The sequence below is a fragment of the Streptomyces sp. NPDC014882 genome (genome assembly GCF_043081325.1).
GTDB lineage: Bacteria > Actinomycetota > Actinomycetes > Streptomycetales > Streptomycetaceae > Streptomyces.
In genome coordinates, this window is record NZ_JBIBWL010000008.1 from 274,231 (window position 1) to 331,901 (window position 57,671).

Below are 57,671 nucleotides of genomic sequence, written 5' to 3' on the forward strand. Positions count from 1 at the left end.
GCCGGCCCCCGGCCCCCGGGGGCGCCGGGGGGGCCCCGGGCCGGGCGCGGGGGGGGCTCCGGGGGCGGGGGGGGGCGCCCCGGCCGGGGCCCCCGGCGCGCTCGTGCGCGCCGGGGCACCGGGCCGGGCCCGTGCCGCGGGCTCCCGGCGCCTGCCGGCTCCCCGCCCGGAGCGGGACTCAGTGCAGTGTCCGCAGCGCGCCGGGCAGCACCGTGGCGGTGACCGGGAGCTCGGCGTCGACCTCGCCGTCGGCGCCGTAGGGGAGGCCGCGGTCGGCTTCGACGCGGACCTGGGTGCCGCGCAGGACGAGCACCTCGGGGCGGTGGACGTGGGCGCCGGTCCTGAGCTCGTTCATCAGGGCGAAGAACAGGTGCCGGGGAGCGTGCCGGATCAGCACGACGTCCAGCAGGCCGTCGTCGATCCTGGCCTCGGGGGCGATGACGCGGCCCGAGCCGTAGAAGCCGGAGTTGGCCGCGACGACGGTGTAGCCGTGGTGGGCGTGCTCGACGCCGTCGACCGTGACGCGGTACCGGACCGGGCGCCAGTCGGCCACCGCGCGCAGGCCTCCGGCGTAGTAGGCGGCGGCGCCCCTGAGCAGTGCGGCCCGGTTGGCGTGGCGGTTGGCGAGCGCGTCGACCCCGGCGTAGACGCTGCCGAGGACGACGGTGCGGTCGTGGACCGCGGAGCGCACCTCGATGGTGTCGACGGGGCGCGGTTCGGCCTCCAACAGGAGGCGGGCCAGGGCCTCCGCCCCGGTGGGCAGCTTCAGGGCCCGGGCGAAGTCGTTGCCGCGTCCCGCCGGTATCAGGCCCAGGACGGCGTCGGTGCCGCTGAGGGCTCCGCCGACGGCGCCGGTGATGCCGTCGCCGCCGACCGCCAGGACGATCCGCCCGCGTTCCCCGGCGGTCCGGGCGAGTTCCTGGGCGTGTCGCAGGCTCCGGCTGTAGGCGGTCTCCAGGTCGGCGCCCGCGTCCCGCAGCAGCCGGGCCACCCCGAGGAGGGCCGCCGCGCCCGTGGCGGCGCCTGCGGTGGGGTTGACGACGGCCGTGAACTGTCGCATCGGGTGGGCCTCCGGGCGGTCGGCGGGTGGACGCGTGGGCGGGCGGACGAGGAGCGGTGCGGCCGGCGGTGGGGCGGGGGTGCCGGGCCGGTTCAGTCTGCGGGAAGCAGGACGCCGGGGCTGAGCACTCCGGCCGGGTCGAGGCGCCGCTTGACGGCTCGCAGGGCGTCGACGGCCAGGTCGCCCGCCTCGCGCACGTACCAGTCGCGGTGGTCGGTGCCCACCCCGTGGTGGTGGGTGATGGTGCCGCCGGCGGCGAGGATCGCGTCGTTGGCCGCGTGCTTGGCGCGGGTCCAGTGGGCGAGGGGGTCGCCGCCCTGGGCGCTGACGACGGTGAAGTAGAGGGAGGCGCCGTTCTCGTAGACGTGCGAGACGTGGCACATGACCAGCGGCGGGGTGCCCGCCCCGGTGAGCGCCGCGGTCAAGGCGTCGCGGACACCGGCGTACAGCTCCGGCAGGCGGGACCAGAACGCGGCGGTCTCCAGCGTCTCGGCGAAGGCGCCCGCGTCGAGCAGCGCGTCCCTGAGGTAGGGGGCGGAGTAGCGGCCGTGCGCCCAGCGGCGGCCCGGCTCCTCCCCCAGCGGCTCTCCGCCGGCCTCGCGCAGCACCGCGGCCGCCGCGGCGCGGCCGCGGGCGGTGTCCTCGTCGGTGCCCTCGAAGCCCACGACGGCCAGACAGCCGGCGTTCCCGTCCGGGGCGCCGGAGCCGATGGCGTCGGGCTGGGCGAGGCCGACGAGGGTCTCCGTCTCGTCGGACAGGCGCAGCACCGTCGGCCGGGGCCCGTCCTGGGCGAGCCGGCGCAGGGCGTCGGTGCCCCGCCGGAAGTCCGGGAAGCGCCAGCCGTCGTAGCGGCGGGCTCGGGGGACGGGACGGACGCGGACGGTGACCGAGGTGATCACGCCGAACGCGCCCTCCGAGCCCAGCAGGAGCTGGCGCAGGTCGGGTCCGGCCGCCGAGCGCGGGGCGCGGCCGGTCTCGACCGTGCCCTCGGGGGTGGCGAGGGTGAGGCCGAGGACCATGTCGTCGAAGCGGCCGTGGCCGGCGGAGGCCTGTCCGCTGGAGCGGGTGGCGGCGAATCCGCCGATGGTGGCCCACTCGTAGGACTGGGGGAAGTGGCCGAGGGTGAAGCCGTGTGCGGCGAGCAGTTCCTCGGCGTGCGAGGCGCGCAGTCCGGCCTGGAGGGTGGCGGTCCGCGAGACGGGGTCGACGGCCAGGAGGCCGTTCATGCGGCGCAGGTCGAGGGAGACGAAGGCGCCGCGCCGGGCGGGGGCGAGCCCGCCGACGACCGAGGTGCCGCCGCCGAAGGGCACGGCCGCCAGCCCGTGGGCGGCACAGGCCCGCAGGACGGCGAGGACCTCGTCGTGTCCGGCGGGGAGCACCACGGCCGCCGGGAGGTCGTCGACCTCGCCGGCGCGGATGCGCAGCAGGTCGGGGGTGGACTTGCCGCGGGTGTGCCGGATGCGGGCCTCGGCGTCGGTGCGGACGTGCTCGGGGTGTCCGCCGACGGCGGCCAGCAGGGCGTCGTACGCCTCGGTTCCGAGGGGTGCGGCGGGGACCTGGATCCGGTCGAGCGGCACCGGGGCGGCGGTGCGCGGCTCGACGCCGAGCAGGTCGTGCAGCAGCCCGACCACCGTGTCGGGCAGCGCCGTCGCCGCGGCGGGATCGCCCCAGCCGCTCCAGAGCATGTCCATCGGTGTCGTCCTCCAGGTCGGCGGTACGGGAGGCCGGCTCGTCGCGCCCCCCGTGAGGCGTTACACTGTGACACATGACGCCTATTCGTCACAACCAGTCGGACGGGGACGCGGTGCTCGACGCGGTGCGCGACTGCGTCCTGGCCGTCGGGGTCCGCCGTACGACGCTCACCGACGTGGCCCGCCGGGCGGGGGTCTCCCGCATGACCCTCTACCGGCGCTGGCCCGACGTCCGCTCGCTGGTCGGCGATCTCATGACCCGGGAATGGGTCGGGGTCGCCACCGGCGCCATGCCCGAGCGGCGCCCGGACACCGACGCCCGCACCCTCCTCGTCGACGGCCTGGTGGCGGGGGTGACCGCCTTCCGCGCCCATCCGCTGTTCCACAAGATCGTCGACGTGGACCCCGAACTCCTCCTCCCCTACGTCCTCGACCGGCGCGGGGCGAGTCAGGAGGCCCTGCTGGAACTGCTCGCCGCCGGAGTGCGCGAGGGCCACGCCGACGGCTCGGTGCGGCCCGGCCATCCGGAGCGGCAGGCGCGCTCGCTCCTGCTCGTCGTCCAGTCGTTCACGCTGTCCCTGCGGACCATGACCGACGAGGACGACCCGGAACTCGACTCCGCGGCCTTCCTCGGGGAGTTGCGGACCCTTCTGGAGAGGACCCTCACGCCATGAGCCGCACCGGCAGCCCCGCCCCGCCCCGCGGTGCCTCCCCACCCCGCGGCGCCTCCTCGCTGTCGGCCGCCCGGCGCGCACGGGAACTCGCCGAGGCCGTGGGCGGGCCGGCGGTGGACGTCCTGGTCGTCGGCCTGGGCGCGACCGGCGCCGGAGCCGCCCTCGACGCGGCCGCCCGGGGCCTGACGGTCGCCGCCGTCGACGCCCACGACCTCGCCTTCGGCACCTCCCGCTGGAGTTCGAAGCTCATCCACGGCGGCCTGCGCTACCTCGCCTCCGCGCAGTTCGACGTCGCCCACGAGAGCGCGGTGGAGCGCGGGCTGCTGATGGAGCGCACCGCGCCGCACCTGGTGCACGCCGAACCCTTCGTCCTGCCGCTCACCCCGCTGGTCCCCCGCGGCCAGGCCGCCCTGGCCTGGGCGGGTTTCCGCGCCGGGGACGCCCTGCGGCTCGCCGCCCGCACCGCGCGGGCGACGCTGCCGGCGCCCCGCCGCCTCTCCGCGGCGGAGGCCCGCCACCTCGCCCCGGCCGTGCGTCCCGAAGGACTCCGCGGCGGTCTGCTGTCCTGGGACGGCAAGGTCACCGACGACGCCCGCCTGGTCACCGCCCTCGCCCGGACGGCCGCCGCCCACGGCGCCCGCGTCCTCACCCGGGTCCGGGCGCTGCGGCTCACCGGCCGCGGAGCCGTGGTCCGCGACGAACTGACCGGCGAGGAGGGCGAGATCCGGGCCCGCACGGTCGTCAACGCCTCCGGCGTCTGGGCCGGCCGGCTGGTCGAGGGCATCCGGATCCGGCCGTCCCGGGGCACCCACCTCGTCCTGCGCTCGGAGCGCCTCGGCGCCCTCCCGGCCGGACTGCACGTCCCGGTCCCGGGCGAGACCAACCGCTTCGTCCTGGTCCTCCCGCAGGGCGACGGCCGGGTCTACGTCGGGCTCACGGACGAACCCGTCGAGGGCGACCTGCCCGACGTCCCGGCCGCCCCCGAGTCGGACATCGGCTTCCTCCTCGACGTCCTCGGCTGCGTGCTCGACACCCCCGTGCACCGCGGCGACGTGGTCGGCGCCTTCGCCGGGCTGCGCCCGCTGCTGGACTCGGCGGACACCGGCCGCACCTCGGACATCTCCCGGCGGCACGCGGTCGTCGGCCGGGGCGACGGCGTCGTCACGGTGGTCGGCGGCAAGCTCACCACCTACCGCAGGATGGCCCAGGACGCCGTCGACGCCGCCGTCACCGCGGGCCGCCTCACCGCCGCCCCCTGCCGCACGGCCCGCCTCCCCCTCGTCGGCGCGGCGCCCCCGCGGACGCTGCGCGCCCTCGCCGCTCCCCGCCGCCTCGTCCGGCGCTACGGCACGGAGGCCCCGGCCGTCCAGGCCCTCGCCACCGCCCACCCGCACCTCGCCGGGCCCGTTCTCGAGGGCCACCCCGTCACGGGCGCGGAACTGGTGTGGGCCCTGCGTCACGAAGGCGCCCTCGACGAGGACGACCTCCTCGACCGCCGCACCCGCCTCGGCCTGGTGCCGGACGACCGCGACCGGGCCCTGCCCGCCGTACGCCGCCTGCTGGACGGTGCCCGGGACCGGCCGTCCCCGGGACCGTCGTGAACCACCTCGCCGGCCGGGGACGGCGGTGCCCGCCGGGCGCGGGCCTCAGCCGTCCGTGAGGCCCAGGCGGGCGAGGGCACGCCGGCCGTCCTCCCGGTGTGCGGGGCCGGCCAGCAGCAGGGTGCGTGCCGACTGGTAGGGGCAGCCCGCCGCCTCGAAGGCCGCCGCGGCGGCGAGCTGACGTGCGGGGTCGCCGTCCAGCAGCGCCCCGGCCCGGTCCAGCTGGGCGGTGGCGACCGGGTTGCCGGCGACCGTGGTCCGGGCGGCGGCGACCCGGTCCCGGGCGTCCGGGTGACCGGCGAGCACCGAGGCCTCCGCCCGCAGGGCGACGTACCAGTGCAGCCAGATCCAGGAGACCCACTTCCACACCCGGTCCGGCTCCGGCGCGACCCGCTCCAGGGCCCGCTCCGGGTCGCCGTGGTGGAGCAGGACCATCGCGTCGAAGACCGCGCCGTAGCCGTGGCGGTGCTCCGACTCGGTGCCCGCCCGGCCGACGATGTCGAGCCAGGCCGTCCGGGCGTCGTGGTCGCCCCGCAGGCCGTGGACCATGGCGACCGACGCGGCGGCCGGACCGAGCGAGAACGACCGTTGCCGGCCGCTCCGCCGCCACGCGTCGAGGAACCCCGCGCTGCCCGTGAGCACGTCGTCGGCGCGGCCCGCGAACGCGTCCGCGATCAGCAGCCAGGACGTGGCGTGGTGGCCCACCTCGGCGAACAGCGGGTGGGCGGCGAGCTGCCCGCCCCAGCGGCGGGCCCGCGGGAGGTCCCCCACGCCGAGGGCGGTTCCGGCGGCCATGGCGAGGGCGTCCATCCGCTCGTGGGTGGCGGCGGGGGTGTGCGGCACCGGCTCCAGGACGGCGATCCGGCGCCGGGCGGCGGCCGCGGCGCCGAAGGAGTCGCCGGCCCAGGTCAGGGCGCCGGACAGGGCGTCGAGCGCGGCGGACTCGGCCACCGGATCACCGGCCCGGCGCGCGAGTTCCACGGCCCGCTCGGCGCGCGCGACGGTCTCGTGCGCGGTGTTGTCGGTGTCCCCCTGGACCGCGCCGAAGGCGTCCGCGAGCACGGCCGCCTCGGCCAGCGCCAGGGCCGCTCCGGTCGCCGGGTCGCCGGGGCCGGAACCGTGGCCGTAGCTGGGGCCGGGGCCGGGGGCTTCGCCTTGGCCGTCGTCGCGGTCGCCGTGGCTGTCGCCGTCTCCGTCGCCGCGGCCTTCGTGGTCGCGGTGGCCGTGGCCGTGGTCTTCGCCGGCGCCGTCGCCACGGCTTTCACGGGCGCCGTCGCCACGGCCGTGGTCCTTGCCCCGGCCGCCGCCGTGGCCGTCTCCGTCCTCGTCGCCGTGGCCTTCGCCGGACAGTTCCCGCGCCGTCCCCAGCATGGCCCTCGCCTCGGCCGCGGTGGGGACCCGGGTGAACTCGCTCGAGAAGCGGTACGCGACGGTGGCGGCCGTCGCCAGGTCGCGGCTCGCGCCCACGAGGTCACCGGCCCGCCGGGCGGCCTCCGCGGCGCCGCGGTGCAGGCGGAGCATGTCGTCGCCGAGCCTGCGGCAGCCGGCCACCGCGGCGGCCTCCCGCAGCGCCCCGGCGCCGGCCGCGTCACCGGCGAGGGCGGCCGCCTGTTCGTAGCACTGCTGGGCCTCGCCGAGCAGGTGGTGGGCGAAGGTCAGCCCGCCCATGGCCAGGGCGAGGCGGTGGGCGTCCGCGCGCTGCTCCGGCCGGTCGGCGGACCGGGCGAGGGCGGCTCTGACGTCCTCGGCCAGCGCGTCGAACCGGGGACGCCGGCCGGCGTCCCCGTCCTCCGCCGCGAGGAGGGCGGTCGCGCCGGCCAGGCACCAGGCCAGGTGGCGGGCCCGGACGTCGGCCGATTCGCCGGCGTCGGCGAGCCGCTCCGTGCCGTACTGGCGGATGGTCTCCAGCGCCTGGTACCGGGTGCCGGTCGCGGCGGGGATCGCGGTGAGCAGGCTCTGGTCCGCGAGCCGGCCGAGTCCGTCGGCCACCGCCGCCCGGTCCAGCGGGGCGAAGGCCGCCACCTCGGCGGCCGCGTCGGCGGTGAACGCCGTCGCGAACACCGAGACCCGGCGCAGCAGGGCCCGCTCGCGCGGCTCCAGCAGGTCGTGGCTCCAGTCCAGCGCCGCCCGCACCGACCGGTGCCGGTCGTCGGCGCGGGGGCCGCCCGCGAGGATGCGCAGCTGGTCGGAGAGGCCGGCCGTGAGTCCGTCCGGCCCGAGCGTGGGCCAGCGCGCCGCGGCCAGTTCGATGGCCAGCGCCATGCCGCCGAGCCGTTCGCACAGGCCCGCGATCCGCTCGCGCGCGGCGGGGTCCGGGGGCGGGCCGACCGCCGCCGCCCGTTCCGTGAACAGGGTGACGGCCTCCGACTCGTCCCCGTCGGCCCAGGACAGCGGCGGGACCGGGAAGACCCGTTCGAACGGCACCGTCATCCGGGCCCGGCTCGTCGCCAGCACCCGCAGCCGGGGACAGGCCGTCAGCAGGCGTTCCAGGAACGGCGCCACCCCGTCGCGTATCTGCTCGCAGTTGTCGAGCACCAGCAGCGCCCGCCGGTCCGCCAGCGCCGCCAGGACCGCCTCGTCGACGCCCCGGCCGGGCTGCTCGCCCACCCCGACGGCCGCCGCGACCGCCGCCCCGACCCGGCCCGGATCGACGACCGGGGCCAGGTCGACGAACCACACCCCGTCGGCGAAGTCACCGGCCGTCTCCGCCGCCACCGCGAGCGCGAGCCGGGTCTTGCCCACGCCGCCCGGACCGACCGCGGTCACCTGCCGGCAGGACCTCACCGCCGCGGCCAGCTCGGCCCGCTCCCGGACCCGGCCGACGAACGCCGTCAGCGGCACGGGGAGGACGGGGGCCGGCCGCGGCCGTTCGGCGCGGGCGAGTTCGGCGGCACGGCGGGCGAGCGCCCGCCGGTCGGGCACCTCCAGCTTGCGCAGCAGCGCGGAGACGTGTGACTCGACCGTGCGGACGGAGATGAACAGGCGGGCGGAGATCTCCGCGTTGCTGAGGTGCTCCCCGAGCAGCGCGAGCACTTCGCCCTCCCGGGCCGAGATCACTGAGGTGGACACGGGCTCATTATCCGTGGTGATCTCCGTGGTGGGCACGGAGGCGGGGACCGCCCCGGCCGGGAGAGGGTGTGACCACGGCGATCGAGCCCGGCGGGACCGGCCGGGCGGATCGTGACCCGCGACCGCAGGAGTGACCATGACCGGCTCGTCCGCCCGCGCCCCGAGGACCGTTCCGCATCCCGCCGGCCAGGACGCCATGGATGCCGGTCCGGTCCGGGACGGCGACGCCATCGGCCCGGCCGGGGACGGCGGGAACGCCGGACCGGTCCAGGACGGCGGGAACGCCGGGCCCCGCTCCCGCGCCCTGCGTCGCCGTGACACCGAGTACCGGCTCGCCCACGACGTCGACGTCTGGGTGGCCACGGCCTCGGCGGACGGCGTGCCGTACCTGGTGCCGCTGTCCTTCGAATGGGACGGCCGGACGCTGCTGCTCGCCACCGCGGCCGGCGGTCCGACCGGCCGGAACCTGGCCGCCGCCGGGACCGTCCGCCTGGGGCTGGGGCCCACCCGGGACGTGTCGATGATCGACGGTGACGTCGAGGTGCTGGAGATCGACGCGCTGCCGCGGGAGCGGGGCGACCGGTTCGCCGCCCGCACCGGCTTCGACCCGCGCACGCCGGACCCGGCCGGCACGCCGTACCGCTGGTTTCGTGTCACCCCGCGCCGCGTCCAGGCCTGGCGCGAGGCGGACGAACTGACGGGACGTGAGCTGATGCGCGACGGCGGCTGGCTGGACCGGCCCGGCCCGGACGACACGAGAGCCACGTCCCCCCGACCGACCACATCCCGACCGACCACATCCCGACCGATCACGCCCCACCGAGAAAGGCACCTGCCATGACCGGCACGCCCGAGTCCGCACCGAAGCCCGCGTCGAAGTCCGCGCGGGAGACCGGCACGTCCGGGAAGAGCTTCGAGGGGTTCACCGCCGAGGAACGCGAGGCGATGAAGGACCACGCCCAGGAGCTGAAGGCGGCCGCGCGCCGCGGTCCGCGCTCGGCCAGGGCGGACGGGGAGAGCGACGTCCGCGCGAAGATCGCGGAGATGGAGGACGCCGACCGGGTCCTCGCCGAGCGGTTCCACGAGATCGTCCGGACCACCGCGCCGCACCTGACGCCGAAGCTGTGGTACGGCATGCCCGCCTACGCCCGCGACGGCAAGGTCGTCTGCTTCTTCCAGAGCGCGCAGAAGTTCAAGTCCCGGTACGCCACGATCGGTTTCAGCGACCAGGCGCACCTCGACGAGGGCGCCCTGTGGCCCACCTCCTACGCCCTGACGGCGCTGACCCCCGCCACGGAGGCGCGGATCGTCGCGCTCGTCGGAAGGGCGGCCGGCTGAGCGGGCCCGCGCCCCGCCGATTACCGGTACGGGGCCCGGCTTGGGCAGGATGGCCCCATGACCGAGATCCGCACCCCCCGCCTCCTCCTCCGTCGCTGGCGCGACGACGACCTGGTCCCCATGGCCGAGATCAACGCGGACCCGCGGGTGATGCGGTGGGTCGGCGACGGCTCGGTGCTCGACCTGGACGGCACCGCGGAGGCCCTCGAGCGGTGGGAGGAGGAGTGGGACGAGGAGGGCTTCGGCCTCTTCGCGGTCGAGTTGCTCGCCTCGGGCGAGCTGGCCGGCTTCACGGGCCTGTACGTGCCCGGGTACCTGCCGGACGTGGCCTCCGAGGTGGCGGTCGGCTGGCGGCTCGGCACACCGTTCTGGGGCCAGGGGTACGCGTCCGAGGCCGCTCAGGCCACGCTGGAGTTCGCGCTCCAGGACCGGGGCCTGGAGCGGGTCGTCGCCCTCTGCCGGGTGGGGGACGAGGCCTCGGAGAACGTCATCCGCAAGCTCGGGATGGTGCCGGAGCGGGTGACGACCCACCCCGTCCACGACGTCCCGCTGGCCGTGCACGCCATCGACCTCACCGAGTACGAGGGCTGAGGGCGCGGGCGGCCGGCCGGGGCCGGGCCGGTCACTGCGGGCGGGCCATGAGGACGGCGACGTCGTCCTGCGCGGGGTGCGGCAGCATCCGTGCGAGGACGTCGTCGCAGAGTTCCGCCAGTGAGCGCGCGGGCGTCCGCAGGGTGCGGGCGAGCCGGTCCAGGCCCTGGTCGAAGTCCCGGCCGCGGGCTTCGACGAGGCCGTCGGTGTACAGGACCAGCAGGCTGCCCGGCGGCAGCGGGACCTCCTCGGTGCGGAACTCGTGCCCGCCGGTGCCCAGCGGGGTGCCGGGCGGGCCGTCGAGGAGGACGACCGTCCCGTCGGGCGCCCTGACGGCCGGCGGCGGGTGGCCGGCCCGGGCGACGAGGCATCCGCCGGACACCGGATCGTGGACGGCGTAGACGCAGGTCGCCATCTCGTCCTCGCCCATGTCGGCCACGACGGCGTCCAGCGAGCGGAGCATGCGGGCCGGAGGGACGTCGTGCCGGGCGAGGGTGCGCACCGCCGTGCGGAGCTGGCCCATGACGGCCGCCGCGTGGATGCCGTGGCCCATGACGTCCCCGATGACCAGTCCGGTCCTGCCGTCGGGAAGGGCGATGACGTCGAACCAGTCGCCGCCGACGTCGTGTTCGCTGGCCGGCAGGTACCGGCCGGTCAGTTCGAGGCCGGGGACGACGGGCAGCGCGCTGTTGGTCAGGCTGCGCCGCAGGGTGAGGGCCGCCGCGCGCTGGCGGGTGTACATCAGGGCGTTGTCGATGTTCAGGGCGGCGCGCGCGGCCAGTTCGTCGATGAGCACGCAGTCCTGCTCGTCGAAGGGTTCGCGGGTGCGGAGCCGGGTCACGATGACCGCGCCGAGCACCTTGCCGCGGGCGACCAGGGGGACCAGCCGCGCGGAGCCGAGGCCCATCAGGTACGCGCGCAGGTGGTCGGAGCGGGGGTCGGTGACGAGGGCCGGGACGTCGGAGCGGTAGAGGTTCGTGGGGCGCCCCTCGGTGATGACCGTCTCGTACAGCGAGCCGTGCGGGATCCGGGACGTCATGCCCGGCAGGAGCTTCGCCGTGGGGGCCGCGGGGTCGGGGAAGTGGGCGGCCGTGCGGCGGACCACGCCGTGGGTGGAGGCCGCGGACTCGTCGGGCCGCAGGACCTCCTCGAGGAGCTGCACGTCGGCGGAGTCGGCGAGCTGGGGCACCAGCATCTGCACGATCTCCTCGGAGGTCTGCCGCAGGTCCAGGGTGGTGCCGATGCGGGTGCCCGCCTCCGCCAGCAGGGCGAAGCGGCGTCTGGCCCGCTCGGCGTCGGCCTCGGCGCGCTGGCTCTCCGTGATGTCGATGAGGGAGGCGATCAGGCCGAGGGTCCGGCCGGTGCCGTCGACGAGGGGGGCGTAGGAGCAGGACCAGGTCCGGTCGTGGCGGGGGTCGGAGGCGGTGCGCCCGGTGCGGCGGACGTCGACGACGGCGGTGCCCCGGTCCAGGACCTGCCGCATCGTCGATTCCAGGGCGGCGGCGTTGACGTCGGGCACCACCTCGGTCAGGCGCCTGCCCAGGTGCTCGGCGGCGGAGCGGCCGTTCATCCGGGCGAGCGCGTCGTTGACCCGCAGGAAGCGCAGGTCGGTGCCGAGGGTGGCCAGGCCGATGGGCGACTGGCGGAAGAGGCTCTCCAGGGCCGCCAGCGAGTCCCGCATGCGCAGGACCTGGGAGGTCTCCACGGCGATGAGCAGGGCGCCGGGCCGTCCGAGCGCGTCGGCGGCCGGGACGATCCACATCTCCATCGTCACCTGGTGGCCGTCGCGGTGGCGCACCCGCAGGGTTCCGCCGACGGTCTCCCCGGCGTGCACCCGGCGGGTCAGCCGGTCGGCGAGTTCGCCGTGGCCCTCGGGGACGAGCAGGGTCGAGGCGGGCCGGCCGAGTACCTCCTCGGGCCGGTAGCCGAGCAGGTCCTGGGCGGCCAGCGACCACTCCGCGACGCGTCCGTCGGTGTCCTCCCGCCAGAGCGCGATCGGCAGCAGTTCGCGCAGCACACCCGCGTACCCGACAGCCGTGGAGGGCTGTTCCGGCACCGGTCCCGCCGTCTGGTGAGCGTCCACCGCACGTCCTGACCACCAGGCAACATTTCGTATGAAAACACCCTATCCGGAAGAGCGGAGTCCACCAGACGGCAAAGCCGTGGCGGCCGAACCACCGAGGGCCGCCGGGGGCCGACGGGACTGCCGGGGCCCGCCGGGGACCGCCGGGGACCGCCGGGGGAACCCTGTGGGGGTCGCCGGGGACCGCGCGAGAGTCGCCGGGGCCGTGCAACGACGACAGCGGCGGTGGAGGCATTTCTTGCGGTTTGCGACCGTAGGTGACTGTTCGAGCGATTTCTTTACTGCCGACTTATCCTGACGTCGGAAGGGCTCGGTAATCGAGAGCCGGTCCTTCGACCGGCGGGAAGCGAGCTTCCATGGCTGAGCGTTTGAAAAGGTCGGGACTGGCCGGCGAGTTGTCGGCCGAGTTCGCCGGCACGATGGTTCTCATCCTCTTCGGATGCGGAGTCGTGGCCCAGGTGGTCGCCGGCGGGGCCCTGACGACACCGCCGGGCGGCCTCGGCAACCACGACAGCATCTCCTGGGCGTGGGGCCTCGGCGTCACCCTCGGCGTGTACGTCGCGGGGCGGCTGAGCGGCGCCCACATCAATCCCGCGGTGACCCTCGCCCTCGCGGCGTTCAAGGGGTTCCCCTGGCGGAAGGTCGCGCCCTACATGGTGGCGCAGACGGCGGGCGCCTTCGTGGCGGCCCTGATCGTCCGGTGGAACTACACCGAGGCGCTGGCCAAGGCCGACCCGGGTCACACCATCAAGACGCAGGGTGTGTTCTCCACGCTCCCCGCCAACGGCAACCCGAACCTGCCGGTCCACGAGTGGGGCGCCTTCCGCGACCAGATCATCGGCACCGCGATCCTGCTGCTGCTGGTCATGGCCGTCACGGACCTGCTCAACAACCCGCCGGGGGCGAACCTGGCCCCGTTCATCGTGGGCCTGATCGTCGTGGCCATCGGCATGGCGTGGGGAACCAACGCGGGATACGCGATCAATCCGGCGCGTGACTTCGGCCCCCGGCTGGCCAGCTTCCTCACCGGCTACGGCGGGGCGTGGCGGGATCAGTACGGGAACTTCTACTTCTGGGTGCCGATCATCGCCCCCCTGATCGGCGGCCTGCTCGGCGCCGGCCTGTACAAGGCGTTCATCGGCCGGTTCCTGCCGACGGCGGAGGCGGAGCCTCCCGGCCGCGTCCCCGCCCCCGACTCCGAGCGCTGACACCGGCAGCAAAGGCGGCATCCCATGGCTGACTTCGTGGGCGCGGTGGACCAAGGCACCACCAGCACCCGATTCATGATCTTCGACCACGACGGGAACGAGGTGGCGAAGCACCAGTTGGAGCACGCCCAGATCCTCCCGCGGTCGGGATGGGTCGAACACGACCCCGTCGAGATCTGGGAGCGCACCAACTCGGTGATGCAGAACGCCCTGCGGCACGGGAACCTGTCCCCGGAGGACCTGGCGGCGATCGGCATCACCAACCAGCGGGAGACCACGGTGGTGTGGGATCCGCGCAGCGGACGCCCCTACTACAACGCCATCGTCTGGCAGGACACCCGCACCGACTCCATCGCCGCGGCCCTGGAACGCTCGGGCAAGGGCGACGTCATCCGCCGCAAGGCGGGCCTGCCCCCGGCGACGTACTTCTCCGGCGGCAAGATCCAGTGGATCCTGGAGAACGTCGACGGGGTCCGCGAGGCGGCGGAACAGGGCCACGCGGTCTTCGGCAACACCGACAGCTGGGTCCTGTGGAACCTGACGGGCGGCCCGGACGGCGGGATCCACGCCACCGACGTGACCAACGCCAGCCGGACCATGCTGATGGACCTGGAGACGCTGGACTGGGACGACGAACTGCTGGGTTTCTTCGGGATCCCCCGGTCCATGCTGCCCGTCATCAACTCCTCCTCCCACCGCGAGGCGTACGGCGTCACGCGCACCTCCCGGCCGCTGCGCGCCGCCATCCCCATCACCGGGGTGCTCGGCGACCAGCAGGCGGCCACGGTGGGACAGGTCTGCTACGCCCCCGGCGAGGCCAAGAACACCTACGGCACCGGCAACTTCCTGGTCCTCAACACCGGTACCGAGCTGGTGCGTTCGCAGCACGGACTGCTCACCACGGTGGCGTACCGGTTCGGTGACGAGCCGGCGGTCTACGCCCTGGAGGGCTCCATCGCGGTCACGGGGTCCGCGGTGCAGTGGCTGCGCGACCAGATGAAGATCATCAGCAGTGCCGACGAGAGCGAGACGCTGGCCCGTACCGTCGAGGACAACGGCGGCATGTACTTCGTCCCGGCGTTCTCCGGCCTGTTCGCCCCGTACTGGCGTTCCGACGCCCGCGGCGCGATCGTCGGTCTGGCCCGCTACAACGACAACGGTCATCTGGCCCGGGCCACGCTGGAGTCGATCTGCTACCAGAGCCGTGACGTCGTCGAGGCCATGGAACAGGACTCCGGGGTCCACCTCGACGTCCTCAAGGTCGACGGCGGTGTGACGGCCAACGACCTGTGCATGCAGATCCAGGCCGACGTCCTCGGGGTGCCGGTCAGCCGCCCGGTCGTCGCCGAGACGACCGCGCTCGGCGCCGCCTACGCGGCGGGCCTGGCCACCGGTTTCTGGCGCGACACGGACGAACTGCGCACCCACTGGCAGGAGTCCAGGCGCTGGCAGCCCCAGTGGTCCGACGAGCGACGGGCCGAGGGCTACGCCGGCTGGAAGAAGGCGGTGGAACGCACCCTCGACTGGGCCGAGGTCGGGTAGGCGCCTTCTGACGGATCTCCCGAGAGCCCTCCCGAGCCGGGGCCGACCGCACGTGTCGGCCCCGGCTCCGTCGTGCCGTCGGCCCCGGCTCCGTTGTGCCGTCGGCCGTGTCGTCCGTCGTGCCGTCGGCCGGGCACGGCCCCGGTCGCGCCGTGCGAAAGGTCTGGACAACTCCCGAACACGCATGTTGTCATTCCGCTTGCGCGCACGGTCCGCCCTGTCCGAAGAGCCGCCGCTCCCCTCCCCTGCCCGTGATCAAGTCCCCTGCTGCACAAGGCCGTTCGTGGAGTGAACGGCCGTGAGGACACCGTTCCCGCGTCGACGCCGCCCGGTTCCCCCTCGATGCCCGCTCGATGCCCCTGCGCGAGAAAGGTCTCGATGACCACACCGACCACACGACACGGCCGGCCGGCCACCAGAGCGTGGGCGCTGCTGATCGCGGCGGTCCTCCTGGTGCTGCCCGTCGGCGGCCTGTCACCCACCGCCTCGGCCGCGGAGCCGGTCGCCGGCACGCCGGCGCCCTCCCCCGGCCGGGCCGCCGTCGAGGTGCACGGGCTGAAGGGCGAGTACTTCAGCATGTCGGCGCCGGGAGCCCGCGACTTCGCCACGCTCGGGGGCACCCTGCTCGAACCGCAGATCGACTTCCCCGGCCTGACCGGCACCTTCGAGGAGCTGACCGGGCGGACCGAGCACACCACGGCCCGCTGGACCGGCCGCATCGAGGCACCGGCGACCGGCGACTACACCTTCCACGCCATCGGCGACAACGGCTTCCGGCTGTTCGTCGACGGCCGGCCGGTCATCGACCACTGGGAACCCGACTGGGACCGGGAGCAGACGAGCGCGCCGGTCCGCCTGGCCGCCGGTGAACCGCACGACTTCCGCCTGGAGATGTTCCAGGACCTCGGCGGATCCAACATGTTCCTGCGCTGGTCGACCCCGGCGATGCCCAGGCAGCTCGTCCCCGAGTCGGCGTTCACCCCTCCGGCGGGATTCGAGGTCTACCCGGTCGACCTCTCCGTCAGCGAGGACGGGCGGCACCTGCGGGCCCGCTTCGAGAACGAGGTCGGCGGCCTCCGGGACGCCGGGGACCACCTGAAGGTCGAGGCCGACACCACCGCGATGCCGCTCGCCTCGCTCGCCGTCTCCCCCGGTGACGGCGACACCCTGGACGTCACGCTCGCGGAGCCGGTCCAGAAGGGCCAGCGGGTCCGCGTGACCTACGACGGCCTCGGCGGCCTGACCTCCGGCGCCGAGACCGTCCCCCGGATCGCGCGGTCGGCGCGGAACGCCTCCGCGCACCGGCTCACCACCGCCTGGGGCGACGCCCTCGACGAGAAGAACCCGCTGCCGGAGTACCCCCGTCCGCAGCTGGTGCGCGCCACGTGGAAGAACCTCAACGGCCCCTGGCAGTTCAGCGGTGCCGAGGCGGGTGAACAGCCCGTGTTCGGCAAGGCCCTCGACGAGCGGATCGTCGTGCCGTTCCCGGTCGAGTCGCAGCTCTCCGGGCTGGAACGGCACGAGGACCACATGTTCTACCGCAGGCTGGTCGACGTGCCGAAGAACTGGAAGGTCGGCAAGGGCAACCGGCTGAGGCTCCACTTCGGTGCCGTCGACCACCGGGCACGCGTCTGGGTCAACGGCCGGCAGGTCGCCGAACACACCGGCGGCTACACCGCGTTCGACGCCGACGTCACCGACGCCCTCACCGGCACCGGGCCGCAGGAGATCGTGGTCGCGGTCACCGACACCGGCGGCGCCGACCAGCCGACGGGCAAGCAGTCCACCGCCCCGGGCGGCATCTTCTACACCCAGTCGTCGGGCATCTGGCAGACGGTGTGGATGGAGCCGGTCGCCGACACCTCCGTCGACAACGTAGTCATGACCCCCGACATCGACACCGGCAGCCTCGCGGTGACCGTCGAGTCCGAGGGCGCCTCCACGAAGGCGCGCGTGGCGGCCGTCGCCCGTGACGAGCGCGGCAGGGTCGTCGGCCGGGTCAGCGGGCCGGCCAACAGGGAACTGCGTCTGCCCGTGGCGAAGCAGCACCTGTGGAGCCCGGACGACCCCTACCTCTACGACCTCGACGTCACCCTGACCGACGGCAGGTCGACCGACCGGGTGGGCAGCTACTTCGGCATGCGCGAGGTCGGCATCGCGGACGTCGGCGGCTACCGCAAGCTCGTGCTCAACGGAAAGCCCGTCTTCTCCCTCGCCACGCTCGACCAGGGCTTCTGGCCCGACGGGCTGTACACCGCGCCCAGCGACGAGGCCCTCGCCTTCGACCTGGAGGCGCACAAGCGGCTCGGCTTCAACGCGGTGCGCAAGCACATCAAGGTGGAGCCGGCGCGCTGGTTCTACCACGCGGACCGGCTGGGCCTGCTGGTCTGGCAGGACTTCGTCTCCGGGAACATCACCAGCCGGGCGGGGCAGAAGGCGTTCGTCGACCAGGGCAGGGAGATGATGCGCCAGCACCACGACGCGCCCTCCGTGATCGGCTGGATCGTCTTCAACGAGGGCTGGGGCGAGTGGGACCGCGAGGAGAGCGGCCGTATCGCCGAGGCCGTGAAGGCCGCCGACCCGTCCCGGATCGTCAACGCCCACAGCGGGGTCAACTGCTGCAACTCCAAGGGTGATTCGGGCAAGGGCGACATCATCGACCACCACGACTACAACAACACCGACCCGGCCTTCCCCGACCGGACACGGGCCGCGATGGACGGCGAGCACGGCGGTTTCACCCTGCGCGTCCCGGGCCACATGTGGCCCGGCACCCCGACGGTGATCTACAGCGGTGTCACCGACAAGGAGGCGCTGACCCGCACGTACGTCGAGAACACCGAGCGGTACTACCTCGACCAGGCCGGGGCCGAACTGTCCGGCTCGGTCTACACGCAGATCACCGACCTCGAGAACGAACTCAACGGCCTCTACACCTACGACCGCAGGGAGATCAAGGTCGACCCGGCCCGGGTCCGGGAGATCAACCGCAAGGTGATCGCGGCCGGTGCCGCGGCCGGCGAGCGCGAGCCGCTGAAGGGCGGCGGCCACTGGAGCCTCGACGAGGGGGCGGGCGGCACGGCCCGCGACGACGGACCGAACGACCGGCCCCTGACCCTGTCCCCCGGAACCGCCTGGGCTCCCGGGGTCAGCGGCAGCGCACTCGCCTTCGACGGCGACGGGCAGTACGCGGAGACGGCCGGCCCGGTGCTGGACACCACGGGCAGCTACTCCGTGTCGGCCTGGGTCACCCTCGACGCGCTGCCGGGCAACTACGCCACCGCGGTCAGCCAGGACGGCCGGCGTCAGGCGAGTCCGTTCTACCTGCAGTACGGCCAGGGCGCCTTCGCCTTCAGCACCCCCGGCGAGAAGCGCGCCCGGCTGGCGGCCACCCCCGAGATCGGCCGCTGGTACCACCTCGTCGGGGTGCGGGACGGCGCGCGCGGCACGATCACGCTGTACGTCGACGGCGTACCGGCGGCGACGGCCGAGTCCGGTCCCGCCCATGTCGGCTCCGGTCCCCTCGCCGTCGGCCGCGCCCAGTGGAACGGCGCCGACACCGATTTCTGGAACGGAGCGGTCGACGAGGTCCACGCCTTCGACAGGGCCCTCACCGCGGAGGAGGTGAGCGCCCTGCACGACCGGGAGAAGCCGTGACCGCCGGTTAGCGACGGGCGGCTCCGGCCCTGCCCGGCTCCGGCTCCGGCTCCGGCTCCGGCTCCGGCTCCGGGGCACGGCTCCGGACCGGGGTGCCGGCCACCCCGGTCCGGCGACCGTGCCGGCGGGGATCCGGAGGCGGCACGGGCCGGGCTCGGGGCTCCCGTCCGGGTCGGGCCGGGACCGCCGGCCGTGCTCGGCGCCCCGGTGCCGGACGGCCCGCGGGAGCGGCCGGGGGGCTGAGCGCGGGGCGGCCGGAGCCGCCCCGCGGGCCTCCCGGCGGCGGACCGGGCCGGCCGGCGTGCCGTGGGGGTGCGTGGGCTCAGATGCCGCAGGTGGGGGCGGACCAGTACGGGGACGGGTCGAAGGCGACGTGGGTGTGGTCGTTGTGGCCGGGGTAGCCCGGGCCGAGGATCTCCGAGAAGCCGTGGGTCCTGGACTGCTGGGCGAGCCGGCACAGGGTCGGCGATCCGGTGAGGTCGGCGGCGTCGCCGTAGAGGTGGCGGCTGGTGGACGATCCACCGACCGCGCTGTTGCAGGCGTAGGAGCGGAAGCCGCTGGAGATGTTGATCGACACGTCGCCGAGGGCGTGCCGCATGGCCTCGAGCTTCCACATCGTCTTGAGGGCGTTCGCCTTCGCGGTGGCCGCGGAGACGGCGCCTCCGGACCAGTCGGAGTTGCACCGGTTGAGTTCGGCGTAGCTGAAGTGGACGGGTGTGCAGTCCGCGTCCTGGAGGGCGTAGAGCTTGCTGAAGGTCTGCGATCCCGCGACACCGTCCGCGGTCAGGCCGTAGGCGGCCTGGAACTTCTTGACGGCGGCGGTGGTCCGCGCGCCGAACTGGCCGTCGTAGGAGAGCCGTTCGCCGGAGGTCACCCATCCCGCGACGCGGATCTGGAGCTGGGTGACGTCGCTTCCGGAGGACCCCTCGGACAGGGTGCGGCTCCAGGTGTAGCACTCGTCGGCGTGCGCGGTGCCCGAGGTGGCTCCCACCCCGATCACCGCACCTGCCATGATCATGACAAATGAGACAAGCAGACGTGACACGCGTCCGAACATCCCGGCCTCCCGACCGTCGACTCCGTTACCGACCGGCCACCGCCTCTCGACGGCGGCCCGTGCACAGCCTGGAGCACCGCGCTACGCGCGTCAACGGCGCCCGGGCACGGCGGCTCCGGCAGCGTGCCCGGCCCTCGCCCCGCCGTGTCCGGCCGGCCCACCGGGGCAGCGGGTCCGCCGCGTCGGGGCGGTCGCCGGCGGGGCCGCCGGGGCCCGCCGGCGTCATCCGGAGGACGGCCTCGGCACCTCACGGCGTCCCGCGGCGCCTCACGCCGGACGCGGGGGACGGCCCGGGCGGACGGCGTCAGGTGCGGGAGGCCGCCTCGAGCTCCCTCTTGAGGTTGCGCAGGGTGATCTCGATGTTCCGCACCTGGAACTCGGCGAACGTACGGCCCCCGGTCACCGTCCTGTCGAAGGCGCGGGCGACCGCGTCCGGCCAGGCCCGGCGGTCGTCGGTCCAGGACTCCGTCACCCGCGTCCCGTCGCCGGCCGGTTCCAGGCGGTACTCCCACGTGGCGATCGGTCCGCGCAGGCGGGGCCGCCGGATGCCGATGGCGTGGACGCGGAAGGCGAACCGGCGGCCCGGCTCGGCCGCCGTCACCGTGCAGCGCGTGACCCAGCGGAACCCGCCCCGCTTGTTGAGGCCCTCGAACGACGTCCCCACCACGGCCGGCCCGACGGGCGTCCGCCGCGAGGTGCCGAGGTTCTCCGGGCTCCAGCGCCCCATGTCCGCCGGGCGGCTGACCGCGTCGTAGACCGCGGCGGGCGGGACGTCGACGACGATGTCACGGCTCACGGTGAGGATGCGGGCCACGGGGCCTCCTGCGGGACGGGAACGCACGACCGGCACGTGCGTTACTGGCAAGTAGCGTCGATCGTACGACGTGCCTCCCGTGGGCGGCCGGGCGCCGGCCCTCAGTGCCGTGCGAACTGGACCCCGGTCGGCTGCAGGACGTCCGCGCGCACCGCGAGGCCGTCGAGCCGGAGCTGTTCGCCGTGGATGTCGGTGATCCGCAGGGCGCCTCCGCAGCCGGTGCCCCGTTCGGAGAGGAAGTAGTTGAACTCGGCGCGGGGCAGCGGGTGCCAGGTGCCGCCGTCCCGGACCTCCAGCCGTGCCACCGGGTTGCGGTGGCCCACGACCTGGATGCCGCACCAGTACCGCGTGGAACCGGTCTTGTACCGGACCGCGACGGTGTCGGAGGTGCCGGGGCTCGTCAGGGTCCACGTGATCGGCAGCTCCCCCGCCGAGAGAGCACCGAGTTTCGCGAACGCCTGCTTGCTGAGGTCGAGTTGGCCGGGCGCGCAGGGCAGCGGGCACTCGTTGGTGACCTTGACCGTGACGGAGGCGCCGTTGGCCGCGCGGACGCGGAGGTAGGCCCCGCACGCCCTGGACGTCTCGTAGTCGGTGTGGTTCATCGCCGCGACCATGAGGTCGTCGCTCGGGCCGAAGAGGCAGGCGCCGTCGCCGTCCCCGGCGTCGTAGTGGGTGGCGAGTCCGCGGTAGGTGACACCGGGTCGGATGCGGCCCGCCGCCGGCGGCTGCGCGGCGACCGGCCGCGCGGGGCCCGACGCCGACGCACGCGCCCGCGGCGTCGCCGCCGGGGTCCTCGACGGGCTCGCGCCGGGGCTCGCCGTGGGGGACGCGGAGGACGGGCGGGACGGGGAGGGGGGCGGCGGGGCGGAGGGCGGGCGCGTCGCGGTGCCCGACGGGGCGACGGCGGCGGGTGCCGTGACGGTGCGTCCGGTACCGGCGTCGCCGTCGGGGCGCAGGGCCACCACCAGGCAGACGAGTACGCCCGTGGCGACCAGCGCCGCGGATGCCGTCGTCCACCGTGCGCGCGTGTTCGGGCGGCGTCGGGCGGCGTGCCTCTTGGTCCTCATGTCCGTCCGTTCGAAAGAGCGGGTCGACTTCACGTCACCCGGTCGCCGCCCGACGGGAAAAGGTTGCCGCCCTCCTTCTGACGCCCTCCCCCACTCGCTCCTCTTCCGGTGCCCCTCTCCTCGTGCTCCCCTTCCGTGTCCGGACGCGGCGTGCGGACGCGGCGTGCGGTCCGGGCGTGCCACGCGGTCTGCCGGGCGGCACGCCTCACCCCGTCGAACCGGGGTACACGCCCACCCGTCAGGGCACATCCAGGGAAGGGGTCACGATGGACGACGGGTCGGCGCTGCGGGCGGTCGGATGGGCGCGCACCCTGCCGATGGACAGTTCGGTGAAGGCCGCCCGCGACTGGACCCGGGAACACCTCGACTCGCTGGGCTGGACCACCGAGGCGCCGGAGACCGCGGACGCCGTTCTGCTGACGGTCTCCGAACTGGTCACGAACGCCCACCGGCACGCCCACAGCAACGCGCAGCTCGTCATGGCGTGGGACAGCAGTTGTCTGCACATCGCGGTCCACGACAACTCGGACGAACTGCCCGCTCCCCGGGAGCCCAGCACCGACCGTGTCGGAGGGCGGGGCATGTTCCTGGTCGACGCCCTGGCCGACAGCTGGGAGGCCCACCCCTGCCCGCACGGCAAGACGGTCACGGCCTGCTTCACCCCGCCCGCGGCGGAGGAACAGCGGAGCTGAACGGCCCGACGGAGCCCAACGGCCCGACGGAGCCCAACGGCCCGACGGAGCCCAGCGGTACGGCGGAGCCGAACGGTAGGATGCCCGAAGTCCTGCGGGGTGAAGTGAAAGTGACGGCGGATCAGGTCATCCGAGACCCTGGCCGCCGGACAGCGCCTCGCGGATCCCCTGGGCCGTGCGGCCCGCGTCGTAGTCCGCGGGGACGCCCGCGACGAGGATGATGTCGCCCTCGATGTGCCGGGCGCGCAGGGGCGCGATCTCCCGGTAGGCGGCGGAGGCCCACCAGGCCCGCGCGTCGGTGACCGACGGGAAACCGATCACCACGACATGGCCGGGCCAGGCGCCCTCCAGCACCTCGTGCTGTGTGCCGTGCACGAGGAAGCGGCCGCCGTACGGCTCGAAGGTCGCGGTGATGCGCTCGATGTACTCGGCGATCTCCTGGTGCGGCGCCGCCTCCCGCAGGTGGGCGATCGCGTAGGCAGACATCATGGTGTCCTTCCGGCCGGTGGTGTTCTCGACGACCACGATCCTGCGCCGCGGGAGGGCCGTGGTCGATTACCCGGGAGGTAAGCACGGCGACGGCGGCGGCCCGGCGGGGCGTGCGCCGACAGGCGGCCGGTCCCCTGCCGAAGGGAACCGGCCACCGGCTTCCGGGAGGCGTCCCGGCCCGGGTCAGGTGCCGACCGGACGCACGGGGAGGCCTGGCGCGGTGGCCGCGGTGCGGTGCGGCGGGCGCCTGGTCAACGGGTCACCGTCCACTTCTGGTTGACCGCTCCGGTGCAGGTCCAGATCTGCAGCCGGGTCCCGTTGGCCGAGCTGCCGCCGGTCGCGTCCAGGCACTTGTCGGCCTGCGGGTTGACGATGTCCCGCGCGGCGGGGACGGCCCACTGCTGGGCGGCGGTGCCGTTGCAGTCCCAGAGCTGTACGGGGGTGCCGTCGGCCGTGCCGCCGGAGGCCACGTCCAGGCACTTGCCGAGCGCGCGGATCGTGCCGTCGCTCCCCACCGTCCACCGCTGCGCGGCGGTGCCGTTGCAGTCGTAGAGCTGTACGGGCGTGCCGTTCGCGGTGTCGGCCCCGGCCACGTCGACGCACTTGCCGCCGACGCCGGTGACGGGGCCGCTGCCGCCCGGCTGGGCGGTGTCGGTGCTGACGCGGACGTGGTCGACCAGGAGCTGCTGCGGGAAGGCCGTGCTGCCGTCGGGGTCACCGGGCCAGTAACCGCCGACCGCGAGGTTGAGGATGAGGAAGAAGGGCTTGTCGAAGACCCACTGCCGACCGCCGAGGTCGGCGGGGGTGCGCCGCTGGTAGACCGTGCCGTCGACGGACCAGGTGATCGCGTTCGGGCTCCAGTCGACGGCGAAGGTGTGGAAGGCGTCGGCGAAGACCTGCCCGCCGGGCAGCGTGTACCCGGCACCGATGCCCCCGGAGCCCGAGTAGCCGGGCCCGTGCAGGGTGCCGTGCACGGCGGACGGCTCGAAGCCCACGTTCTCCATGACGTCGATCTCGCCCGAGTTCGGCCAGCCGACCTGGCCGATGTCGTTGCCCAGCATCCAGAAGGCGGGCCACATGCCCTGGCCGCGCGGGATCTTCATCCGGGCCTCGACGTGCCCGTACGTCGTGGTGAACCGGCCCGCCGTGTTCAGCCGGGCGGAGGTGTACTCGCACCGCCCGTACCAGCACCGGTAGTCGCCGGGGTTCTCGCGGCGGGCGGTGATCACCAGATGGCCCTGGCCGTCCAGGGCGGCGTTGCGGTTGCCCGCCGTGTAGTACTGCCGCTCGTGGTTGTCGACGTTGTCGCCGGTCTCGATCTGCCACTTGGCGCCGTCCACGGCGGCGCCCGCGGGCCCGTCGAACTCGTCGGAGAAGGTGACGGCGGCCGCCCGGGCCTCGGCGACGGTGGACACGGCGGTCTCCGGCGCGGGTGACGCGCCCTGCGCGAGCCCGGTGGACAGCGACGCGAAGGCGAGGAGCGGGGCGAGGGCCCACAGGAGGCGGCGGGGAGAACGCGGGGAGTCCATGACTCTCCCTTCGTCGGGCATGACACGAAGACCAATAACGGCATGCGCATGACAGATGCGCGTGCGGGCGGGGTGCTGGTCGGCGCGACATGGGTGCGGTGGGGGGACACACTTACTTCACCGTGTGATTTAAGAAGTGAACAATGCGCCTGTCAAGAGTTCGGCATGGACCGCCACGGGGCCTCGCCCCGGCCGGCTGCCCACCTCCCTTGAGAGCCGAAGCCGAGAACAGAGCGTGAACCCCGGCCTGGTGGTGACTTGTCAGCGTGGACCCCTGGACGAGAGCGATGGGTCGCCTTCAGGGGGTGCGCGCGCTCCGAGCCGCGGACCTGGACGTGTCCGTGGTGGGTGACGGTGCGACCTTCCAGGTCGCGGCCCGTGCCCGCACGGCCGGTGCGGAGGTGATCACGCGTCATAGGATTCGGCCTTACGTTCGTGACCTACGTCCAGAGGGGTTCACCCATGCGGCTGGCAGGCAAGACGGCGCTGATCACGGGGGCTGCGCGCGGCATAGGCCGTGCCACGGCCATCGCCTTCGCGAAGGAGGGCGCGGACCTGGTGCTGCTCGACATCTGCGCCGACGACCCGGGCTGTCCGTATCCGCTCGGTACCGCCAGCCAGTTGAAGGCCACCGCGGAGGAGTGCCGTGCGGCCGGTGCCTCGGTCGTCGAGCAGGCCGGTGACGTACGGGTCGCCGAGGATCTGCGGGCCGCGGCGAACAGCGCCCTCGACCGTTTCGGTGCCGTCGACGTGCTGGTGAACAACGCCGGGATCGCGGCGCCTTCGGGCCGGCCGGTGCACGAGATCGAGGAGGACGAGTGGGCTCTGATGCTGGACATCGACCTCAACGGCTCCTGGCGGGCCATGCGGGCGGTGCTGCCGGCGATGGTCACGCAGCGGTCGGGCAGCGTCATCAACGTCTCCTCGACCGCGGGTATGGTCGGCTACCGCTACTTCGCGGCGTACGTGGCAGCCAAGCACGGGCTGATCGGCCTCACCCGGGCGGCGGCGCTCGACTACGCGCCGCACGGCATCCGCGTCAACGCGCTCTGCCCTGGTTCGGTGCGCGACGAACCGGCCCTGGAGGGGCGGATGCTGGTCGAGATCGCCCGCTGCCTCGATGTGCCCGCCGCCGACCACGAGCGGACCTTCGCCGAGTCCCAGCCGATGAACCGCCTCGTGGAGGCCACCGACATCGCGTCCACGGCGGTGTGGCTGGCCAGTGACGAGTCCCGTCAGGTGACCGGCGCGGTGGTACCGGTGGACGGCGGCTTCACGGTGCGCTGAGAGGCCGGTGCAGCCCCTCGGGGTGACCTGGGGGTCACGCCGGGACCTCACGCCGGGTCCGTCGCCCCCGCCGCGATCGGTTCCTGCTCCGGCTCGGGGGCCGGTGCCGCGATGGCGGCCGTGCGCAGGGGGCGAGAGCCCAGGGCGGCGCAGCCGGTCAGGGCGATGGCGGCGCCGCAGGCCAGGAGGGCCGTGTTGGGGCTGGTGAGCCGGGAGAGGTTGCCGAGGACGTTGTTCATGGCCAGCAGGGCCACGCTCTGCACCAGGGTGAGCAGGGCCTGCATACGGGCGAGGTGCGAGTGCGGGGCGCTCATCAGCACCAGCGGGCCGATGTGGGAGGCGAAGAACCCCGACCCGACACCTACCAGGACGGCCGCGAGGACCGCGGTGCCGGGGGCCAGGGCGAGCAGGCCCAGGCCCCCGGCCGCGACGAGCACGCCCGCACCGGCGGCCAGTCCGGGCCGGCTGAGGGCACCGCGGACGATCACCAGCAGGATCACGCCGAGCAGCCCCAGGCTCTGCGCGCCGAAGATCACGCCGGTCCGCTCGGCGCTCCACTGCTCCTGGCGGGCCAGCAGCGGCAGCAGCAGCGGGATCACCGGCAGCAGGAAGCCCGCGACGCCGCCGGTGACCAGGAGCGCGGCCCGCAGGACGGGGTCCTTCATGCCGGTGCCGACGCCGTCCATCGCGTCGCGCAGGAAGCTGCCGCTGCTCTGGGCGGGCGGGATGTCGAAGGCGGGGCGTACGGCGATCACGACGATCAGGATGACGGTGAAGGTCGCCGCGCTCAGCAGAGCCGTCCCCGTCAGGCCGGCGGCGGCGACCAGCGCGCCGCCCAGGGGTCCGGCGACGAAGGTCACCAGCTGGGCCCCGCCCTGCCGCATCGCCAGTGCGCGCGGCAGCGGTTCCCTGCCGACCAGCCGCAGCGGCATGGAGCCGGAGGCGGGCAGATAGAAGGCGTCCTTCACACCGACCAGTACGCCGGTGGCCACGAGCAGCCAGACGACGGGGCCGGTCTGACGGGAGACCGCGGCGAGCACGAGCATACCGACCAGCATGACCGCGTCGCCGACGATCATCACCCGCCGGGCACCGAACCGGTCGCCGACCGTGCCGCCGACGATCAGCAGCAGCACCCGAGGCAGGTTGATCGCGGTGAGTACCAGACCCGCCACGGTGCCGCCGTGCGCGGCCGCCGCCCAGCCGAGGGCGAAGTACAGGACCGCGTCGCCCAGGATGGAGGCGAGTGCTCCTGACAGCCAGAGGTAATAGGTGCGCGGCATCGGGCTTTTGGCCCGGTCTCGTCGTCCGATCATGCGGGGACCCTATAGTCGCCGGACGCCGCAGGTGCCACGGCATCCTCCTGATCCGGCCACAGATGCTCCGCCGCCGCCAACTGCGCAGTGGCACAGGTCACTTGCCGGGTGGCTTGCTGCCGTTCGCCTGGCGTTGATCAACTGTGAGGCGTCGTCGACGGCAGCGCAGGCGGCGACGGCGTGGCTACCCCAGGGCTCCTGTCGCAACGGCTCCTTCGGAGGGCACCGTGTCGCTTGACTCCCCCGACGACGACATCACCGCTTGGCTCCGCTCCCGCCCGCGCCGCACGACCATGCCGCGGGCCGACCGGTCCCGTCCGCTGATCGCGTCGACCGCCCAGCGTCGGCTGTGGTTCGACCACCAGTTACGCTCCCAGGCCGACCTGGACGGCGGCACCGTCTACCACTCGACGCTGGCGCTGCGCCTGCGCGAGGAGGTGGACATGACGGCCCTGCGGTCGGCCGTGGAGTTCCTGGTCGCCCGGCACGAGTCGCTGCGCACTCGCTTCGTCCTGGCCTCCGACGGCGCGCTCCATCAACTGGTCGACCCCGTCGAGCCGGTGGAGCTGCGCGTCGAGGACTGCGGCGGGTACGACGAGGTGCGCCGGGCGCGGATGGCCGAGTTCTTCGCCGCGGGGTTCGACCTGGAGCGCGGCCCGCTGCTGCGTGCGGGGCTGTTCTCTCTGACGGACCGGGACCATGTCCTCTTCCTGGTGATCCATCACATCGCCACCGACGGCTGGTCGATGGATCTGCTGCACCGGGAACTCGGCGAGTCCTATCGCGCCGGTGTCGAGGGCCGTACGGCGGATCTGCCGGAACTCGCCCACCAGTATGCCGACTTCGCCGCCTGGGAGCAGTCCGAGTTCGAGCGCGGGGTCTTCGCCGACGACCTCGCGTTCTGGCGGGAGCACCTCGCCGGGGCGCCTCAGGTGCTGGCGTTCCCCACCGATCTGCCCCGGCCCGCTGAGCGTACGTTCGCCGCCGGATGCCGGCGTTTCGAGGTACCGGCCGCCACCGTGGCCGCCCTCGAACGGACCGCGAGGGACTGCGGGGCCTCGGTGTTCCAGACGCTGCTGGCGGCCTTCCAGGTCCTGTTGGCGCGCTGGACCGGGCAGCCGGATCCGGTCGTGGGCTCGGTCGCGGCCAACCGCCGTTCCGCGGAGACCGAGGCGATCGTGGGCCTCTTCGTCAACCTGCTGCCGCTGCGCGGCCGGGTGGACGAGTCCGAGTCGTTCGCGCGGCTGGTCGCCCGCACCCGGGACACCGTCCTCGACGCATACGACCACCAGGGGGTGTCCTTCGACCGGCTGGTCGAGGCCGTGGCACCGCCCCGTGATCCCGGGCACAACCCGCTCGTGCAGGCGGTGTTCACCCTGGCCGAGTCCGTCCCCGGGGCCGGTTCCGGGTGGGGTGAGCGGCTGGAGTACCGGGAGACCACCAGGACCCAGTTCGACCTGGCCTTCGCCGCGGGCCCGGGCGACGGGGGCGCGCTGGCCGTCGACGCGCACTTCGCGGCCGATCTGTTCACTCCTCGTACGATCGAACGGCTCGCGGACCGATTCGTGTCGCTTCTGGGGGAGTTGACGCGCGCCCCCCGGCAGAGGCTGTCGCTGACGGCGACGGTCACCGCCCAGGAGGCCACGGAGCTCGACGCGTTCGCCACCGGGGCCCCCGCCGGTGAGCCGCCGACGGTCCCGGACCTCTTCGACCGCCAGGTGCGGGAGCGCCCCGACGCGCCGGCGGTGGTCGACGGCGACGCCCGGCTGACCTACGCCCAGCTGGGCGCGGAGGTGGACCGGATCGCCGGGCTGATCGGCTCCCGTCTCACGTCCCCGGGCACCGCGGTCGGGGTGTGCCTGCCGCGTTCGGCCTCGCAGGTCGCGGCGCTGCTCGGCGTACTGCGCGCGGGGGCGGTCTATCTGCCGCTCGACCCGTCCTACCCCGCCGAGCGCCTCGGCCATCTGCTGCAGGACTCGGGCTGTCCGCTGGTACTCACCGACGACACCACCCGGTCGCGGCCCGAGTGGCCCGCGCACGTCGAACTCCTCGACGTGTCGGCCCCGCACCCCGCTCGGCAACCCGCCCCGACGATACGGCCGTTGCAGCCCGCTTACCTGATCTACACCTCAGGTTCCACCGGCCTGCCCAAGGGCGTCCTGGTGACGCACGAGGGCATCGGCAACTTTGTCTCCTGGTACGTCGACCACTACGCGCTCACGCCGGACGACCGTCTGTCGCAGCTGGCCGGCCCCGGCTTCGACGCGGGTCTGCTGGACACCCTCCCGGCGCTGGCCGCGGGGGCGAGCCTGACCGTGCTGCCGGAAGAGGACCGGCTCGATCCGGGCGGACTCTGGTCGCGGCTGGCGGAGGAGGGTGTCACGGTGGCCTTCCTCACCACCCCCCTCTTCGCCGCCGCGGCGGCCTCGGGCCTGCCGTCCGAAGGTCTCGCTCTGCGCTCGGTGCAGATCGGCGGGGACAGCCTGGCCGGTGTCCCGTCGGAGCCGCCCTTCGTCCTCGACAACCTCTACGGGCCCACCGAGGCCACCATCGCGGCCAGTTGCGGCCGGCTGGAGCCGGGCGGGTCCGTCCACGTCGGCGGGCCGCTGCGCGGGATGCGGGTGCGGGTCCTGGACGTCTGGCTGCGTCCCGTCCCGGTGGGCAGTCCGGGCGAGGTGTTCCTGGCCGGGCCCGGTGTCGCCCTCGGTTATCCGGGGCGCCCCGGTCTGACGGCGGGCCGGTTCCTGCCCGACCCGTGGGCCGGGGACGGCAGCCGTATGTACCGCACGGGCGACCGGGCGCGGTGGCGCGCCGACGGGTGCCTGGAGTACCTGGGCCGCACCGACGCGCAGGTGAAAGTGCGCGGGCACCGGATCGAGCCCGGTGAGATCGAGGCCGTGCTCGCGGCATGCCCCGGCGTGGCCGAGGCCGCGGTCGCGCTGCGCACCCCGCCCGGCGGCGAGCCGCAGCTGTGCGCGTACCTCTGCCTGCGGGGCGGGGCGGACGTGGACACCGTACGAAAGGACACCGAGCGGGCGCTGCCCGGGTGGATGCACCCCGCGGCCTACACCGTGCTGCCGGAGCTGCCGCTCACCGCGAACGGCAAGGTCGACCGGGCCGCCCTGCCCGCTCCGGAGTTCCGTGCCGCCGTGTACCGGGCGCCGTCCGGCCCGGTCGAGGAACTGGTCGCCGAGGTGTGGCAGGAGGTGCTCGGCCTGGAACGGGTCGGGGCGGACGACGACTTCTTCCGGATCGGCGGTCACTCGTTGCTGGCGACCCGGGTGCTGTCCCGGCTGACCGAGCTCAGCGGCTGCCGGCTGCCGCTGCGGACCGTGTTCGACCGTCCGGTGCTCGCCGATCTCGCGCGCGAGCTGGAGGAGGCGGTCGTCGCGGCCGCCACCGGCCAGCCGTGAGGCCGGGTGCGGGCTGTCGTCGCGCACGGCCCGCACCGCCCTCGCCTCAGACCGGGCGGGCCAGGAACCCGTCCAGTGCCGCGCCCAGCGCCTCCGGGTCGTCCAGCCACATGTAGTGACCCGCGCCGGGCTGGACGTACGACCGCCCGTGCGGGAAGAGCGCGGCGAGCCGCTGCCCGGTGGCCGGGGTGGGGAACGGGTCCAGCTCGCCCGTCACCACGAGCACCGGTGTCGCCGACGCGGCGGCGTCCGCCCGGACCTCGGCCGGGTCGAGGGTGAGGTCGGCGTAGAAGCCGGCCGCGGCCGGCGCCGACAGCTCCGCCGCCTCCGCGCGGGCGTGGTCACGGGCGGCCTCGTCCCAGCGGCCGTAGAAGAAGGGGGCCGCCCGCTCCCGGTGGAGCAGGCTGTCGGCGACGGTGGGCGCGCCCAGCCAGCCCTCGATCCCGGCCCGCGCGCTCTCGTACCAGTCCTCGTCGGCCCGCCGGGCCAGCGCCTCCTCGAAGTCGTCGACCCCTATCCCCGCCGCCCGCGTGCTCGGCGCGAGCAGCACCAGCCGCGCGACGCGCTCCGGCCTGCGCAGTGCGTACAGCAGCGCGGTGTTCCCGGCCGAGGAGTGGGCCAGCAGGTCCATCCGCTCCAGCCCCAGATGCGCACGCAGCGCCTCGATGTCGTCGACGAGCCGCTCCATCCGGTACGACTCCGGGTCGGCCGGCTCCTGGGAGGCGCCGGTACCCCGGTTGTCGAGCACGACCAGGGACCTCCCGCGCACGGCACCGGCCAGCCCGGCCGCATAGGCGCCGGCGCGGCCCGGGCCACCGGGCACACAGACGAGGGGCGGCCCGTCGCCGAGCACCTGATAGGCGAGCCCGGTCCCGTCGGACGCTGTGAAAGTGGGCATGTCTCCTGCCTTCGGTCTGAGGACGGCCTGTCCGGGGGTGGTCCGGGGGTGGTACGGGTCAGGGTGTACGACAACCTGTGCCGGGATACGCCGGTGGGGAACGGCGCGGGCACGCCGACGGGCCCCGGGCGGCTGCGTGCCGCCGCCCGGGGCCCGTCGGCGTGCGGTCATGCGCCGGGTGCGGCCTCCCGTTCGGCCGCCAGCCGGTCCAGCTCGGTGGCCAGTGCGCCCACGGTGGGGTGAGCGAACAGCAGCCGCATCGGCAGCCGCAGCCCGGTCTCCTTCCGTAGCATCGACACCACCTGGGTGGCGACCAGGGAGTGGCCACCGAGTTCGAAGAAGTTGTCCTCGACGCTGTCCACCGGCTTCTTCAACACGGTGCTCCACGCCTTGGCGACGAGCTGCCCGGAGGGCGTCGAGGGTGCCTCGCCCGCACCGTCCCGGTCGGCGTCCTCCGCGCAGAGGACGACGAGGGCTGCCTCGTCGACCTTGCCGGTCGCGGTGAGCGGAAGCCGGTCCACGCGGACGACGTGGGAGGGCACCATGAAGTCCGGCAGTGCCGCTCTCAGCGCGGTGCGCACCTCGGCCTCCAGCTTTTCCCCCGTTGCGTCCTCGGGGACGACGGCCAGGCCGAGCGCGAGCGCGCCCGGGCCCGGCACGGTGAAGACCGCCGCGCTGCGGACCCCTGCGACCGCGCTCGCCGCGCGCTCGATGCCGGCGGGCTCCACCCGGAAGCCACGGACCTTGATCTGCTGGTCGGCCCGGCCGACGAACTCCAGCATCCCGTCGGACCGCAGCCGCACCAGGTCGCCGGTGCGGTACATGCGGCCGCCTTCGCCGAGCGGGTCGGGCAGGAAGCGGGAGGCGGTCCGGCCGGGCAGGTTGCGGTAGCCGCGGGCGACGCCCTCGCCGGCGATGAACAGCTCGCCCGGCGTGCCGGCCGGGACAGGCCGCAGGTAGCGGTCGAGCACGCGGACGCGGTAGTTGGGCAAGGGCCGGCCGATGGTCACCGGGTCGTGCCCGGCCGCGGAGTCGGCCCAGGTGGCGCAGATGGTCGTCTCGGTGGGGCCGTACGCGTTGACGAACCGCCGTCCCCGCGACCAGCGTTCGACGAGCGCGGGCGCGGGCGCCTCGCCCGCGACGACCACGGTCCGCGGTCCCGCTTCCGGTGCGGGCGTCGGGTGCGCGGCGAGCAGTGAGGGCGTCGCCGTCACCAGGTCCACGGAGCCGTCGAGGACGGCGTCCATGCCGTCGAGCGGGTCGGCGAGCACGACCCCGCGGCCGTGGGCCAGCGGCAGGACGGTGGACCAGATCCAGCCGTCGAAGGCCGGTGCGAGCACATTGCCGCCGAATCCGTCCTGCGGCGGGGCGAGCGGGGCGACCGCACCGACCAGGTTGGCGAGGTTGCGGTAGCTGACGCCGACGCCCTTGGGCTCGCCGGTGGTGCCCGAGGTGTAGACGAGGTAGGCGAGCGCGTCGGGCAGGCTGCGCTCCGGGCGCACCTCGGGGACCTCGGTCGCCGTCAGGGCGGCCGGGTCGACCACCGGCACACCGCCGACGGCCGGTGCGAGCGGCGCGGCGGCGTCCGCGACGAGGACCGTCACCCCGGCGTCCCGCACGGTTCCGGCCAGCCGGTCGACGGGGTGGGCCAGGTCGAGCGGCACGAAGGCCGCCCCGGTCTTCCACACCGCGAGCAGCGCCGCGACCAGGTCCTGCGAGCGGCCCAGGTGGACGCCCACGGCGCGCTCGGGTCCGGCGCCGTGCTCGCGCAGGGCTGCGGCCAGGACGTCGGCGCGCGCGTCCAGCCCGGCGAAGTCGACCTCGCCGTCGGGTGCGCGTACGGCGACCCGGTGCGGGTCCTGCCGGGCGACCCGGGCGACCAGGCCGGCGACGTTCAGGCCGGTGTCGAAGCCGACGGCGGGGCCGTCGAGCGCCGCCTCGCCCGGGTCCCCAAAGGACAGGCGCAGCAGGGGGAGGTCCGGTTCGGCGACCAGGGCGCGCACGGTCGCGAGGTACTCGGCGGCGAGCCGCTCGACCGTCGAGGCGTCGAACAGGTCCGCGTCGTAGACCACTTCGCCGTGCAGTCCCTCGCCCTCCGGAGCCAGGGCGAGCACGAGGTCGTAGCGGCTGGAACGGCCGGCCACCGGGTGGTCGGCCAGTTCGAGGCCGGGCAGCGGGCGGGCCCGGCCCGCTGCGGCGGCGTTCAGCGAGAACGCCACCTGGACCAGCGGGTCGGCGGCCGTCGACCGCTCGGGAGCGATCAGCTGCACCAGGTGGTCGAACGGCACGTCCTGGTGCTCCATGGCGGAGAGCACGGTCTCCCGTACCTGCCGCAGCAGGGCGGCGAACGGAGCCTGCGGGTCGACCTGGACGCGCAGCGGGACCGTGTTGACGAAGAAGCCGATGAGCGGTTCCAGCTCGGACAGGCCGCGGCCGGCGACAGGGCTTCCGATGACCAGGTCGCGGCTGCCGGAGCGGCGGGCGAGCAGGACGGCGTAGGCGGCCAGCAGGGCCATGAAGGAGGTGGCCTTCTCCCGGGCGCACAGTTCCTCGACGGCCCGGGCCGTCGAGGCGTCCACGTCGAGCGGGGTCCAGCCCGCCCGGTGGCTGCTGTGGGCGGGGCGCGGCCGGTCGGTGGGCAGGTCCAGGACCGTGGGCGCGCCGTCCAGGGCGCGCAGCCAGAAGTCGATGACCGGCCGGAGCCCTCCGTCGTCCAGGCGGGTGCGCTGCCACTCGGCGAAGTCGGGGTACTGCACGGCCAGTTCGGGCAGGTCCGGGCGCTCACCGGCCGTCAGGGCCGCGTAGCCGGCGGTGAGCTCGTCGAGGAGGACGGCTGCCGACCAGTCGTCGACGACCAGGTGGGGTGCCACCAGCAGCAGCACGTGCTCGTCGGCCGCGACCCGGAACAGCCGGGCCCGCAACAGTCTGCCCTCGGTCCAGTCGAACGGCTCGTAGGTGGCGTTCTCGACCGGCCCGGCGAGCGTCCGCGCGGAGACCTCGACGATCGTCCGGTCGAACGTGTACGGGTCGCGCACCTCCTGGAGGAGCTCGGCGCCTTCCTCCCGGAAGGCCGTGCGCAGGGCCTCGTGCCGGCGCACGGTCAGATCCAGTGCCCCGAACAGCGCGTCGGTGTCGAGTGCGCCGGTCAGCCGCCAGGCGAAGGGGATGTTGCGGTCCCCGGAGACGTCTTCGGCGTGGTCCTGGAGCCAGAGCCGGCGCTGCCCGGAGGACGCGCGCAGCGGTGCCGAGCGGTCGGCGCGCGGGACGGCGGGCGCGTCCGGGGATTCGCGCCGGCCGGCCAGCCAGCGCCGCAGCAGTTGGGCCCGGTCGTCAGGGTCGGCAGCCGGTTGCTGGGACGAGCTCATGGGGATCCCACTTCTCCTCGGTGTGGCTGAAGCCGGTCGGCGACCCCGGCCCTTGCGCCCGCCCGGGGCCGCGACCCGGCCTCCAGGAATGTCGGGGAAGGGTTCGCAGCGCGGCACCAGGACGACGGTCGGTGCTCACTGGTGCGACGGAATGGGTGCCTGACGTCCGAAAAATATGCGGTGCGGGTCGATGCCCACGGCAACATATGCTTCAAAAAACGCGAGAGTCAAGACTGGATCTTGTCCGGGGTCGTCCTTATGGTTGGCACCGACCAGCAATGGACACTGGTGTATTGACTGATCGCCACTTTGACTTCAGGCGTTTCCGTACCGCTATCCCGGGGGAAAGGGCGCTTCTGCATGGCTGATCAACAGTCTGATCCGGCCGTCGACATACTCCAGGCGTGGCTCGATCGTGCCGGAGAGGCTCCGGCCTGTACGGTGCCCCGTGCCGACCGCGAGCGGCCGCTGCCGGCCTCGCACGCCCAGCAGGGCATGTGGCTCGCCCAGCAGGTCGCCGGGGACGACGACCGTTCGCTGACCGCCCCGCACGCCTACCGGCTGACCGGCCCGGTGAACGTGGACGCGCTGGCCGCAGCGCTGGGCGCCGTCCTCGCCCGGCATGAGGCGCTGCGGACCGGCTTCGTCGTCCGTCAGGGCGAGTTGTTCCAGGTCGTCGCCGATCCGGAGCCCTTCCGGCTGGTTCTCGAGGATGTGGCCGGGCCGGCGGAACTGAACGCGGCGCTGCAGGATTTCAGCCGGCTGCCGTTCGACCTCGGACGTGATCCCCTGCTGCGGGCCCGGCTGTTCCGGCTCGGCGCCCAGGAGCACGTGCTGGTCGCGGTGTTCCATCACATCGCCAATGACGGCTGGTCGATGGACGTCTTCCACCGGGAACTGGCCGCGCTCTACGACGCCGCGACCGAGCTGCCTTCGGTGACCGACGCCAAGGATCTGGCGGATGTCGCGGAATTGGCTGAAATGACATTGCAGTATCCGGATTTCGCCGTATGGCAGCGTTCTCTCGCGGACGATCAAGACGCGCACGAGAAAGCCCTGACATATTGGCGTGAGGTGCTGGCCGGGGCGCCGGACTTTCTCGCGCTGCCGACCGACCGGCCGCGTACGGCCTTACGTTCCAGCTCCGGCGACCGCATAGGTTTCACCGTCCCGCCGACCGTTTCGGCCGCCGTGGCGAACCTGGCGACGGCCCGGGGGACGACGCCCTTCGCGGTGCAGTTCGCGGCGTTCCAGACGCTGCTCGCCTCCTGGTCGGGGCAGTGGGACCTGGTCACCGGCATCACCACGGCCAACCGTGCCCTGCCGGAGACCGAGGAGCTGATCGGGTTCTTCGTCAACGTGCTGCCCATCAGGGGCGTCCTGTCTCCCGAGGAGAGCTTCACCGACCTCCTGGTCCGCACCGGGCGGAGCCTCGTCGACGCCTACAAGCGGGACGAGGCGCCCTTCGAACTGCTGCTGGAGCGACTGGAACTGCCGCGCGCCGCGGGCCACAACCCACTGGTCCAGGTCACGGTCGCCTCCCACCAGGAACTCACCGCGCCGCTCTCCCTGTCCGGCCTCACCGTCGAGCACCTGCCGCCGGGCGGGCTCGACGTGCAGGAGGACCTGACCTTCTATCTGACGTCCGGTGCTCAGGGCGTACGCGGCGACCTCGCGTTCCGCACCGACCTGTTCGACCGGTCGACGATGGAGGAACTGGGCCGGGCCTATCTGCGGCTGCTCCAGAAGTCGGCCGCGCAACCGGAGACGGCGCTCCGCCGGCTCGCCGAGGAGGCCGCCGTCCCGGCCGGGCGCGCGGCGGCCGAGGCTTCCACCGACGCCCCCGAAGCCGCGGGCACCGCGCCCCGGGGCGTGCTGGAGGAACTGATCGCCGCCGTGTGGAGTGATCTGCTCGGCTGCGACTCCCCGCCCCGTGAGGCCAACTTCTTTCAGGTGGGCGGCACTTCGCTCGCCGCGTCCCGGGTCGCCAACCGGCTCTCGGACGAGGTCGGCATACGGGTCCCGGTGAGGGATGTGTTCCGCCACAGCGAGCTCGCCGCGCTGGCGGCACATCTGACGGAGCTGATCCGGAAGGCGGCCGGATCACAGGCCGCCGCGACCGGATCCGGCCCGGGCGGGGAAGGCCACGCGTGACCGAGATCCCGAACCTGACAGCCGACAGAGACCCCGGGACGCCGGGGAGCGCGGGGAACCGCGCGACCGACCACACCCGGGCCACGCCCACCCCGGCACCCCGGCCCCGCGACTGGCTCTGGGACGTCACCCCCCGAGCCGAGGCCGCCGAAGCCACCCTCGTGCTCCTTCCGCACTCCGGCGGCTCCGCCCAGGCGTACGGCGACTGGGCCCGGTGGTTCCCCATCAGTGTCCGCGTGGTCGCCGCGCAGTACCCCGGCCGGGGCGCCCGCTACGGGCAGGAACCGGCCACCGGGATCGCGATGCTGGCCGATCCACTGGCCGAGGTGCTGGCCGGCCTGGACACGCCCGTGCACGTCTTCGGGCACAGCCTCGGCGCCCTGCTCGGCTTCGAGGTGTGCTGGAGGCTGCAGCAGGCCGGACGCCCCGCGGCCGCGTTCCATCCCTCGGCCGCCGCGGCGGCGCACGCCCACCGCTCGGCAGCGGTGTCCCCGGCCCGGCTCACGGACGACGAGCTGCTGGCGCTGCTGAAGGAGCGCGGCGGCATGCCGGAGGACATCCTGGCGGAGCCCGATCTGATCGACCTCGTCCTCGACGCCTGCCGTTCGGACATGGCCGTCACCGACAGCTACTCGTACGGCGACGAGGACCGCCGCCTGGACTGCCCCGTCGTCGCGTTCGGCGGCGACAGCGACTCGGCCGTCCCCGTCGACCGGCTTCTGCGATGGCGCGAACTCGGCACCGGGCACAGCGAGATCCACGTCCTGTCCGGCGGCCACTTCTATCTCCACGACCACATGGCCACCCTCACCGCGGTGGTGCGCCGCCACCTGCAGGAGCGGAGTCCCCTCACATGACCCCCGTCACACTTCCCCCCACCGAGCTGCCCCTGGTCCTGGAGCCCGGCAAGCCGCCGGTCCTCCTCACGCCCGAGCTGCCGGACCTCGTCGGGGCCCGCGCCTGGCTGTCGGAGCAGCGGGCGGCGATCCGTACCGAACTGCTGCGCCACGGACACCTGCTGGTCCGCGGGCTGCCCATCGCCCGGCCGGAGGAGTTCGCCGAGTTGCGCGACGTCCTCGTGGAGCGGCGGGCCGCCTACAAGGAGAAGGCCACCCCGCGCAGCGCGTACGGCGACGACGTGTACTCCTCCACGGATCTGCCGCCCGCGCAGCCCATCCACCTGCACAACGAGAACAGCTACACCCTGGACTTCCCGGGTCTGCTGGTCTTCTGCTGCCTGGAGGCTCCGGAGAAGGGCGGCGCCACCACGGTCGCCGACGTCCGCGAGGTGCTGGCGGCGCTGCCCCCCGGCCTCGTGGAGCGGTTCCGCGAGGCGGGCTGGCTGCTCACCCGCAACTACCACAGCCATGTGGGGCTGCCCTGGCCGACCGCGTTCGCCACCGACCGCCGCGAGGCGGTGGAGGAGTACTGCGCACGCAACCTCATCGGCTTCGAGTGGACCGGCGAGTCCGGGCTGCGCACCGTCCAGCGCCGCTCCGCGCTGGTCCGCCACCCGGTGACGGGCGAGGAGGTGTGGTTCAACCACGCCGCGTTCTGGAGCCGCTGGTCGCTGGACGAGGAGGTCCTCGAGGTGCTGGCCATGACCTACGGCGAGGACGGCCTGCCCTTCGACACCGCCTTCGGCGACGGCACCGAGCTGACCGCCGAGGACGTGGCCGCGCTCAACGCGGCCTACGACACGTCCACCCGGCGCGAGAGCTGGCAGCCCGGTGACCTGATGCTCGTCGACAACGTCCTGTCCGCGCACGGACGCGACGCCTACCAGGGCAGCCGGAAGATCCTGGTCGCCATGGGTGAGCCGGTGACCCTCCAGGAGTGCGCACCGACCGTGCGGCCGGCTCCCGGGCTCCTCGCCTGACGTTCCCCTCCCCAGACTTGGAGCATCCACCAGATGCCGGAACTCGACTGCGTCGTCATCGGTTACAACGAAGGCGACTTCCAGGACTACCGCCTGATGTGCGAGCGGAGCGGCCCGACTTCGCCCGAGTGGCAGATCTACCGCAAGGAACACCTCGAGATCGACGGCCGCCCGATGCCGTGGATGGACGTTCTGAGTACCCTGCGCAACAGGGTGACCGGACGCAACGACCGCTATCACGTCGGTGAGGTCTTCAACCTGGCCGGCCTGTATCTGACCAACTTCCTGCGCCGGCACGGCATACGCACCGACGCGGTGTCACTGTTCGGGGCCGAGCAGGAGCGGCTGGCGCGGCTGCTCGCCGAGCGCCCGGCGGTCGTGGCGATCACCACGACGTTCTACGTCAACATCCTCTCGGTCACCCCGATCGTGGACTTCGTCCGGCGTCACTCCCCCACCTCGCACATCGTGGTGGGCGGCCCGCTGATCGACAACCTGTGCCTGGACGGCATCACCGACGAGGTGCAGGACCTGTTCCACGGTATGGGGGCCGACTCCTACGTCCGTGAGTCGCAGGGCGAGCACGCGCTGGTGGAGCTGTGCCGGGCGGTGCTGCGCGGACGGCCGCTGGAGGAGGTCGCCAATCTGATCACCTGCCCGGAGGACGACTGGGTCGCCAACCGGCGCAAGCCCGAGGCCAACGACCTGGACGCCTGCGCGATCGACTGGCAGAGCTTCACGCCCGAGCAGATCGGCGTGACCGCCCAGACCCGCACGGCCCGCTCCTGCGCCTTCAAGTGCAGCTTCTGCGACTACCCCACCCGGGCGGGCGCGCTGACCACCGCGTCGGTGGACACGGTCCGCCGAGAGCTGCGGGCGATGGCCGAACTCGGCGTCGAGAACCTGGTGTTCGTGGACGACACGTTCAACGTCCCGCCGAAGCGGTTCAAGGAACTGTGCCGGATGATGATCGAGGAGGACCTCGGTCTCGATTGGTACTCGTACTTCCGCTGTTCCAACGCCCGCGACGAGGAGACCTTCGACCTTGCCGCGCAGAGCGGCTGCCGGGGTGTGTTCCTGGGCATCGAGTCGGGTGACGCCGACATCCTCGCCAACATGAACAAGCTGGCGCAGGACTCGCAGTACCGGGCCGGCATCGCCCGGCTGAAGGAGCGCGGCATCACCACGTTCGCGTCGATCATCGTCGGCTTCCCCGGCGAGAACGAGCGCACCATGCAGAACACCATCGACTTCGTCAACGAGACCGGCCCGACCTTCTGGCGCGCCCAGCCCTGGTGGGGCAACCCGCGCTCTCCCGTCTACCGCAACAAGGAGGTGTACGGGATCGAGGGCGCCGCCTACGACTGGTCGCACGCGACGATGAACTCGGCGGAGGCCGCCGCCTGGTGCGACAAGATGTTCGACCGGGTGACGGAGTCGGTGTGGCTGCCGCTGTACGACTTCGACTTCTGGTCGCTGCCGTACCTGGACGGCAAGGGCCTCGGTGTCGACGAGCTGGTGCCACTGCTGCGCACCACGCAGGAGCTGATGCGCGAGCGCGACGGTCGGCGCCCGGACCCGACGCGGCTGGCCGTGCTGAACGAGCAGCTCGCCAAGGACGTGGCCGCCCTCGACATGGCCCCCGCGCGTTTCTCGTACGCCGCCTCATGAGCGCAGGTGTCCACACGGCGGTCTCGGCCGTGGCGCGGGCCCATCCGCGCCGTGCGGCGGTCGTCACGAACGACGGCGAGCTGACCTACGCGGAGCTGGACGAGCTGTCCGACCGGCTCTGCGCGCACCTGGTGCGCACGGGCACGGCACCGCGGTCGGTGGTGGGTCTGCACTTCGCCCGGGGCGCCGAGCAGGTCGTCGCGCTGCTGGCCGTGCTGAAGGCGGGCTGCGCCTATCTGCCGCTCGACCCCCGCTACCCGGCCGGCCGGCTGCGCCACATGGCCGCGGACTCCGGCGCCGCGCGCGTCCTCACCGGGCCGGGCCTGAAGCCGCCGCAGGACTGGCCGGTGGAGTGCCCGGTGACGGAGGTGGCGCTGCCGCTGCCGTCCGCGGGCGAAGCCGCCGTACGCGGCGTCCGTCCCGACGACCTGGCGTACGTGCTCTGCACCTCGGGCACCACGGGCCGTCCCAAGGCGGTCGAGGTCACCCACGCCAACGTCCTGAGCCTGCTGCGCGGCCTGGAGGCGACGGTCCTCGGCGGTGTCGGTCCGGCACGGGTCGCCTGGAACGCGAGCGTCTGCTTCGACGCCTCGGTCCAGCAGTGGGTGCGCCTGTGCCGCGGCGACACGCTGGTCCTGCTGGACGAGGACGTCCGCGCCGATCCGACCGCTCTGGTCGACGGCCTCGTACGGCACGGCGTGACCGACATGGACGTGGTGCCCTCGCACCTCGCCCTGCTGACCGGGCCGCTGGCCGCCGCGGGCCTGCCGCTGCGGCTGCTGGTCGGCGGCGAGCCCGTACCGCCCGCCCTGTGGGCCGAGCTGCGCCGGCTGGGGCGTGTGCAGCGTCTGCGCGCCTGGAACATGTACGGCCCGACCGAGTGCACGGTCGACGCCACCACGGCCCCCGTCGACGCGGAGACACCGCACCTCGGCGTGCCGCTGCCGGACGTCCGCTGCCATGTGCTGGACGCCGCCCTGCGACCCGTGCCGGCCGGCGAGACCGGGGAGCTGTTCATCGCCGGGCCCGGTGTCGCACGCGGCTACCACGGGCTGCCCGGGCGGACCGCGGCCGCTTTCCTCCCCGACCCGTTCGCCGGAGACGGCAGCCGGATGTACCGCACCGGAGATCTCGTACGGTACGACGCCCAGCGTCGGCTGGAGTTCGTCAGGCGCCGCGACCGCCAGGTGAAGGTGCGCGGTCACCGGGTCGAACTCGGCGAGGTGGAGGCGGCGCTGACCTCGCTGCCGGAGGTCGCGGGCGCCGCGGTCGTGCTGCGTGACGACCTCCCGGCGGGCCCGGGCCTCGCCGCGTACGCCGTGCCCGCCGCGGGCGTGGCCCGGGCCGTGGAGGGGCCCGCGCTGCGCGAGCGGCTGCGCGCCGTGCTGCCCGGGCACGCGGTCCCCGCGGTCGTCGTCCTGCTGGACGCGCTGCCCGTCGGCCCGCACGGCAAGGTCGACCACGGCGCGCTGCCACGGCCCGAGTTCACCGCGGCGACCCCCGAGGCACCCGAGCGCCTGCTGGAACGGGACGTCGCGCTGATCTGGACGCACGTCCTGGGCGAGCGGCGCATCGGCGCCGCCGACAACTTCTTCGACCTCGGCGGCGACTCGCTGGCGGTCGGAAGGGTCCTCAACCGGTGCCGGGAGCGTTTCGGAGTGCGGCTGAGGGCCAGGGCACTCTTCGAGAACCCCACGCTCCGCGGTTTTGCCGCGGCCGTACGCCACGAGACCGAACGGCTTTCCCCTCTACCGGACGACGAAGGAATCCCGCCCCGTGACTGATCAGCCTGAGCAGCGTTCCCTCCCGACCAGCCTCGGCCAGGACGGTCCGTCCCCCGCTTCCTTCTCCCAGGCGCGCCTGTGGTTCGCCGACCAGATGGGCCGGCGCGGGCTGGAGTTCGTCTATCCGTACGCGCTGCGGCTGACGGGCCCGCTGGACGTGCGGGCGCTCGCCGGAGCGGTCGACGCCGTCGTCGCCCGGCACGAGACGCTGCGTACCACGTTCGTCTCCCACGACGGCGCGCCGCTGCAGTTCGTGGGCGAGCCGTTCTCGCTGGGCCTCGAGGTCACCGCGGTCGAGCCGGAGACGCTGGAGAGCGAGATCCGTGAGGTCGTGGCCCAGCCCTTCGACCTGGCGACGGGACCGGTGCTGCGCGCGCGGCTGTTCCAAGTCAAGCCGGACGAGCACGTCTTCCTCCTGGTGATCCACCACATCGCCACCGACGGCTGGTCGATGGAGATCGTCTTCCGGGAGATCGGCGAGGCGTACGAGGCGCTGAGCGCCGGACGTGAGGCCGAATTCCCGGAGCTGTCCGTGCAGTTCGTGGACGTGGCTTCCCGGGAGCGGCAGCGGTTCGCGGCCGGGGAGTTCGCGGAGGACCTGACGTTCTGGCGCGAACACCTGGACGGCTGCCCGCATGTGCTGGCCCTCCCGCTGGACCATCCGCGGCAGGCCGTGCAGTCCTTCGACGGGAAGTTCCTCACCTTCGAGGTGCCCGCGGCCGACGCGGAGGCGGTGGCCGTGCTGGCGAAGGAGTGCGGCGCGTCCACGCACATGGTGCTGCTTGCCACGTTTCAGCTGCTGATCGCGCGCTGGTCGGGGCAGCACGACTTCGTCGTCGGCATGCCGGCCGCGAACCGTGAGGCCTCCGAGACGGAGGAGCTGGTCGGCTTCTTCATGAACCTGCTGCCGCTGCGCGCCACCGTGGATCCCGCGGGCTCCTTCCGTGAACTGGTGGCACGCGTCCGCGAGGCGTCGCTGGACGCCTACGACCACCAGGGGCTGTCCTTCGACCGCCTGGTGGAGGAGATCGCCCCGGAGCGGACGCTGGCCCACAACCCTCTGGTGCAGGTGGCGTTCAACATGGAGAAGCAGCCGCGGCTGAGCATCGACGGCGTGGCGGTCGAGGCGCTGGACGTGCAGCCCGACATCACTCGCTACGACCTCGCGGTCGACTACATCGTGCAGCCTTGGGGCGCGCTGCGCTGCGACTTCTACTACGCCAGCGACCTGTTCGAGCAGGAGAGCATCGAGGCGCTGGCCCGCCGGTTCGCGTCCCTGCTGCGCACCGTCACCGAACGGCCGGGGGCCCCGCTGGCGGTGCTGCCCGTGCTCGACGCCCAGGAGGAGGCCCGCGTCCTGGGGATGGGCGCCGGAGCGCGGGCCGCCGCCGACGTGCTCATGCTCCCGGAGCGGTTCCGCGACGCGGTCGAGGCACGCCCGGACGCCCCGGCGGTCGTGGACGGCGACACCGTCCTGACCTTCGCCGAACTGGACGCGCGCGCCGACGACATCGCCCGGATCGTGACGGCCCACGGCGCCGGCCGCGACACGGTGGTCGGCCTGTGCCTGCCGCGCTCCGCCGAACTCCTGGCCGCCGTCCTCGGAGTCCTGCGCGCCGGTGCCGCCTCCTTGCCGCTGGACCCGCAGTACCCGGCCGAGCGCCTGGACTTCCTGATCAGCGACAGCGGGGCGCGGCTGGTCCTGACCACGTCGACGACCTCGTACGACGGCCGGTCCGGTGACCTCGCCACCGTCGTGACGCTGGACTCCGAGCAGCCCCCCGCGGGGACGCCCGGCCCGGTCGCCGAGATCCACCCGGACCAGTGCGCGTACGTCATCTACACCTCCGGCTCCACCGGGCGCCCCAAGGCGGTCCAGGTCAGCCACCGTGCCGTGGCCGGCCTGCTGGCGGGTTTGGAGCAGGCGGGGGTCGTCCGCCCGTCCGCCGGCCGGGTCGGCTGGAACGCCAGCCCGTCCTTCGACGCCTCCGTGCAGCAGTGGACGCGGGTCTGCCGCGGGGACACGGTCGTGATCGTCGACGAGGCCGTGCGCCGCGACCCCGAGCGGTTCGCCCGGTCCGTCGCCGGGCAGCGCCTCACCGACCTCGACCTCACCCCCTCGCACGCGGAGCACCTGGTCGGCCCGCTGGCCGAGGAGCTGGAGCCGGGCAGCGGACTGCGGCTGTGGATCGGCGGCGAGCCCCTGCCCGCCGCGCTGTGGCAGCGGCTGGGCGAGCTGACCGGCCGGGGCGTCCTCGACGCCGTCAACGTCTACGGCACCACCGAGACGGCCGTCGACACCACCTGGGCGGTCGTCGGCGGGGGGACCGCGCCGCACCTCGGCGCCGCCCTGCCCGGCCAGACCGTGCGCGTGCTCGACGCGGGCCTGCGGCCGGTGCCGGTGGGCACACCCGGTGAGCTGTGCGTCAGCGGCCCGTCGGTGGCGCGCGGCTACCTCGGCCGGCCCGGCCCGACCGCGTCCCGGTTCGTCCCGGATCCGTGGGCGGCCGACGGCTCGCGCATGTACCGCACCGGTGACCGGGCGCGCTGGACCTGGGACGGGCGTCTGGAGTACCTGGGACGCACCGACCACCAGGTGAAGGTGCGCGGCTACCGCATCGAGCCGGGCGAGATCGAGGCGGTGCTCGCCGAGTTCCCCGGCACGCTGGACTGCGGGGTGGTCCGCAAGGAGCACGAGGGCGAGGCCGTCCTCGCGGCGTACCTGCGTACGGTCCCGGGCACGTCCGTGCGCGAGCTGCGTGAGCACGCCGAGCGGCAGCTGCCCGAATGGATGCGGCCCGCCACGTACACCCTGCTGGCGGAGATGCCGCTGACCCCGGCGGGCAAGCTCGACCGGGTGGCGCTCGCCGCACTCGGGACGGCCGCGCCCGGCGAGGCGGAGGAGCCCTCGGAGCAGGCCGTGCAGGACGGTCCGCGCACCGCGACCGAGGAGCTGCTGATCCGTATCTGCGAGGAGGTGCTCGGCGTGGAGGGGCTGCGCCCCACCGACCACTTCTTCGAGATCGGCGGCCACTCGCTGCTCGCCATCCGGGTGGTCGCCCGGCTCAAGCGCCAGGCCCAGCTCGTCATCCCGATGACCGCCGTCTTCGAGAACCCCGTCCTGCGGGATCTGGCGGTCCACGTCGAGGAGGCCATCCGCGAGCGCATGGCCTCCTCCTGAGCCGACTGCGAAGACTGGAGCACCCCATGAGCCCCATCCCGTTCCTCTGCCTGCCCCACGCCGGTGCGGGCGCCACCTTCTACCGCGGCTGGCCCGCGCCACCCGCGGGCGTCGAGCTCGTCCCGCTGCAGCCCGCGGGCCGCGAGGAGCGCTACCACGAGGATCCGTACACCGACCTGGAGTCGGCGGTGGCGGACCTGTCGAAGCCGGCCGCCCCGTATGCCGAGGCCGGGCCGTACGCCCTGTTCGGCCACAGCTTCGGCGCGATCCTCGCCTACGAACTGGCCCGGGCCCTGACCGCCGCCGGGCTGCCCGCGCCCGCCCTGCTCGTCGTCAGCGGCTCCGCCGCCCCCGGGGTGCCGCTCGGCCGGCATTCGGCCGGCCTGGACGACGAGGAGTTCGTGGCCCGGGTGGAGCAGCTCGCCGGATACGTCCATCCCGCGCTGGCCGACCCCGACCTGCGCGAAGTGGTGCTGCCGGTGCTGCGCGCGGACGTCGGCCTGCACGAGTCCTACCGGCCCGCCGGCAGCGAGCCGCTGCCGGTGCCGGTCACCGTGTTCCGCGGCGCTTTTGACCACCTGGTCACCGAGGAGGACTGCCGGGGCTGGGCCGACGTGTCCGCGAAGGGCTGCTCGCAGGTGACGTTCGAGGGCGGCCACATGTACCTCGCCGAGGACCCGCTGCCCGTGCTGCGCGCGATGGCCGAGCTGGTCGCCGCCCGGCCGCTGCCGGAGCGCCTGTGAGGTCCCTCGTGCTCCGCGCGCTGCGGAGGCTGGACGCGGCCGCGGTCCGGCGGCGTCTGGACGGGCTCTTCGGCCCGTGCGCGCGAGGGCCGGTCGTGTGGACCGAGGCCCTGCCGTATCCGAGCACGGACCCCCGCGCCGACCGGCTGCGCAGGCGTACGGCCACCCGCCCGCTCGCCCCGGGCGACAGGCCCACCGTCCGGGTGTGCCTGCTGACGTACACCGATCGTGTCCAGGACCTGATGGTGGGCGCGCGTCCCGAGGTGCTCGACGAGGGCGGACTGGCGGGCCTGGCCTGTCTGCTGGTGGAAGAGTCCCCGGGGTCCGGGCCGCTGTCGCCGCCCGAGCCGGTCGAGGACGGCGGTGGGGAGCGGATCACCCTGGAGTGGGCGTCGGGTGCGTGCGCCGGACCTGGGACACGGGAGGAACTGACCGTCGCGCTGGGCTCCGATGCCGGTGAGGCCGCCGTCCTGGCGGCGCTGACCACGGCTCTTGTCCGCAGGACGGGCGCCGCCCCGGCCCTGACGGTACGGCGGCCGGGCCCGGCCGCCCCCGGCGCGGCGAGGACGGACAGCGCCGCGACGGTCCGGCTGACCGGCCCCGGGGGGCCGCGTGCGGCCGAGGAGGCGTTGTCCGGTACGGACTGGACGTCCGGGCCGGTCCCGGCGCACTCCGTGGAGCTGCGGCTGCCCGCCGCCCCGGCGGCCGTCGAGCGCCTGACGGCGGCGGGCCTGCGTCCGCTGCTGCGCACGGCGCCCGCGCCCACGTCGGCCGTGCTCGCCCTCGGCCTCGACGCCGCGGCCGACGCCTACGTGCTCAGCTGCGACTTCGCCGCCGATGTCGTGGCGCGTGAGGCGGTGGAGGCGCTGCTGGCGGAAGTGGCCGGGTACGTCTCCGGGCAGCCGGAGGCGACCGTCGCCCCGGGCGGCAGCCCGGTGGAGGCCGATGCCCCGGGCGGCAGCCCGGTGGAGGCCGATGCCCCGGGCGGCAGCCCGGTGGAGGCCGATGCCCCGGGCGGCAGCCCGGTGGAGGCCGATGCCACGAGCGGCAGCCCGGTGGAGGCCGATGCCACGATCCACGGCCTGGTGTCCGCCCGGGCCGAGGAGCGGCCGGACGCCGTCGCGGTGTCGGCGCCCGACGGCGATCTGACGTACCGCCGACTGGACCGCAGGGCCGACGCGATCGGGCACGCGCTGCGCTCGCGCGGCGTCGGCCCCGGCGACCGGGTCGGCGTATGCCTGCAGCGGGGCCCGGAGCTCGTCGCCGCGCTGCTCGGCGTACTCAAGTCCGGTGCCGCATATGTGCCGTTGGACCCGTCGTACCCCGAGGACCGACTGCGCTACCTCGCGCGGGACGCGGGCCTCTCGCTGGTCCTGGCCCGCGACCCGCACGCGGCCTTCGACGGGTGCCCGCGTCTGGAGCCGCCGCCCGAGGCCGAGGACGTGTCCGCCGTGGGCGAGGACGTCGCACCCGAGGACCCGGCCTACGTCATCCACACCTCGGGCTCGACCGGCCGGCCCAAGGGCGTGGTCGTCGAGCACCGCAACTTCGCGGCCCTGCTGGCCGGCACGCGCGAGGAGTTCGGGTTCGGCGGCGACGACGTGTGGACGCTGTTCCACTCGTTCGCGTTCGACTTCTCGGTGTGGGAGATCTGGGGCTGCCTGGCCACCGGCGGCCGGCTGGTCGTCGTACCGGAGGACGTCGCGCGGGTGCCTGAGGAGTTCCGGGAGCTGCTGCACGCCGAGCGGGTCACGGTCCTCAACCAGACCCCGTCCGCGTTCGTGCAGTTGCTGTCCACCGAGACCGCCGGGGCGTCCACGCTCGACGTGCGGCTGCTCGTGTTCGGCGGCGAGCCGCTGGACTCGCGCACCCTGCTGCCGTGGTTCGACGCGCACCCGGAGGACCGGTGCCGCGTGGTGAACATGTACGGCATCACCGAGACGACCGTGCACTGCACCTGGACCGACCTGACCCGGCGCGACGCGCTCGCGGGCAGCCGCTCCATCGGCACCCCGCTGCCCGGCTGGACGCTGCACGTTCTCGACCCGTACGGCCGTCCGCTGCCGCCCGGCGTGCCCGGTGAGATCCACGTGGGCGGCGCGGGAGTGGCCCGGTGCTACCACGGGCGGCCCGGGATGACCGCGCAGCGGTTCCGTCCGGACCACCTGTCCGGGATCCCGGGGGCCCGGCTGTACCGCAGTGGTGACCGCGGGCGGCTGCGCCACGACGGGCAGCTGGAGCATCTGGGACGGCTCGACGGGCAGGTGAAGGTGCGCGGGTACCGGATCGAGCTCGACGAGATCAGGAACCGCCTGCTGGAAGCCGCCGAGGTGCGGGCGGCGGCCGTCGTCCTGCGGCACCGCGGCGAGGCCGGGGACGCGCACCTGGACGCGTACGTGGTGGGCCCGGGCGCCGATCCGGCCATCGTGCGCGAGCATCTGGAGCGGACCCTGCCCTCGTACATGGTGCCCAGCACTCTCACCGTCCTGGACCGGCTCCCCGTGACCGGGAACGGCAAGCTGGACACCGTGCGTCTGCCGGAGCCGGGACGGGCCGCGCCGTCCGCCGCCGCGGCACCGGCACCCGCGGCCGCATCCGACGCCCCCGATCTCGCCTCGAGGATCGCCGGGATCTGGCAGGAGGTGCTGGGCACCCCGGTCGGACCGGACGACAACTTCTTCCTGACAGGCGGCAATTCGCTGCTGGCCATCCGGGTGATGGTCCGGCTGCGGGAGCAGGGCATCACGGACGTGCCCGTGCGGATGCTCTACCGCCACCCGACCGTCCGGCGACTGACCGAGGCGCTGCCCGCGTCCTGACCCGGCGCCTTTCGCCACCCCCTTCACCCCATACACCGGAGGAACTCCAGATGAGCGACAACGGCCCCGAGCGCTGGACCGTCCTGATCAACGCCGAGGAGCAGTACGGCCTGTTCCCGGCCGAGCTGCCCACCCCGGCGGGCTGGCGGCCGGCCGACTTCACCGGCACCGAGGAGGAGTGCGTCGCCTACGTCGACGAGCACTGGACCGACATGCGGCCGCTGAGCCTGCGCCAGGCCCTCGACGGCTCGGCGGCATGACGGCCATGGAGACGATGAAACTGCCCAACGGCCTGACGGTGTCCCACGTGAGCATGGGCGAGACGGCCTTGCTGTACCGAGACATCTTCGCCGAGCGCTGCTACATGCAGCACGGCATCACGCTGAGCCCGGGCGGCACCGTGTTCGACGTCGGCGCGAACATCGGGATGTCGACGCTGTTCTTCCACACCGAGTGCGCGGGGCTCGCCTTCCACGCGTTCGAGCCGGCGCCGGACCCGTACGCGGCGCTGAGCGCGAACATCACGGCGCACGGCATCGATGCGACGGCCACCCGGTGCGCGCTGTCCGACCGTGCGGGCACCGCGGTGATGACGTACTACCCCGACTCCACCGTGATGTCCGGCTTCCACGCCGACGCCGCGTCGGAGGCGGCGCTGACCCGGACCTTCCTGGTCCGCAGCGGCTTCGAGGAGGAGGACGTCGAGGACATGCTGGCGGGCCGCCACGAGACCGTGGAGATCGAGGTGCCGGTGCGGACGCTGTCCGACGTCATCGCGGAACGCGGCGTCACTTCGATCGACCTGCTCAAGGTCGACGTGGAGAAGAGCGAACTGGAGGTGCTGCGGGGCCTGTCGGAGGCGGACTGGCCCCGGGTGCGCCAGGTCGTCGCCGAGGTCCACGACCTCGACGGCACGCTGAAGGCGTTCGTGTCGCTGCTGGACGAGAACGGGTTCGACGTGGCGGTGGAGCAGGACGCGTTGCTCGCGGACACGGAGATCCACGAGGTCTTCGCCGTACGGAAGGCGGGCTGAGGCGTGGCCGACACGAGGGGCCTCGCGGCCCTCGACCCCGCCACGATCGATGTGGCGGACCCGGCGCTCTACGAGTCCGGGGACCCGGTGGCGCTGTGGGCGCAGCTGCGGGCCTCTTCGCCCGTCCACTGGAACAACCACCCGCCGGGGCCCGGCTTCTGGGCCGTGATGGCGTACCAGCCGGCGCTGCAGGTGTACCGGAACACCGACGCGTTCACCTCCGAGCTGGGCATGCGCGTCGACTCCGATCCGGCCGCGGTGGAGGCGGCCGCGGGCAAGATGCTCATCGTCACCGACCCGCCGACGCATCCCCGGCTGCGCCAGCTGATGAACTCGGCCTTCCTGCCGAAGGTCGTCGCCACGCTGGAGGCGTCGATGCGCCGGGTGATCGAGCCGCTGGTGGAGGAGGCGCTGCGCAAGGACGTGGTGGACTTCGTCAGCGAGATCGCGGCGGTGCTGCCCGCGGCGATCATCTGCGACATCATGGAGATCCCGCAGTCGGAGCGGGCCATGATGATCGACCTGACCAGCAAGGCGTTCGGCGCCTCGGTCGGCGGCGAGGCCAAGTGCCCGATGAGCACCATGGAGAAGACCGAGGCGCACGCGGAGATCTTCCTCTACTACACCGAACTGGTGGAGGAGCGGCGGCGCAACCCCGGTGCGGATGTGGTCAGCGCGCTCATCCGGGGTGACCTGGACGGGCGCCGGCTCACCGACGAGGAGGTCCTGCTCAACTGCGACGGGCTGCTCACCGGCGCCAACGAGACGACCCGCCACGCCTCCGCCGCCGGTCTGCTGGCACTGATGGAGCATCCGGGCGAGTGGGGGCGGCTGCGCAGCGGGGCGGTGGACATCGAGTCCGCGGTCGACGAGGTGCTGCGCTACACCAGCCCGGCCCTGCACGTCACCCGTGTCGCCAAGAAGGACGTCCAGGTCGGCGACCAGCTGGTCCGCGCCGGGGAGACGGTCGCCCTGTGGAACTCCTCCATCAACCGCGACGAGACGGTGTTCCCCGACCCCGACCGCTTCGACCTCGGCCGCACCCCGAACCGCCATCTCACCTTCGGCATCGGCCCCCACTTCTGCCTGGGCGCCCCCCTGGCCAAGGTCGAGCTGAAGGTCCTCCTGGAGGTGCTCGCCGAGAAGGTGACCCACATGGAACTCGCCGGCCCCGTCGAACGCCTGCGCTCCAACTTCATGTGGGGCATCGAACGCCTCCCGGTCACCCTCCGCTGACCACCCCACCACCCCACCACCCGCACCGGGCCTCGGGAAGCAGCCCCCGAGGCCCCGGCCGTCGCCGATCCCGAACACTGCTCGCCGACAGGAAACGCACGCGCACCAGGCAGACGGCAGCCGGCCGTCTGCCGTACCAGGGGCGTCCGTGGTGGCGGCACGGCCGGCCCCCGCGAGACGGACGGCGGACGTCGACGCCCTCGTCGGCGGACCGGCGGCGGACCTCGCGGCCGCCGCCGGACGGCCCGTCAGCCGAGGCCCAGGACGCTCATGGTCTGTTCGGCCATGCGCCGCTCACCGAGGGCGTTGGGGTGGACGGGGACGACGCTGTTGCCGAAGAGGAGCGGCTCGATCCACCGGGTGCCCACAGGCTTGCACGCGTCGTGGCCGTCGGAGGCGCGGCTGAAGTCGACGTAGGTGGCGCCGGTCTCCTCGGCGGCGCGCCGGACGACGGCGTTGAGGTGGGCCTGGATGCCGCGCAGGTAGGGCACGTCGCCGGTGGCGACCGGCAGTTTCGCGAAGCAGGACGGATCCGCGGTGGCGGGGGTGATCCAGGGGTAGCCCAGCACCGCCACCCGGGCGCCGGGGGCCTTGGCGCGGACGCTGCCGAGGGCGGCCTTGAGGGCGGGATAGGTGCTCGCGTCGATCCGGTCGTCGAAGCTCGTGCCGTTGGCGTCCTTGCAGGGGCTGCCCCGGCCGCCGCTGAGGACGCCCGCGGCGGCGCACGCCGTCACGGCGTTGACGAAGGTCCCGTTGTCGTTGCCGCCGATGGTGAGCGTGACCAGATCAATCTCCGCGTCGAGGGCGTTCACCTGGGGGGCGACGGTCGGGTACTGCGCCTGGGTGAAGTCCTTGGTCTGGGCGGCGCCGCAGGTCACGTCCGTGAGGCGGGCGCCCGTCCGGGAGGCGAGGACATGGGGGTAGTTGGCCGTGGACCGCAGGCACAGCGGGCTCGAGAGGTCCACCGGGAGGACTCCGGAACCGGCGCTGTAACTGTCACCGAGGGCGGCGTAGTCGAGGGGGGTGGCGGCCTGCGCGGGGGTCCCGGTGAGGCTGAGGGCCAGCGCACCGGCCGTCGCGAATGACGCGGCCATGACATGACGCAGGGCGGACTTCGGCATGTGCTCTCGATTCTCGGGAGTACGGACGCGACGAAAGCGGGCGGGGCGGCGCCCGCGGACGCGCGGAACGCGGGGAACGCGGGGAACGCGGGGAACGCGGGGAACGCGGCGGCTCGAGCGGAGGAGGGGCGCCGACGGTTCGCACGTGCGCGAGGGCGCACGCCGACGACCGGGCGGCGCGGTGCGGGTCACATGGTTACCGGGTGGTTCTACCCATAGGTAATGTGCAGGCGCCCGACAGTCGAGTCAACATGCTCGACCGAACTCCTTGAAACCCTCACCGACTTCCCTGCCGGAACCTCGCCGAGGCGTCCTCCGATCGCCCTCGGCCGGCCGCCGCCCCGGCCCTTCCCCCTTACGGAGTGGTGACGTGCCGGGCGGGTCACGGTGCGCGGCGGGACGGCGGTCCTAGCGTGGGCGCATGCGTGTACTGGTCACCGGCGGTGCCGGGTTCATCGGGTCCCATGTCGTCGACGCGCTGCGGGCGCGCGGGCACGAGCCCCTCGTGTTCGACGTGCGGGAGGATCCGGCCGCGGACGTCCGTGATCCGGCGGCCGTGGCCGCCGCGCTCGCCGGTGTCGACGCCGTCTGCCACCAGGCGGCGATGGTCGGGCTCGGCGACGGGGTCGCGGACGCGGCGGAGTACGTCTCCCGCAACGATCTGGGGACGGCGGTGCTGCTCGCCGCCATGGCCGGAGCGGGCGTACGGCACCTCGTGCTGGCCGGGTCGATGGTGGTGTACGGCGAGGGGCGTTACGCGTGCGCGCGGCACGGTGTCGTACGGCCGGGTCCGCGGGCCGTCGCCGACCTGGACGCGGGCCGGTTCGAGCCGCCGTGTCCGGTGTGCGGGGAGAGCCTGTCCCCCGGGCTGGTCGGCGAGGACGCGCCTCTCGACCCGCGCAACGTGTACGCGGCGACCAAGCTCGCGCAGGAGCACCTGGCCGCCGCGTGGGCACGCGCCACCGGCGGTTCGGCGGTCTCGCTGCGCTACCACAACGTGTACGGACCGCGGATGCCCCGCGACACGCCGTACGCCGGTGTGGCCTCCTTCTTCCGTTCCGCGCTCGCCCGGGGCGAGGCCCCGCGGGTCTTCGAGGACGGACGGCAGCGGCGGGACTTCGTGCACGTGCGGGACGTGGCCGCGGCCGACGTGGCCGCCCTGGAGGCGCGGGGGCCGGCCGGCCTGCTCACGGCGTACAACACCGGCAGCGGCGAGCCGCGCACGGTGGGCGAGGCCGCCCGTGCGCTGGCCGCCGCGTACGGCGGCCCCGAGCCCGTGGTCACCGGGGAGTACCGGCTGGGCGACGTACGGCACATCACCGCGGACTCCGCCCGGCTGCGGGCCGACCTCGGCTGGAAGCCCGAGGTCGGATTCGCGGAGGGGATGCGGGAGTTCGCGCGGGCCGGGCTGCGCGAGGCCTGAGCCGGACCCGGCAGGGGGCCGGACAGGCGGGCCGGAAAGACGGACGGGCGAGGCCGGACCGGTCGAGTCGGACGGCCGGGCCGGACGGCCGGGCACGGCCGGCTACGGCGCCGTGGGCAGGGTCACCTCGAAGCGGCAGCCGCCCGGGATGTTGCGGACGGTGGCGCGCCCCCGGTGGGCCTCCACGATGCCCCGCACGATGGCGAGGCCCAGGCCCGCCCCGGCCGGCGGGGTGCGCGCGTGGGTGCCGCGCCAGCCGGTGTCGAAGACGCGCGGCAGGTCCTCCTCGGGGATGCCTCCGCAGCCGTCGGTCACGGACACCACGACCCCGTCCGGACCGCTCTCTGCGGTCACCGCGACCGTGCCGTCGGCGGGGGTCCGCCGGATCGCGTTGACCAGGAGGTTTCCCAGGACGCGGCTCATCTCCTTGCCGTCGACCTCCACCGGCACCGCCTCGACGGGGTGGCCGACGAGGCGGACGCCGTGCTCGCGGGCGAGGGGGTCGGCACCCGCGAGGGCGTCGCCGACGAGGTCGTACAGGGACATGCGGGCGGGGGTGAGCGGGAGGGTCCCCGCGTGGATGCGGGAGAGTTCGAAGAGGTCGCCGACCATGTCGTTGAGGCGTTCGACCTCGGTGCGGATCTGCCGCAGATAGCGGCCGGGGTCGGCGGCCACCCCGTCCTCCAGCGCCTCCGACATGGCGCGCAGGCCGGCGAGCGGGGTGCGCAGGTCGTGGGAGATCCACGCGACCAGTTCGCGCCGGGAGGTCTCCAGGGCGCGCTCGCGGTCGCGGGACTCGGCGAGCCGGGCGCTGGTCGACGCCAGCTCACGGGTCAGCGAGTCCAGTTCGGCGGTCGTCGGGCCCGCGGGGACGGCGAAGGAGCCGCCGTCGCCGAAGGAGCGGGCGGCGGCGGTGAGGGCGCGGCTGCGGGCGACGACCCAGCGGCCCAGCAGCAGCGCGGTCGCGAGGGAGACCACGGCGGCCATCGCCACGACGGTGGTCACCACGGTGAGGTCGTGCGGGGACAGGAACATCGCCCACGCGACGGCGAGGGTGCCCGCGAGCATCGCGACCACTCCGACCGCGGCGACGACGGCGAGCGAGGCGGTGAGCGAGCGGCGCCGGATCAGGCGCAGCGCGGCCGCGCCGGCGACGCCGGTGGCAGCGGCGCCGGCGAAGGCGTACAGGGCGATGAGGAGGGTGTCGCGCACGGTCAGCCGGCTTCCTGTCCGCGGGGGTCGAAGCGGTAGCCCACGCCCCACACGGTCCGGATCAGGTGCGGGCGGGCCGGGTCGTCCTCGACCTTGCCGCGCAGCCTGCGGACGTGGACGGTGACGGTGGACAGGTCGCCGAAGTCCCAGCCCCACACCTCCCGCATCAGGTCCTCGCGGCCGAACGCCCGTCCGGGGTGCCGCAGGAGGAAGGCGAGGAGGTCGAACTCGCGCAGGGTGAGGGCGAGTTCGGCACCGTCCTTGGTGGCGCGGCGGGCGGCGGGGTCGACCGTCAGGCCGGCCGCGCGCAGCGGGGGCGCCGTGGCGGCGGGCCGGGCGCGGCGCAGCACGGACTCCACGCGCAGGACGAGTTCGCGCGGGCTGAAGGGTTTGGTGACGTAGTCGTCGGCGCCCACCTCCAGGCCGAGGATGCGGTCGTCCTCGTCGCCCCGGGCGGTGAGCATGATGACGGGGACGGGTCCGCTGCCGCGCAGCCTGCGGCAGACCTCCAGGCCGTCCATGCCGGGCAGCATGAGGTCCAGCACCACCAGGTCGGGCCGGTGGGCGGCGGCGCGGGCCAGGGCGGCGGGGCCGTCGTCGGCCCGGTCGACGGTGTAACCGGCCCGGTCGAGGTAGCCGGCGACGACCTCCGCGACCGTGGGGTCGTCGTCGACGACCAGGACGCGGGCGGTGGCGCCCGGCGCGTGCCCGGCGGTGGCATCCGGCGCATGCGCGGCGGTGGTATCCGGCGCGTGCCCGGCGGTGGTTCCTGCCTGCGGGGGCTCGAACGGCAGCTGCATGACCCCAGCCTCGCACCACCGCGTCGTCGGCGGGGGCAGCGGGGCGTGCGCACGGCGTCGACGTCCGCGTTTCGTAAGGAGCCGGAGTCCGGTTCGCCCGGTTCGCGTTCGTAGGGTGAACGGCGTGACCCTTTCCCCCTCGCCCCCTGACGGCGTCGACGTCGTCCTGCCCTGTCTCGACGAGGCCGAGGCCCTGCCCTGGGTGCTGGCCAGGATCCCGGCCGGCTGGCGCGCGCTCGTCGTGGACAACGGCTCCACCGACGGTTCGGCGGAGGTCGCCCGGGGGCTCGGCGCGACCGTCGTCCACGAGCCGCGCCGGGGCTTCGGCGCGGCCTGCCATGCCGGGCTGACCGCCGCCACCGCCGAGGTGGTGTGCTTCTGCGACTGCGACGCCTCGCTCGACCCGTCCCTGCTGGAGCCGTTCGTCCGGGAGGTGCGCGCGGGCGGGGCCGACCTGGTGCTCGGCCGCAGGCGGCCGCGGGGCCGGGGCAGCTGGCCCGCGCACGCCCGGGCCGGCAATCTCGCCCTGGCCCGGCTGCTGCGCCGCCGCACCGGCCTGCGGCTGCACGACCTGGGCCCGCTGCGGGCCGGCCGCCGCGAGGCGCTGCTCGGCCTCGGCCTCACCGACCGGCGCAGCGGCTACCCGCTGGAGATGGTGGTGCGGGCGGCCGACGCGGGCTGGCGGATCACCGAGCACGACGTCCCCTACCTGCCCCGCACGGGCGCCTCGAAGGTCACCGGAACCTGGCGCGGGACCTGGCAGGCGGTCCGGGACATGAGCCGCGTCCTGAACGACGTCCCCGTCCGCGAAGGGGTCCCGCGGTGATCCGGCCGGACCCGGTGACCGCACCCGCCCCGGTGACCACGCTCCTCGTCATCGCCAAGGAGCCGGTGCCCGGCCGGGTGAAGACCCGGCTCACCCCGCCGTTCGCGCCGTGGGAGGCGGCGGCCCTCGCGGAGGCCGCGCTCGCGGACACCCTGGCGGCCGTCGCCGCCGCCCCCGCCGTCCGGCGGCTCCTCGTGCTGGACGGCGCGCCCGGACCGTGGCTGCCGCCCGGCTTCGACGTCGTGCCGCAGTGCGCGGGGGGCCTGGACGAGCGGCTGGCGGACGCCTTCGCCCGCTGCGAGGGTCCCGCGCTGCTGATCGGCATGGACACCCCGCAGGTGACGCCGGACCTGCTGACGGTGGACTTCGCGGGCTGCGACGCGTACTTCGGGCCCGCGGAGGACGGCGGCTTCTGGGCACTGGGACTCGCCGAGCCGGACCCCGCGCTGCTGCGGGGGGTGCCCATGTCGACGCCGTCCACCGGGGCCGTCCAGCGCGAGCGGCTCGTCGCCGCCGGACTGCGGGTGCGCGCCCTGCCGCGCCTGCGGGACGTGGATGAGGCCGGGGACGCGCGTGCGGTCGCCGCGCTGGCCCCGCACGGCCGGTTCGCCGCCCGGCTGGCCCGCTGCGCGGCGGCGCGCCGATGAGGGCCCGGCAGAGCGGCGCCGTCCCCTGGGCCGCGGCCGGCCCGTACTCCACCGCGCTGCGGGCCGGTCGCGGTCCGCTGTTCCTGCGCCGCGCCGACGGCCGGCTGCTGCCGCTGGAGGTGGAGCGCTGGTGCGCGCGGGCCGACCGGGTCGACCGGGAGGTGCTGGACCGGTGCGAGGGCGCCGTGCTGGACGTCGGCTGCGGGCCGGGGCGGCTGGTGGCGGAACTCGCCGCCCGGGGCCGTACCGCCCTCGGCATCGACGTGAGCGAGGCGGCCGTCGAGCACACCGTCCGGCTCGGCGGGCAGGCGCTGCGGCGCTCGGTCTTCGAGCCGCTGCCCGGCGAGGGCCGCTGGGGCACCGTCCTGCTGATGGACGGCAACGTCGGCATCGGCGGCGATCCGCGCGCCCTGCTGGACCGGGCGGCCCGGCTCCTCTCCCCCGGCGGACTGCTGATCGCCGAGACCCTGCCGGGGGACGTCGACGAACGCGCCGAGGTGCAGGTCGTCGACGTCCCCGAGGCCCCCGCGGGGAGCGGCGGTGCGTTCCCGTGGGCGCGGCTCGGCACCCCGGCCCTGTCCCGGTACGCGGGCCGGTCGGGCTGGGGTGCCGTCGATCAGTGGGCGGCGGGCGGGCGGTGCTTCGTCGCCCTGCGCAGCCGCAGCGCCAGCAGCAGCGCCGAGGTGCCGAAGAGCACGGCG

The 57,671-nt window shown here is 74.2% G+C and carries 40 protein-coding genes and 1 pseudogene (1 of these 41 running past the window's edge); 26 read left to right on the top strand and 15 right to left on the bottom strand.

What is annotated here, in order from left to right:
• Positions 1–178: 178 nt before the first annotated feature.
• Positions 179–1,060 (bottom strand): diacylglycerol/lipid kinase family protein, encoded by an 882-nt coding sequence (locus ACF09K_RS20620; RefSeq protein WP_392245436.1) that lies wholly within the window; start codon positions 1,058–1,060, stop codon positions 179–181.
• A gap of 92 nt (positions 1,061–1,152) precedes the next feature.
• A complete protein-coding gene (locus ACF09K_RS20625) occupies positions 1,153–2,751 on the bottom strand; it encodes an FAD-binding oxidoreductase (RefSeq protein WP_392245438.1) in 1,599 nt (532 codons plus the stop codon).
• A 74-nt stretch (positions 2,752–2,825) separates the two neighbouring features.
• On the opposite strand from ACF09K_RS20625, the gene ACF09K_RS20630 reads away from it, so the two are divergent.
• Both ACF09K_RS20630 and ACF09K_RS20635 read left to right on the top strand, forming a co-directional pair.
• Positions 2,826–3,425: a TetR/AcrR family transcriptional regulator gene (locus ACF09K_RS20630; protein ID WP_392245440.1), complete on the top strand. Its 600-nt coding sequence runs from the start codon at positions 2,826–2,828 to the stop codon at positions 3,423–3,425.
• Positions 3,422–5,026 (top strand): glycerol-3-phosphate dehydrogenase/oxidase, encoded by a 1,605-nt coding sequence (locus ACF09K_RS20635; protein ID WP_392245442.1) that lies wholly within the window; start codon positions 3,422–3,424, stop codon positions 5,024–5,026. Before ACF09K_RS20630 ends, ACF09K_RS20635 begins: the two co-directional genes overlap by 4 nt.
• Before the next feature lie 45 nt (positions 5,027–5,071).
• Here ACF09K_RS20635 and ACF09K_RS20640 read toward each other — a convergent pair whose 3' ends face one another.
• Positions 5,072–8,095, bottom strand: a complete 3,024-nt coding sequence (locus ACF09K_RS20640; RefSeq protein WP_392245444.1) for an ATP-binding protein — start codon at positions 8,093–8,095, stop codon at positions 5,072–5,074.
• Between the two features lie 304 nt (positions 8,096–8,399).
• Between ACF09K_RS20640 and ACF09K_RS20645 the strand changes: the two are divergent.
• From ACF09K_RS20645 to ACF09K_RS20655, 3 genes and pseudogenes are all read left to right on the top strand, one after another.
• Positions 8,400–8,831 (top strand): annotated as a pseudogene (locus ACF09K_RS20645) (pyridoxamine 5'-phosphate oxidase family protein); the annotation flags it as partial.
• A 209-nt stretch (positions 8,832–9,040) separates the two neighbouring features.
• Positions 9,041–9,433: an iron chaperone gene (locus ACF09K_RS20650; protein ID WP_392245553.1), complete on the top strand. Its 393-nt coding sequence runs from the start codon at positions 9,041–9,043 to the stop codon at positions 9,431–9,433.
• Between the two features lie 57 nt (positions 9,434–9,490).
• Positions 9,491–10,024 (top strand): GNAT family N-acetyltransferase, encoded by a 534-nt coding sequence (locus ACF09K_RS20655; RefSeq protein ID WP_392245445.1) that lies wholly within the window; start codon positions 9,491–9,493, stop codon positions 10,022–10,024.
• Positions 10,025–10,055: 31 nt separating this feature from the next.
• Here ACF09K_RS20655 and ACF09K_RS20660 read toward each other — a convergent pair whose 3' ends face one another.
• Positions 10,056–12,041, bottom strand: a complete 1,986-nt coding sequence (locus ACF09K_RS20660) for a SpoIIE family protein phosphatase (RefSeq protein ID WP_392245555.1) — start codon at positions 12,039–12,041, stop codon at positions 10,056–10,058.
• A gap of 422 nt (positions 12,042–12,463) precedes the next feature.
• Between ACF09K_RS20660 and ACF09K_RS20665 the strand changes: the two genes are divergently transcribed.
• The 3 genes from ACF09K_RS20665 (at position 12,464) to ACF09K_RS20675 (ending at position 18,514) form a co-directional block, all read left to right on the top strand.
• Positions 12,464–13,315 carry an MIP/aquaporin family protein gene (locus tag ACF09K_RS20665; RefSeq protein WP_392245447.1) on the top strand — a complete coding sequence of 284 codons (852 nt, stop codon included), beginning with the start codon at positions 12,464–12,466 and terminating at the stop codon, positions 13,313–13,315.
• Between the two features lie 24 nt (positions 13,316–13,339).
• Positions 13,340–14,857 carry a glycerol kinase GlpK gene (gene glpK / locus ACF09K_RS20670; RefSeq protein ID WP_392245449.1) on the top strand — a complete coding sequence of 506 codons (1,518 nt, stop codon included), beginning with the start codon at positions 13,340–13,342 and terminating at the stop codon, positions 14,855–14,857.
• A 378-nt stretch (positions 14,858–15,235) separates the two neighbouring features.
• The gene (locus ACF09K_RS20675; protein WP_392245450.1) at positions 15,236–18,514 is read left to right on the top strand and encodes a LamG-like jellyroll fold domain-containing protein; all 3,279 of its coding nucleotides are present in this window, start codon (positions 15,236–15,238) and stop codon (positions 18,512–18,514) included.
• A gap of 322 nt (positions 18,515–18,836) precedes the next feature.
• Here ACF09K_RS20675 and ACF09K_RS20680 read toward each other — a convergent pair whose 3' ends face one another.
• The 3 genes from ACF09K_RS20680 to ACF09K_RS20690 all read right to left on the bottom strand — a co-directional run bounded on the left by ACF09K_RS20680 (position 18,837) and on the right by ACF09K_RS20690 (position 21,452).
• Entirely contained in the window at positions 18,837–19,571 is a 735-nt protein-coding gene (locus ACF09K_RS20680) for a D-Ala-D-Ala carboxypeptidase family metallohydrolase (protein WP_392245452.1), read from the bottom strand.
• 304 nt (positions 19,572–19,875) lie between these two features.
• Positions 19,876–20,385: an SRPBCC family protein gene (locus ACF09K_RS20685; protein WP_392245454.1), complete on the bottom strand. Its 510-nt coding sequence runs from the start codon at positions 20,383–20,385 to the stop codon at positions 19,876–19,878.
• Positions 20,386–20,486: 101 nt separating this feature from the next.
• Positions 20,487–21,452 (bottom strand): expansin EXLX1 family cellulose-binding protein, encoded by a 966-nt coding sequence (locus ACF09K_RS20690; RefSeq protein WP_392245456.1) that lies wholly within the window; start codon positions 21,450–21,452, stop codon positions 20,487–20,489.
• Positions 21,453–21,718: 266 nt separating this feature from the next.
• Between ACF09K_RS20690 and ACF09K_RS20695 the strand changes: the two genes are divergently transcribed.
• Complete coding sequence (locus ACF09K_RS20695; RefSeq protein WP_392245457.1) at positions 21,719–22,144, top strand: ATP-binding protein; 426 nt, start codon at positions 21,719–21,721, stop codon at positions 22,142–22,144.
• A 126-nt stretch (positions 22,145–22,270) separates the two neighbouring features.
• Here the strand turns inward: ACF09K_RS20695 and ACF09K_RS20700 are convergent, their stop codons facing one another.
• Positions 22,271–22,630 carry a DUF1330 domain-containing protein gene (locus ACF09K_RS20700; protein ID WP_392245557.1) on the bottom strand — a complete coding sequence of 120 codons (360 nt, stop codon included), beginning with the start codon at positions 22,628–22,630 and terminating at the stop codon, positions 22,271–22,273.
• Between the two features lie 254 nt (positions 22,631–22,884).
• Positions 22,885–24,162: a ricin-type beta-trefoil lectin domain protein gene (locus ACF09K_RS20705; protein WP_392245459.1), complete on the bottom strand. Its 1,278-nt coding sequence runs from the start codon at positions 24,160–24,162 to the stop codon at positions 22,885–22,887.
• A gap of 462 nt (positions 24,163–24,624) precedes the next feature.
• Between ACF09K_RS20705 and ACF09K_RS20710 the strand changes: the two genes are divergently transcribed.
• Complete coding sequence (locus ACF09K_RS20710; protein WP_392245461.1) at positions 24,625–25,449, top strand: SDR family oxidoreductase; 825 nt, start codon at positions 24,625–24,627, stop codon at positions 25,447–25,449.
• A 47-nt stretch (positions 25,450–25,496) separates the two neighbouring features.
• On the opposite strand, the gene ACF09K_RS20715 is transcribed toward ACF09K_RS20710, so the two are convergent.
• Entirely contained in the window at positions 25,497–26,765 is a 1,269-nt protein-coding gene (locus ACF09K_RS20715; RefSeq protein ID WP_392245462.1) for an MFS transporter, read from the bottom strand.
• 227 nt (positions 26,766–26,992) lie between these two features.
• Between ACF09K_RS20715 and ACF09K_RS20720 the strand changes: the two genes are divergently transcribed.
• The gene (locus ACF09K_RS20720; RefSeq protein WP_392245464.1) at positions 26,993–30,178 is read left to right on the top strand and encodes an amino acid adenylation domain-containing protein; all 3,186 of its coding nucleotides are present in this window, start codon (positions 26,993–26,995) and stop codon (positions 30,176–30,178) included.
• A 46-nt stretch (positions 30,179–30,224) separates the two neighbouring features.
• Here the strand turns inward: ACF09K_RS20720 and ACF09K_RS20725 are convergent, their stop codons facing one another.
• The gene (locus ACF09K_RS20725) at positions 30,225–31,076 is read right to left on the bottom strand and encodes an alpha/beta fold hydrolase (RefSeq protein WP_392245465.1); all 852 of its coding nucleotides are present in this window, start codon (positions 31,074–31,076) and stop codon (positions 30,225–30,227) included.
• Between the two features lie 167 nt (positions 31,077–31,243).
• Entirely contained in the window at positions 31,244–34,441 is a 3,198-nt protein-coding gene (locus ACF09K_RS20730) for an amino acid adenylation domain-containing protein (RefSeq protein ID WP_392245466.1), read from the bottom strand.
• Positions 34,442–34,801: 360 nt separating this feature from the next.
• On the opposite strand from ACF09K_RS20730, the gene ACF09K_RS20735 reads away from it, so the two are divergent.
• Genes ACF09K_RS20735 through ACF09K_RS20785 form a run of 11 tightly spaced genes read left to right on the top strand, consistent with a single transcriptional unit; the run spans position 34,802 to position 50,941 of the window.
• Positions 34,802–36,595 carry a condensation domain-containing protein gene (locus ACF09K_RS20735; RefSeq protein ID WP_392245468.1) on the top strand — a complete coding sequence of 598 codons (1,794 nt, stop codon included), beginning with the start codon at positions 34,802–34,804 and terminating at the stop codon, positions 36,593–36,595.
• On the top strand, positions 36,592–37,452 hold the full coding sequence (locus tag ACF09K_RS20740; protein WP_392245470.1) for a thioesterase II family protein: 861 nt from the start codon (positions 36,592–36,594) through the stop codon (positions 37,450–37,452). Before ACF09K_RS20735 ends, ACF09K_RS20740 begins: the two co-directional genes overlap by 4 nt.
• Positions 37,449–38,474, top strand: a complete 1,026-nt coding sequence (locus ACF09K_RS20745; protein ID WP_392245472.1) for a TauD/TfdA family dioxygenase — start codon at positions 37,449–37,451, stop codon at positions 38,472–38,474. Before ACF09K_RS20740 ends, ACF09K_RS20745 begins: the two co-directional genes overlap by 4 nt.
• A gap of 33 nt (positions 38,475–38,507) precedes the next feature.
• Complete coding sequence (locus ACF09K_RS20750) at positions 38,508–40,145, top strand: PhpK family radical SAM P-methyltransferase (protein WP_392245474.1); 1,638 nt, start codon at positions 38,508–38,510, stop codon at positions 40,143–40,145.
• Positions 40,142–41,929, top strand: coding sequence for an amino acid adenylation domain-containing protein (locus ACF09K_RS20755; RefSeq protein ID WP_392245475.1), 1,788 nt, complete (start codon positions 40,142–40,144; stop codon positions 41,927–41,929). Before ACF09K_RS20750 ends, ACF09K_RS20755 begins: the two co-directional genes overlap by 4 nt.
• Positions 41,922–45,110 carry an amino acid adenylation domain-containing protein gene (locus ACF09K_RS20760; protein ID WP_392245477.1) on the top strand — a complete coding sequence of 1,063 codons (3,189 nt, stop codon included), beginning with the start codon at positions 41,922–41,924 and terminating at the stop codon, positions 45,108–45,110. The genes ACF09K_RS20755 and ACF09K_RS20760 overlap by 8 nt, the downstream gene beginning before the upstream one ends.
• Positions 45,111–45,136: 26 nt before the next feature.
• Complete coding sequence (locus ACF09K_RS20765; protein ID WP_392245478.1) at positions 45,137–45,853, top strand: thioesterase II family protein; 717 nt, start codon at positions 45,137–45,139, stop codon at positions 45,851–45,853.
• Positions 45,850–48,672, top strand: coding sequence for an amino acid adenylation domain-containing protein (locus tag ACF09K_RS20770; RefSeq protein ID WP_392245480.1), 2,823 nt, complete (start codon positions 45,850–45,852; stop codon positions 48,670–48,672). The genes ACF09K_RS20765 and ACF09K_RS20770 overlap by 4 nt, the downstream gene beginning before the upstream one ends.
• A gap of 50 nt (positions 48,673–48,722) precedes the next feature.
• The gene (locus ACF09K_RS20775) at positions 48,723–48,932 is read left to right on the top strand and encodes an MbtH family NRPS accessory protein (RefSeq protein WP_350964867.1); all 210 of its coding nucleotides are present in this window, start codon (positions 48,723–48,725) and stop codon (positions 48,930–48,932) included.
• Positions 48,929–49,705, top strand: a complete 777-nt coding sequence (locus ACF09K_RS20780; RefSeq protein ID WP_392245481.1) for an FkbM family methyltransferase — start codon at positions 48,929–48,931, stop codon at positions 49,703–49,705. Before ACF09K_RS20775 ends, ACF09K_RS20780 begins: the two co-directional genes overlap by 4 nt.
• Before the next feature lie 3 nt (positions 49,706–49,708).
• The gene (locus ACF09K_RS20785; RefSeq protein WP_392245483.1) at positions 49,709–50,941 is read left to right on the top strand and encodes a cytochrome P450; all 1,233 of its coding nucleotides are present in this window, start codon (positions 49,709–49,711) and stop codon (positions 50,939–50,941) included.
• Between the two features lie 248 nt (positions 50,942–51,189).
• Here ACF09K_RS20785 and ACF09K_RS20790 read toward each other — a convergent pair whose 3' ends face one another.
• Positions 51,190–52,062, bottom strand: a complete 873-nt coding sequence (locus tag ACF09K_RS20790) for an SGNH/GDSL hydrolase family protein (protein ID WP_392245485.1) — start codon at positions 52,060–52,062, stop codon at positions 51,190–51,192.
• A gap of 421 nt (positions 52,063–52,483) precedes the next feature.
• Between ACF09K_RS20790 and ACF09K_RS20795 the strand changes: the two genes are divergently transcribed.
• Positions 52,484–53,485, top strand: a complete 1,002-nt coding sequence (locus tag ACF09K_RS20795) for an NAD-dependent epimerase/dehydratase family protein (protein WP_392245487.1) — start codon at positions 52,484–52,486, stop codon at positions 53,483–53,485.
• A gap of 102 nt (positions 53,486–53,587) precedes the next feature.
• Here ACF09K_RS20795 and ACF09K_RS20800 read toward each other — a convergent pair whose 3' ends face one another.
• Both ACF09K_RS20800 and ACF09K_RS20805 read right to left on the bottom strand, forming a co-directional pair.
• Positions 53,588–54,697: a sensor histidine kinase gene (locus ACF09K_RS20800; RefSeq protein WP_392245489.1), complete on the bottom strand. Its 1,110-nt coding sequence runs from the start codon at positions 54,695–54,697 to the stop codon at positions 53,588–53,590.
• Between the two features lie 2 nt (positions 54,698–54,699).
• Positions 54,700–55,497 carry a response regulator transcription factor gene (locus ACF09K_RS20805; protein ID WP_392245491.1) on the bottom strand — a complete coding sequence of 266 codons (798 nt, stop codon included), beginning with the start codon at positions 55,495–55,497 and terminating at the stop codon, positions 54,700–54,702.
• Positions 55,498–55,612: 115 nt separating this feature from the next.
• Between ACF09K_RS20805 and ACF09K_RS20810 the strand changes: the two genes are divergently transcribed.
• The 3 genes in view from ACF09K_RS20810 to ACF09K_RS20820 are tightly spaced (at most 32 nt apart) and all read left to right on the top strand, a layout consistent with a single transcriptional unit that may run on beyond the window.
• Positions 55,613–56,323, top strand: coding sequence for a glycosyltransferase family 2 protein (locus tag ACF09K_RS20810; protein ID WP_392245493.1), 711 nt, complete (start codon positions 55,613–55,615; stop codon positions 56,321–56,323).
• Positions 56,324–56,355: 32 nt separating this feature from the next.
• Positions 56,356–56,970, top strand: coding sequence for a DUF2064 domain-containing protein (locus ACF09K_RS20815; protein ID WP_392245559.1), 615 nt, complete (start codon positions 56,356–56,358; stop codon positions 56,968–56,970).
• Positions 56,967–57,671, top strand: partial view of a class I SAM-dependent methyltransferase gene (locus ACF09K_RS20820; RefSeq protein WP_392245495.1) — the 5' portion only. It continues 60 nt past the right edge of the window; 705 of the gene's 765 nt are visible here — the first part of the coding sequence; the start codon lies at positions 56,967–56,969; its stop codon lies beyond the right edge, outside the window. The genes ACF09K_RS20815 and ACF09K_RS20820 overlap by 4 nt, the downstream gene beginning before the upstream one ends.

Bases quoted from the DNA above. Each gene is read 5' to 3' on its own strand.
- ACF09K_RS20620 (WP_392245436.1), bottom strand. From the start codon at position 1,060: ATGCGACAGTTCACGGCCGTCGTCAACCCCACCGCAGGCGCCGCCACG.
- ACF09K_RS20625 (WP_392245438.1), bottom strand. From the start codon at position 2,751: ATGGACATGCTCTGGAGCGGCTGGGGCGATCCCGCCGCGGCGACGGCG.
- ACF09K_RS20630 (WP_392245440.1), top strand. From the start codon at position 2,826: ATGACGCCTATTCGTCACAACCAGTCGGACGGGGACGCGGTGCTCGAC.
- ACF09K_RS20635 (WP_392245442.1), top strand. From the start codon at position 3,422: ATGAGCCGCACCGGCAGCCCCGCCCCGCCCCGCGGTGCCTCCCCACCC.
- ACF09K_RS20650 (WP_392245553.1), top strand. From the start codon at position 9,041: ATGAAGGACCACGCCCAGGAGCTGAAGGCGGCCGCGCGCCGCGGTCCG.
- ACF09K_RS20655 (WP_392245445.1), top strand. From the start codon at position 9,491: ATGACCGAGATCCGCACCCCCCGCCTCCTCCTCCGTCGCTGGCGCGAC.
- ACF09K_RS20665 (WP_392245447.1), top strand. From the start codon at position 12,464: ATGGCTGAGCGTTTGAAAAGGTCGGGACTGGCCGGCGAGTTGTCGGCC.
- glpK (WP_392245449.1), top strand. From the start codon at position 13,340: ATGGCTGACTTCGTGGGCGCGGTGGACCAAGGCACCACCAGCACCCGA.
- ACF09K_RS20675 (WP_392245450.1), top strand. From the start codon at position 15,236: ATGACCACACCGACCACACGACACGGCCGGCCGGCCACCAGAGCGTGG.
- ACF09K_RS20680 (WP_392245452.1), bottom strand. From the start codon at position 19,571: ATGTTCGGACGCGTGTCACGTCTGCTTGTCTCATTTGTCATGATCATG.
- ACF09K_RS20690 (WP_392245456.1), bottom strand. From the start codon at position 21,452: ATGAGGACCAAGAGGCACGCCGCCCGACGCCGCCCGAACACGCGCGCA.
- ACF09K_RS20695 (WP_392245457.1), top strand. From the start codon at position 21,719: ATGGACGACGGGTCGGCGCTGCGGGCGGTCGGATGGGCGCGCACCCTG.
- ACF09K_RS20700 (WP_392245557.1), bottom strand. From the start codon at position 22,630: ATGTCTGCCTACGCGATCGCCCACCTGCGGGAGGCGGCGCCGCACCAG.
- ACF09K_RS20705 (WP_392245459.1), bottom strand. From the start codon at position 24,162: ATGGACTCCCCGCGTTCTCCCCGCCGCCTCCTGTGGGCCCTCGCCCCG.
- ACF09K_RS20710 (WP_392245461.1), top strand. From the start codon at position 24,625: ATGCGGCTGGCAGGCAAGACGGCGCTGATCACGGGGGCTGCGCGCGGC.
- ACF09K_RS20715 (WP_392245462.1), bottom strand. From the start codon at position 26,765: ATGATCGGACGACGAGACCGGGCCAAAAGCCCGATGCCGCGCACCTAT.
- ACF09K_RS20725 (WP_392245465.1), bottom strand. From the start codon at position 31,076: ATGCCCACTTTCACAGCGTCCGACGGGACCGGGCTCGCCTATCAGGTG.
- ACF09K_RS20730 (WP_392245466.1), bottom strand. From the start codon at position 34,441: ATGAGCTCGTCCCAGCAACCGGCTGCCGACCCTGACGACCGGGCCCAA.
- ACF09K_RS20735 (WP_392245468.1), top strand. From the start codon at position 34,802: ATGGCTGATCAACAGTCTGATCCGGCCGTCGACATACTCCAGGCGTGG.
- ACF09K_RS20745 (WP_392245472.1), top strand. From the start codon at position 37,449: ATGACCCCCGTCACACTTCCCCCCACCGAGCTGCCCCTGGTCCTGGAG.
- ACF09K_RS20750 (WP_392245474.1), top strand. From the start codon at position 38,508: ATGCCGGAACTCGACTGCGTCGTCATCGGTTACAACGAAGGCGACTTC.
- ACF09K_RS20755 (WP_392245475.1), top strand. From the start codon at position 40,142: ATGAGCGCAGGTGTCCACACGGCGGTCTCGGCCGTGGCGCGGGCCCAT.
- ACF09K_RS20765 (WP_392245478.1), top strand. From the start codon at position 45,137: ATGAGCCCCATCCCGTTCCTCTGCCTGCCCCACGCCGGTGCGGGCGCC.
- ACF09K_RS20775 (WP_350964867.1), top strand. From the start codon at position 48,723: ATGAGCGACAACGGCCCCGAGCGCTGGACCGTCCTGATCAACGCCGAG.
- ACF09K_RS20780 (WP_392245481.1), top strand. From the start codon at position 48,929: ATGACGGCCATGGAGACGATGAAACTGCCCAACGGCCTGACGGTGTCC.
- ACF09K_RS20790 (WP_392245485.1), bottom strand. From the start codon at position 52,062: ATGCCGAAGTCCGCCCTGCGTCATGTCATGGCCGCGTCATTCGCGACG.
- ACF09K_RS20795 (WP_392245487.1), top strand. From the start codon at position 52,484: ATGCGTGTACTGGTCACCGGCGGTGCCGGGTTCATCGGGTCCCATGTC.
- ACF09K_RS20805 (WP_392245491.1), bottom strand. From the start codon at position 55,497: ATGCAGCTGCCGTTCGAGCCCCCGCAGGCAGGAACCACCGCCGGGCAC.